Raw genomic sequence first — 57,671 nt, forward strand, 5'->3', positions numbered from 1 at the left:
GCCTTTAGAGTACCGGCGTCAGCTTGTGGCATAGGGTTTTTTTCAATGTCTACAAAATGGGGTCTTGACCATACTCCGTAGAGGCTCTTTTTTTTCCAAGGGCATCCGCCTTTTTTGGGAATCCAAGATAAGCGTCCATTAGGTGATAAAGGCTAACGCATATGTTATCACTAGGTATTTCCGCAATAAGCTCCTGCTATGCTCTTTGAAATAAGCAGTGGCAGAAGAGAGGAACATTGTGATGAGAATATTAATATGGAGCTCTATGGTTTCCGTTGGCGGGGGCTGCAGGCTGCTGGCCAATCTGGTTACCGCAATCGCGCGACAGCCGAATATTCAATTGGTTCGGGTTGTGATCTCCGCGCAAACCGGGTTCAAGGATCGCATCCAGATGAGGGAATATAACAATATTGAAATTTATTATGAGGAACAGGATATTCGCAGCGATCCGAACCATCCATATTTGCGGGATTGCCATGTTGTCTATGCGTTTTGGCCCCACGGTCCGCAGTTTGTCGACGTCAAGAAGCCTGTGGTTTGTACGTTTCATGATGCCACGATTCTGGATTTTGCTCCCCCGTTCGTCGGGGGCTCCGTCATTAGAGCCCATTGGCAGCAATATGCCGTTTGGTTCGAGCGCAGTGCCAAAGTCGTTGTCCCTTCAGAGCATGTAAAATCCAGAATCATAGCTCATTTCGGAGAAAGATGCCGGTCGGCCACCATTATCCGTCATGCCATTTTGCCGATGAAGCCTACTGTAGATCCGGCCTTGAATGCATCGCTGGCAACGATGCTGCCCTTTCCTTACTTTGTCTACCCGGCTAACACATCCCCGCATAAAAACCACTATAACTTGCTGCTAGGATACAATGGATGGGCCAATAGGCATCAGCATCCTTTAGTATTGTTCGGATATGGTACGGAGAAGCTTGGAATGACGCCGCCCAATTGGCCTGATGCTCCTTATCAATCAACACTTATATCCCTCATCCACAGACTCGGTTTGAAGCCGCTAAAAGACATCTATCCGCTGGGGCTAGTGCCCGATTCCTATGTCGCCCCTGTGATTAAAAATGCATATGCCCTCATTATGCCAAGCCTTTCGGAGGGAGGGGGAAGCTACCCGGTAGAAGAAGCACTAACTTTGGGAGTGCCAGTCCTATGCTCGGATATCCCGGTGATGCGGGAGCACTTATCCAACCGGAGCGCGGATGTCGTATGGTTTGATCCGGAGTCGCCCGATTCCATTACCAGAGCGTTCGAGCATCTGGCAGGGCACTATGATCACTATAAGAATTCGGCAATAGCAGGGATGAACGATCCGTCCGCATCCTGGGACGATATAGCCAAACAGTATATCGCCGTATTTTATGATGCGTTCAAATCCTATTATTCCGCATAATGAATCATTCCATTTGCAATCCATAGGAGGGGAGAACATCATGCGAAAACAAAAAACGCGCGCTATCAAAAAGCAGGTAAAGAAGCGGATAAGGAAAGCGGTGGCGAGACCTCGACTGAAAAGGAAAGTGAAACGCCCCGCTCCTGCTGCCAGGAGGAAAAGGCATAGGCCCGTAAGAAAGGTTCCGTTAAAAAAGACATACCGTCAGGCGTACAATGAGGCATTTGACCAAAAGTACAACGAGGGGTTTAACGCCGGTTTTGCCCAAGGTCTTAAAGAGGGGCAATAAAACCGAATTGGAGATGGCGGGAATAACTTAGGAATGGAAGAGGGCGGCTAAGGTAATTTGTACATTAACACAGGGACATGCGACGTTACGCAGTAGTTGCCTATGTAATATATTGTACTTAACCGACACGCATCACGCATCCATTCTAAAGTTGGAAACACGTTATAAGCTTTGAGTTTTGCTTAGGGCGGCAGGAAGCCCTGACTTGGAGAAGGAAGCTGAAGTTATGAGAATATTGGTCATTGGCGGTGAAGAGATCGCTGGCCGCGTTCTGGTTCCTTATTTGTACAAACAGACCTCATATGAAGTTTATTATACAACCAAGCTCAAGGGGCGGGAACGGAAGGGGCTGTTTTTGGACCCGACGGATGAAGTTATGGTTGAAAAATTAGTGGACATCGTAGCCCCGGACGTTATCGTGAATGGAACGAGTATTATCAATGACATGGCCCGATTGCATGAGATTACCGCGTACCGGGTGAACGGCCTGCTGCCTCATCAGCTAGCCAAGCTGGCAAAGGAGCGAACCATTCGCTTGATTCATTTGAGCACCGACGGTGTATTCTCGGGAACCAGAGGGGATTACGAGGAAAGGCACGTTCCTGAGGGAACCTCCGTGTATGCCAAAACCAAGGCGTTAGGTGAAATTCGTGATTCCTCCCATCTGACGATTCGGGTATCTCTCATTGGACCGGAGGGCGGAAACGGGATCGGTCTTCTTGACTGGTTTTTACGGCAAAAGGAAGTCCGAGGTTTCGTCAATGTGCCATGGAACGGGATAACCTCGCTGGAGCTAGCCAAATTCATTCATTTTGTCGTGGAGCATGGACGGCGATTGAATGGAATTCTTCATCTGACGGCCCCGGAGAAGATCAGCAAATATGATTTGCTGTTATCCATCAAGCGTTTGTTCGGCCGATCGGACATCCGGATACAGCCTAACGATGCAGTGGAATTGGACCGGACGCTCAGAAGCACGCGCCGGGACGTCGGTTATCAAGTGGCGCCATACTCGGTTATGTTGACGGAGCTGCGAGATTGGATGCGGAGCGGGGGGTAAGGCTAATGCGCGGGGTTCGGGACCAACCAAACCCGGCGGATGCTTTACGAAGGAAGTTTTGCTTTTCTAAGGAGGACAGCACAATGAAAATTGTCATTATGGCAGGGGGGCAAGGTACCCGCTTCTGGCCCCGGAGCGTAAAGCGCAAGCCAAAACAGTTTCTCTCATTAACCTCTGAGGAAACCATGCTGCAGCAATCATATCGCAGATTCGCCCAATGGGTACCGAAAGCCTCCATCTATATACTGACGACACGCGAGTACAGCGCAACGGTCAAGGAGCAGCTTCCCGATCTGGACTTGGCCCAGATCCTGCTTGAGCCTGAGCCGAAGGATACAGGGCCTTGCATTGCGCTGTCAGCGCTGCATTTTATGACCAAGGGGGAAAATGAGGTGCTTGTAACAACCCCCTCGGATCAATATATTCCCGATGATAAACGACTATGGGAAGCGCTGCTTCAAGCCGAAGCCGTTGCCGAGAACGGTCATTCCATCGTCACCCTGGGGATCGTACCGACGAGGCCGGAAACCGGATACGGCTATATCGAGACGGAGGAGCCTGATAGCGGGGGAGCCGTACTGGCCAAGGCTTTTATTGAAAAGCCTCCGCTGGATAAAGCGGTAAAATTGTTTCAACAAAAAAACATGTATTGGAACAGCGGCATCTTTGTTTGGAAGCCTTCGACGATTGCCTATTATATGACCAAATTTCAAAAAGAGATGTGGGGGCTGCTGTCCAGCTGCGGCGGCGATTGGGAGAAGGTTTATCACCGTCTGCCCAAAATCTCGATCGACTATGCGATCCTGGAAAAGGCAACGACCATCTATACGATCCCTGTTCATTTCGAGTGGGATGATGTGGGCTCCTGGACTTCGCTGGAGCGTATTTTTGAGAAGGACTCCAAAGGAAATATCGTGATGGGGGACGTCAGCGCCACTTATACGGAGAACAGCATCATCTACACGGAAGACCATAAAACGGTGGTTATCGGCATCAAGGACGTCATCATAGTGTCTACGCCCGATGGGCTGCTGGTGTGTCATAAATCCCAGGAACAGCAAATTAAAGATGTGCTGAAACTACTGGAATACTAAAGGAGGACCCTACTTCTATGAGAGTGTTAGTTACGGGAATATCCGGGTTTGTCGGCAGTCATATGGCGGAATATTTGCTGGCTAATCAAATTGAAGTCATCGGCACCATCCGGCAAAGAAGCCGCTTGGATCACATCAAGCATTTGAAGGACATTCGCCTCGTGGAGTGTGAGCTCAGAGACCCGTTTTCGGTAGAGAGCCTAATCCATGACGTTAAACCGGATCTGATCTTTCATCTGGCTGCCCAAAGCTTTGTCCCGACCTCCTGGAATTCGCCTATGGATACGATTCATAATAACGTTGCGAGCCAGGTCAATATTTTCGAAGCGGTGAGACGCTCCAATCTGGACTGCAAAATACAGATTGCTTGCTCCAGCGAGGAATACGGCCATGTGGAGCCGCATGAAGTGCCGATTAAGGAAACCAACCCGCTTCGTCCGTTAAGCCCTTACGCCGTCAGCAAAGTGACGCAGGAGTTTCTCGGCTATCAGTACAACAAAAGCTATGGGCTGAACGTCGTGCTGACCCGCACCTTTAATCATACAGGACCCCGCCGGGGGGAGAACTTCGTCACCTCGAATTTTTCCAAGCAAATCGCCGATATCGAAAAAGGGAAAAAGCCGCCTGTGCTGTACGTCGGCAATCTTCAGGCCAAACGGGATTTTACGGACGTGAGAGATATTGTGAGAGCTTACTGGCTTGCCGTAAACAAAGGAGTGCCGGGAGAAACCTATAATATCGCATCCGGCAAGTGCTATACCATACAAGAGGTATTGAATAAACTGCTGGCTCTCAGCAAGGTGCAAATTGAAATCAAGGAAGACGAGTCGCGCCTGCGCCCTTCGGATGTGGAGATCTTGCTAGGTGACTACACCAAATTTCATCAGCAAACGGGCTGGAAGCCGGGAATCCCGTTTGACCAAACGCTGGAGGACCTGCTGAATTATTGGAGGATGCAGCCATAACCGTGCAGCAAGGCTGTTTTATCCCTAATAGCAGACTTACTTCCGCTTTTCACTATGCAGAGATTGGGAGGGCGAGCGATGAAAGCACGAAAGATGGCAGGCGCGGTCAAAAAAATGGCGGCGGGCAAACGGGTCAAACGGATTCGATTGCGCAAACGGCAGCCGGCCAAGCGTAAAGTGCTCGGTCTGAAAAAATGGCCGAAACCAAAGCAGGGCAGGCCAAGTCTTAAGTCGCCGTTCTCCGCTTCTATTAGAGGGGTTAACCTGATAGGCTTCATTCGGGCGGAGACGGGGATAGGGGAATCGGCGCGCCTTGGGGCCAGGGCTCTCGTCAATACGGATATCCCCTTTGGCATCATGAATTACACAGCGAAGCATGATGTTCGTACGGAAGATACAACCTGGTCCTATAAGGAAATGGACAAAGCGGTGTATAACACGAATATTTTCCATATTAACGGGGATATGATCAAGCGGGCGGCCAGACATTTTGGCGACCGCGTGACAAGGAACAAATACAATATAGGCTACTGGCATTGGGAGCTGCCCGAGTATCCGAGAGTGTACTGCAAGGGCTTCGATGTCGTGCAGGAAGTGTGGGTGCCTTCAACCTTCGTCCTTGACAGTGTCTCTATGAAATCCAAGGTCCCGGTTGTCAGAATACCGCACGGCATTGAAGTCGGGTATCAGGCGGAGCTGAATCGTGACTATTTTGGCCTGCCTCATGGCCGCTTTTTGTTCTGCTCCATGTACGATACGCAGAGCTATCACAAACGAAAAAATCCTTTGGCGGCAATAGAAGCCTTTAAGCGGGCGTTTGACCATGAAGCCGGCGTGGCCTTGGTCATCAAGGTCAACAATCCTGAATCAAAGCCGGGCGAGCTTGATCTTCTGAGGCAGGCGGCGGCAGGACATCACAACATCATCCTTCTGGACCGGACCATGACCCGGCTCGAAGTGAATTCGCTGCTTCAATGCATCGATTGCTTTGTTTCGCTGCACCGTTCGGAAGGCTTCGGGCTGGGTCTGGCCGAGGCGATGTATTTGGGCAAACCGGTTATTGGCACCAACTGGTCCGGCAACACCGACTTCATGCATCCCGGAAATTCCTGCGCGGTCAATTATAAATTGGTAGACGTCGGGGAATATTGGGGGCCTTATGAAGCGCATCAAAAATGGGCGGAGCCGGATATCGACCATGCGGTAGAGTATATGCGCAGACTGGTCGCGCATCCGGAATGGAGGCAAATGATTGCCGAGAACGGGCAGCATACGATCCGATCCCAGTACTCCCCCCAAGTTGTTGGCCAAATGGTGAAAAAGCGGCTGATCCATCTAGGTTTAATTCAATAGTACACTGAGTAAGGGAGATCGATTCGATGGATGTGATGGGATTAAGACAGAGCTCCGAGCAGTTTAAACGGACTCTCCAGCAAGGAAATCACTATCGCATAGTCAGAGTCATTCATGCGCTGCTTCGGCTGGAGGGGGAAGCATTTATATGGGTCTTGTACTCGCAGCTGCTTCATAGGGAGCCGCATGGCCATGAGCTTCAGTACTACATGCAGCTTCTCGCGCAAGGGACGCAAAAGCTGGATTTATTGACTGCATTGATTCAAAACGGGGAGGCCGAGCGTTTGTTCGGTTTCCCTAATCCGCCAGGGCATCAGGACATCACCTTGGCCAGTATTGTCAACCAATTTTTCCTGGCCGACGGCCCCCAGTTTATAGAAGCTCTGTATTACGAGTTTTTATACCGCAGTCCGGATCCGGGCGGCATGCAGGTTCACTTGCAGCATCTGGCACAGGGCGTCCCGAGAATGATGTTTATTATGAGCTTTTTGACCTCTTCGGAATTTCTTACCTTGATGGCGGCCCCCCTGCCGCCTGGGGAGACCTCCGTCATGCCTAATACACCTGTACAGCCGGTTCCGATCGCGGGGAGCGGGCTTCCCGCGAAGCAGGTAGGCATATTTATGGGATATACCCAGACGATTGGGAAGCTGCTTGACGGTGAAGGCATTGGGCGTTTCAGCATGCGGTTGATTGAAGGGCTGTTGCATCATCCTGATATTATTATTCATGTTGCAGTAAGGGAAAATAACTATCTGGATCTGGAGCGGGCTTACCGGAAGCTGAAGGCCCTCTACCCGGGACGGGTCTTCGTTCATAAATTTCCTTCCATGGAGTGGCTGAACCACCATATCCCGGTGGATGTTTGGGTGGTGCCATATATCGGCATGGAGCTGGCTTTAGAGCTGCATAAGCCCTTTATTTTGTGCGTACACGATTTGGTATACATGCACTTTAGGAACGAGTATTACAGAGAGCAGCCTGTGTTTTGCCAGAGTCTGGACAACATTGTATATAGAATGGCCGATAAAGCCAGGAAGGTTGTCTTCAACTCCAACTTTACGAGGGATCATGAAGGAATGCAATTTTTGAAGCTGCCGTTCCATAAGATGCATGTGATTCGTCTTGCCGCACCTTCAGAGGAGTATGCCTCCTTCGGAATTACTCCGGAGCTGGAGTTCAGATTGAAATATAAGCTATATGGACCGTACATTACGTTTCCGTCTGTTGTGCGCCTGCATAAGAACCATGATCGTCTCATCGAAGCCTTTCTTCGCTACAAACAATCCCCGGACGGCAAGAGATCACAGCTCCGCTTGGTTTTGACCGATCAGCAGCATGACAGGCCCTTGGAGGGCGCAATGGCGGCCGCCCTGCAGCGCTGCACGGATGCTGAGGCAAGAAGCAGCGTGAACTTCATAGGGCGGCTGCCTTCACACGATATTCCGTCCCTATATAAATATGCATTCGGTACCATTGTTCCTACTCTATTCGAGGGCAGTTGTCCGTTCCCTATCCTGGAATCCCTGGTTATGGACACCCCGGTGGCGACCAGCAGACTGGAAGTCATTAACGAGGTTGTCAGCGACCATTATGCTCTGATTACCTTTAATCCTTATGACGTTGCGGAGATGGAGACGGCAATCCGGCAGCTCGTCTGGAACAGGAATCCGCTGGTTTTACGGCAGAAGCAGGCGTTACAGAGCATGCTGAATCGAAAATGGACGGATGTTGCTAACGAATATTATGCTGTCATTTCAGCTATTCAAATGGGATATTAAAGAATGGAGAGAGGAGCGTGGCTTGTCCTGTCCAGAGATAGGGCGACCCGCTCTTTTTTGCCCGCATCTGCATGCGTAAAATTTGGTTCCTCTTGAATTACCTGAATCGGACGCAAACGCTGCGGCTCTGGAAACTTTATACAAGCCCTAATTGTATTCCCTGTGGATCAGCAGCATGGATGGCTTAATGAGGTTATTTGTGCCATCTGAGCGCAGGAGGCCGACTATCTCGTAAGGGAAATAGTCGGCTGGAACCGGCGAAGCTTTCGGTTAAGCCAGGGCTTAACCGGCTTGCTCCGTTTCTTTCTTCGGATTTTCACTCCAATCATCTTTACGGCAATTTCACGCTGGTACCGGCTGATCAATTCGATCTGCTCGGCAAGCCCCCTGGCTATATCCTGAGAGTCTTTTACGACCTCTGACATACTCTCCATCATGACGGCCAAGGCGCGCTGGCTGCGGGCCAAGGATTCCAGTATGTGAAGCTTAAGCTTTATTTGCAAGTCTTCCTCTTGGCGCCTCATCTGGAGCTGCCTCCGAAGAAGTCGTTAAAATCACCCGAAATTTCCCCTGAATTGCCGTCCTCATTGCTATCTCCTAATATAGCCTGCAAATTTTTGGTTAATGCCTGCTCCATCTTCGTTAAGCCGTCAATCACTTCGAGCAGCTGCTCGTGGATTTCGATAGTACGCTTTACTTGATCATTGTGATCGCCTAAATGCGAGGAGGTCAGATGGGTGCACATCCATCGGCTGGAGCGGGCGGCTTCATGCGCTTTGGCCTCCAATATTAAGGAAATATTTTTTTGAAAGCTTGCTGACGATTGCAGCAGCCTGTGGTAAGAGTCCGTTCTGCTCAAAGCTAACCCTCGCTTTCCTTGAATATAGGCTATTCTTCATCCGGTGAGTCTACTTCTTTTAGTACCAAAATCAGATTATCGCCCAAGGCATCCGTTAAATCGGCCAGGCTGTTAAGGTAGGCGGCTATATTCTTCGTTACATTGAGCGAATGGTCCGTCAGTGATTCTATATCTCCGAAAGAAGGGTTTTCATGCGAAATGTCATGAATAAACTGTCCGGCGAGCACGGCGATATGGCGCTCGGCATCAAGTATTTTGGCCATTTCCAGCTGAGAAATGGACATATAGTCAATGATAGCATCGATTTGCCGCTGCATTCCTTGCCCTCCTTCCCATATAGATTTCCACCATAACATATGCGGATGGATACCGCTAAATCACGGCATCCGCCTACCGCATGACAGCTGCAAAAAAATTTCATGGCCGTTGGTCCAGAGGTAGCCCCCGCCTTATAGGAAGGTGCGGGGGTCTACACCCCATTTATCGATAAATTTAGCGTAGTTGCGTTCCAGCAGCTCCTGGACCGATTCCTGGCTCTGCTTCTGGAAGCTTGCGCTTCCATGGTGGAAGATAAACGCATCTCCGGCAATCATAAGCCGAAATCCCGCTTGCCGGGCACGATAGCAATAATCGTCGTCTTCCAAGTGTCCTGGCGAGAATCGTTCATCCAGGAGGCCAATTCGATTCATTAGCTCCCGCTTGAATAAGAAGCATAGTCCGACAACTCGCTCCGTAGGCTGCCATTTCGTCGAGTCAGGCTGATTGTACCGTTCCGCCATATCGGTCACGTTAGTAAAAGGCTCTGTAATTTGCTGCTTTCCGCTCGCATAGTTGGTGACAGGTCCGACAATGCCGATATCGCTGGAGCTGTAAAGGCATCTCAGCATATGGTCCAGTGCTCGCTTGGTAAATAGCGTATCGTTGTTCAAGAGAAGCAGCGCATCCCCGACGGCAATGCGAAGACCGAAATTGCAGGCAGCGGGAAATCCGCGGTTGAAGGGGAGGGAAATCAGCTTGAGCTTTTCCTGAATGCAGTACTGGACGGAGCCGTCATTCGAGCCGTTATCCACCACAATAATTTCGTACGCCGTGCTGATATGCTCCCGAATGGATGCAATACAAGGCTTCAGCAAGTGAAGCCCGTTATAGTTCGGTATAATGATGCTGGTCATTTGCATGCTATTATCCTCCTGCGTAGCCTCTTTTGCGTTGGGTATCCACAAACTCCAGCCTTTCTCCAGCCCGTTCACCCGCTAGCCTGATCGCTTCAATATGATCTCCGATAATCAGCTCCGCCGTTCGGTTCTTCCTCCCGACGTTGCCCTCCCGCAGTTTGTTTCGGTTAATGACGTTAATGCTTCCCCCCGTACCGATATGCAATCCCTTCAATACCGCCAGCACTTGTGCTTTAGGGGGGACAATTAGGGAATGGGTCCCCATGGTCTCCACAGCCTTACGGGACAGAGCATGAGGTACGGCTGTCATGGAATTGGCGGCCAGGTCGGGCCGTTTGAGTGCGACATTCAAAAATTGCTTCATATGCGTGACGGAATCCGAATGTGCAAATGAAGATAAGAAAGGGGTCACATTGTTCAATGCGACATCCAGCCCGTTTTCGATTCCATAGATAAAAGGAATCAGCTGCTCCGCCTGAATGGGAATGTCGCCGTCCAGGAACAGCAATATATCCGATTGTGCCAGATTGGCCCCAATGGCGCGTCCGACATCATGTCCTACTGCCTGCGGATACGATACGACGACAGCGTGGGATTTGCTGCGCGCAATTTCGAAGCTGTGATCGGTTGACCCGTTGACAACAACATAAATCTCGTCCAGGGGCAGACGGTTTAATTGCTGTAAGATAGTCCCGATGGATTCTTCCTCATTTTTAACGGTCACGATAGCCGCTATGGTCTTATTCGTGGGGACAAGGAGCCAGTCGTGGGGATGCTGGCCCTTGGCTTTGAAAAAGCCCCGAACATATCCTTTAGCGGCTTCCGCGTAATGCTTCCACGGCTCCCGGGTAATATGCAGTGACGGAATATGCTTCATCCAGTAACGGTTCAGCGCTTTTTTCTGGAAAGGCTCATGCTCGATGGAGTACAGCAGACTGTCCTCCTTGCCGTATGCTTTGCCGGAACGATACGCATGGGAAGATGTCCTGACGGTAAGGAACTGGGCTCTTCTTTGTCTAGCAGCCGAACGGAGGGGCGTTCGCTTGTTTCTTTTCTTTAGCCTTGCTCTGCCCCTGGGGGCAGCCACTTTCCTTCGTTTTTGCGGCCGGGTACGGGTAATGGTTTTCTTGCCAGGTCGTTTATAAGCAGGTTGCAATTTCGTTTCACCTCACTAAGGACCGATTTCTGGCTAAATCCGAGTGATGAGCCCGTTCGTTAGTCGCCTGAACTAACCAATGTATAGCTTCCAGATGATCACCGACTATTAAATCCCGAAGCGGATCGACCCCATGGTTTCTTCTGCGTATCGGATTCACTGTGCTGACATCGACGTGATGCACCGCTTCTACCCGAAGCTGCTTGACTAGAGCTATTGTCTGTGCTTTGGGAGGGACGGATAAATGCTCCGCACCGATCGTATTCAAGGCCCTTCTGCTTAGGGCGTGAGGGATGGCGGTCATGGAGCAGCCGCGTAAATCACTGCGGCCGAGCATGCTGTTCAAGGCGTGCTTGGCGAGCACCACCGGATGCACCTGTTGGGTCTGCACGGGACCGGAATACCGGTTCAGGGCTACGTCAACTCCATGACGAACCGCTCGAATAAATGGGAGAAGCTGGGCTGCCGGAATTATGATATCCCCGTCCATGAAAAGCAAAATATCTCCCGTCGCATGCAAAGCGCCGACACTTCGTCCGACATCATGTCCAAGAGGATGCTCGAAGCTGATGACGCGGGCACCTTTGGCCAGCGCTACTTCTTTGGACCCGTCGGTAGAGCCGTTAGCGACAACGATAATTTCCAGCGGATTCAGCTTACGGGCTTCCCTCAGCACCGAACGCAATGTTTTCTTCTCGTTCATTACCGGAATAATAACCGATACCCTGGATGAGGATGGAGAGCCGGCAGCTGGCATGGATTTGCGTTTTTGCCGCATTCGTTGTACAACTCCTCTCATCGGTTTTAGTACAAATAGTCGTATATCGATTCGTACAATAGTTATCTTATGTACTTTTGTCACGGGAGAGAGGGCTATAGCATATAAGGGATGAAAAGGGCGCTCGATAGGTGCATAGATGATTTAAATCAAAGCATACAATAATGTAATTCATAGGGATTGGGGGTCATATGATTGCGTCGAGTCGTCATTATCGGAGCGGGCGGGCATGCAAAGGTCGTCATGGATATTTTGAAATCGAACCGTGCCTTGGAAATTATTGGATGTACGGATAAACAATTAGCAGGAACCCAAGTATTAGGCGTCCCTGTCCTAGGGGATGACTCGGTTCTTCCGGAGCTGTACGGCCAGGGGGTTCGGCATGCCTTTATTGCAATCGGAGATAATAAGCTTCGAAGGCTGCTGGCCCGCAAAGCTACGGAGCTGGGGTATGAATTAATCAACGCGGTGAGTCCTCACGCTTACGTGGCTGAAGCAGCTTCTCTAGGGGCTGGCGTTGCGGTAATGGCGGGGGCAGTCATTCATCCGGATGTCCGAATAGGAGATAACAGCATTATTAATACGCAGGCTTCTGTAGATCATGACTGTGTGATCGGAGAGGCGTGTCATGTGGCGCCGGGTGCAACTCTGTCGGGAACCGTCACTGTAGGAGACGGAACGTTCCTTGGTACCGGGACCAAGGTCATCGACGGTGTTCGAATTGGCTCTTGGTCCGTACTCGGAGCCGGTTCCGTAGTCGTCAAGGATATACCGGACAGCTGTCTCGCCTTCGGCGTACCGGCGCGCATCATCCGGCAGCTGTAGCCTATAAACCTAAAAAGACGCTTCCCGTTCGTCAGGGGAGGCGTCTTTTTGGTGTTTTGGGGCATTAGGGGTGAATAGAGGCTGAAACCCATCCGGTTTATCCATTCGTTTAGTGCGGGTCGTCCGGGAAACACGCCGATAGACTTAATTCTGTTCGGCAGCCTTCACTTCAGCGGCGACCTGTTTAACCATTGCCGCAATATGCTGGATATCCTCCGGCGTCAGGCTGCCGTAGCTTGGCAAATTGATCCCCTGAGCGCAAATGCGGTTGGATACCGGAAACTCATCGGCTGGCTGTAAATGCTGATAAGGAGGCAGCTTGTGCATCGGGTAAAAGAACGGCCTGGTTTCAATCCCTAACGCGTACAGACGCCGCATCACCTCATCCCGCTGCTCTTCCGTAAACTCATGGAAGACGGCGCTGAACATCCAGTATACGTTCTTAGCCCATTCCTTCTCCACGGGCAGGGTAATAAGGTCGCTGTCCTTCAACTGCTCCACATATTGTCCGGCAACTTGAATCCGCCGCTCGATATGCCATTTAGCCTGCTCCAGCTGCGCCAGGCCAATCGCGGCTTGAATGTTGGTCATCCGGTAGTTGTACCCGATCACAGGGTACCAGTAACGACGCTGAGGGTCCATTCCCTGCCCTTTTAATAGAGCGATTGTCCGGGCGATGGAATCGTCGTCGGTGGTGATCATTCCTCCTTCGCCGGTGGTCAGTATTTTATTGCCGAATAGACTGAATATGGCTGTGTGGCCAAGAGAGCCTACCATGCGTCCTTTATACTGGGCACCTACGGCCTCCGCGGCGTCCTCGATGACGAACAAGCCGTGCCGGCCGGCGATCTCGAGAATCGGGTCCATGTCGGCCGAATGGCCGTACAGATGCACAGCGATGATCCCTTTCGTGCGCGGGGTTATTTTTGCTTCGATTTTCCGGGGATCGATATTCCAGGTATCCGGTTCCGAGTCGACGAAAACGGGCTTAGCATTGCAGTAGGTTACTGCGTTGGCCGTCGCGATGAAAGTAAACGTAGGCACGATAACTTCATCCCCCGGACCAACGCCATGGGCCAGCAGGGCGAGATGAAGGGCCGTCGTACCGTTGCTGCATGCCAGAGCGTGCTTGGTCGTGCACAGCTCGGCAAAGCCCTGCTCGAATTTTTTGATATAAGAGCCGTTTGAGGAAATCCAGGTAGAGTCAAGGCAGTCGTTGACATATTTTTTTTCATTACCATTTAAGATTGGGAGTGCAACAGGATAAAAGTTGCCCAATTTGTATCCCTCCTAGTAGGGCGGCACCGTGCGGAACATGTAAATGATGAACGGTGCATAAGTGATTGAAACATGACTATTCGATAATATATGCACTTTCTCGGAAAACGGGGTCAAGGTACACCGCTTAACAAGGCCCATTTTGGGAGAGAAGAAACCAGCGAGGGATTTCATAATCCTCCTGTCCGGGTTCAAGATGAAGACCGTGATAAGCACCCACACACATCATTTTGCATAACAGTATGATATGGGTAGCATAAAAGGCGATTTTGGTAGCCCGTATTGAATTGGAGGAGAACGATGTTGATTAAGCCTTCCGTTATTTATCAGCAAGAACCGTTAATCGCAAAATATGAGCAGGTTGTAACCACTGCAGAATGCCGGCAGTTAATTGAAATGGCCCAAAATTCTCTTCAGCCTGCCAAAGTCATAGGACAAACGGAGGTAGTAACCTCGGATTTCAGAAAGTCGGATTTTGCCTGGTTTAACCATCATGCCAATGAAACGGTAATCCGGGTGTGTAAGCGGGTCGCTTCCATCGTTGGGCAGCCTCTTCATTACGCGGAAAATCTTCAGATTGCAAGATACCTCGTTGGCGGTAAGTTCGGTGCCCATTATGATACTTATGATTTGTCCACGGTGGCCGGCAAAAATTTCTTTCATCAAGGAGGGCAAAGGCTGTACACGGCACTGCTGTACCTGAATTCAACAAATGCCGGGGGCGAAACCTACTTTCCTGAGCTGAACCTGGACATTGTTCCGACGGAAGGCACTCTATTGGTTTTTGAGAACTGCAAAAAAGGTACGAATGAAACGCATCCGCTATCCTTGCACGGCTCGCGGGAGCTGAAGGAAGGGGAGAAATGGATCGCTACTTTATGGTTCCGGGAGAAGGCTCAGTACGTCGCTCCATGGACTCAAGCTGCAGTTGAAGAACAAATGCTGCCCGAGAATAAGGAACCTCAGGCCGAACGCATGGAGCCGATGTCTGTCTCGGGCATGCCGGATCCAGAACCAGCTACAGCTTCCACTTCGGGAAGCCAAACGCTATCCGCTAAGGTCGTTGCGAAAGGGAGCGGAGGGAAGCGGGAAATTCATTTCCGCGGATTTACAGTGCAGACCAATTACATGGCGGAGGATGGTCAGTATGATCGGGGGCCGAGTCCAGGGGAAATGATTCTAGGGGCACTGGGCAGCTGCGTAACTCAAACCGCATTGGCATTGGCGGCAGAGAGAAAGATCGTACTGCAAAAGGTTGAAGTGGAGGTCGAGGGAGAGCTGGCCCAAAATGATCCGTGGAGTGCGCCTTCCCTTCATACCATATCCTATCAACTTAGCATTGTTTCGCCGGAATCTACAGACACCATACTCAAGCTGCACAATGCGGTCACCAGAGTATGCCCTAGCTTGCATCTGTTAACCGATCCACAAACCGTTCGCAGGACATTTGTACACGTGCAGCCGACGCAATAAAAGAGCAATCTAGCTGCGGTATAACATCGCACAAGTATTGCGGTTTCAACATTACGGCATGGTTGCTTTCCGACCTGCCTATCGGAATCTCATGCTCTTCTTATGGAGTATGGGATTTTTTTTATTAGTGAACGGACTCAACCCCACTTTGTGGGGCTATTTTGTTCCTTGGCCATAACTACCGGACAACAGCCAATTTTTACTCCGGTGAGGTATCCGTCTATATGCTCCTATGTGTACGAGAATATCATTAACTAGAGTGTGTGGCGCAAGCTGGAGGTAAAAGCTGTAGGGAAAGGAGTTGTATGCATGAGAGGAATTATTTTGGCCGGCGGTACGGGTACGAGGCTTCGTCCGCTGACGAATTTGGTTAACAAACATCTTCTGCCAGTAGGAAAGTACCCTATGATTCATTACGCAATAGACAAGATGGTATCGCTCGGAATCAAGCAAATTCTTCTGGTCATAGGCAAGCCATCCGCCGGTTTGTTTACGGAATATATAGGAAGCGGGCAGCAATGGGGGGTTAGCATCACGTACAAAATCCAGGAGGAGGCCGGGGGGATTGCAGAAGCACTGGCGCTGGCAGAGGATTTCGTTCCTGCTGATGAGAGCATGCTGGTGATTCTCGGGGATAATCTTTTTCAGGACAATCTGCATCCGGCGGTAAAAGCTTACACGAAACAGCCTCGGGGGGCTCATGTGTTTCTGAAGTCCGTGCCGGACCCGTCCCGTTATGGCGTTCCGGTAATGGAAGAAGGCCGTATTACACTAATCGAAGAGAAGCCAGACAACCCGCAATCGAATTACTGCGTGACAGGCATTTATATGTATGATTCACAGGTTTTCGATATTATTCGAACGATAAAGCCTTCCTCCAGAGGAGAGCTGGAAATCACCGACGTGAATAATGCCTATGCCGCCAAAAAAGAATTGTCCTATAGTATATTGTCCGGATGGTGGACAGATGCAGGAACCCATGACTCCTTGCAGGAAGCAAGCGAGAAGCTGAGAGGAAGTGATGCGGAATGAGCACGTTGTTGGTTACCGGGGGCATGGGCTTTATCGGAAGCAACTTCATTCTGTATTGGCTCCAAAACCATCCTAAGGATCGGGTAATCAACTACGATCTGCTGACGTATGCCGGAAACCCTGCCAATGTTGCCTCTGTGCAACATTTATCGAATTACCGTTTTATAAAAGGGGATATTGCGGATGTAGCGCTTCTAGAAAGGGTCATGCTGGAGGAGCAGGTCGATTGCATCGTACATTTTGCGGCGGAATCGCATGTAGATCGAAGCATTGAAGATGCTTCCGTGTTTGTCCGTACTAATGTGTTAGGTACGCAGGGGGTATTGGAGGCGGCAAGGAAATGCGGGGTCCGCCGTATGGTCCATGTGTCCACCGATGAAGTGTATGGAACGCTGGGGAAGGAAGGTTATTTTACCGAGCAAACGCCGCTTTCCCCGAACAGTCCCTACTCTGCGAGTAAAGCCGGATCGGATTTCATGGCTCGCGCTTATTACGAAACGTATGGTTTGCCGGTTATGATCACACGCTGTTCCAAAAATTTCGGCCCCTACCAATATCCGGAGAAGCTGATCCCCAAGATTATCACGAGGGCGCTTCTGGATCAACCGATTCCTGTGTATGGGGACGGACAGAATGTAAGAGATTGGCTTCATGTGGAGGATCACTGCTCGGCAATTGAGCGGGTGCTGGAATCCGGCAAGCCGGGGCAGGTATACAATATTGGCGGAAACAGCGAACGATCCAATATCGAGGTCGTCACCGAAATACTTAAGCGGCTGGGTAAACCGGAAACACTCATTCAATTTGTCGCCGACAGACCCGGACATGACCGCCGATATGCTATTGATGCATCCAAAATAAGAGAGGAGCTCGGCTGGGCCCCCCGTTATTCATTCCAGGAGGGAATTGCTCAAACCGTGGATTGGTACGCGTTACACACGGGTTGGTGGAAACAACTTGCCGGAGATGTCCCTGAAAGCCATGCCGGGGACGATGACGGAGGTGAGCCCGAAGGATGAAGGTATTTATTACGGGAGCGGGGGGCCAGTTGGGATATGATTTGATCCGTGTGTTATCTTCCAAGCATCAGGTTGTAGCCATGACGAGAGCCGAGCTTGATGTGACGAATGAGACAGCTGTTTTTCAAGCTATCAGGAACATAAAACCGGATGCGGTCATTCATGCCGCAGCTTACACGAACGTGGATAAAGCGGAGCAGGAGAGCCATGAGGCTTATACCATCAATTCGATTGGAACGAAAAATGTAGCTCTTGCGGCAGCGGAGATTGGGGCGAAGCTCGTTCATATCAGCACGGATTACGTGTTTGACGGGAGCAAGCGAAGCCCCTATATCGAGACGGACCGGCCTAACCCATTAGGCGTGTATGGAAATTCCAAGCTGCATGCGGAGAAATTCGTGGAGCTGATCAGCGGACAATATTTCATCTTGCGTACTTCCTGGCTGTACGGCAAAAACGGCAGTAATTTTGTTACAAAAATGATTTCATTAGGCCGGCAGCATGGGGAGCTTAAGGTCGTATCCGATCAATTCGGTTCACCGACCTATACGCTCGATTTGGCACGATTTATCGAGTACTTGATACAAACGGACTGCTATGGGCTGTACCATGTTGCCAATAGGGGGCAATGCTCAAGGTACGCGTTCGCTCAAGCGATCTTTCAAGCTTTGAATTGGCATCACGTGAAGCTGGTTCCCATTAGCTCGGCAGGCTTTCTGTCTGCTGCTCAAAGGCCCGAATACTCCGTTTTTGACGACTCTGCTATCCGGTTGAACCACCTTCCGCGTCTTCGGGATTGGAAGGATGCTTTGAACGACTTTTTGCATAATGATTTTGTATTGGAGGAACCGGCTGATGATTGAAGGTGTTCTGAAAAAAAATCTTGTGCTCCACAGCGACGATAGAGGGTATTTTATGGAAATATTACGGGAGGATGACCCCATCTATGGAAGGTTTGGGCAGGCCTCTCTTTCCATGTCGTATCCGGGTGTCATCAAGGCATTCCATTATCATAAGAAGCAGGATGATATCTGGTTCTTCCCTTCAGGGAACGCCCAAGTGGTGCTGCACGATATGAGAACCGATTCGCCGACTTACAAGCAGACGGACGTGTACTATATGGGAGACCATAACAAGTATCTGCTGTTCATTCCGCGCGGAGTTGCGCATGGATACAGGGTGCTCGGCAATCAACCGGCCACCATCCTGTATTTCACGAATATGGCCTATGACCCCAAGCAGCCGGATGAATTTCGTATAGACTGGAATGATGCGTCTATCGGGTTCGATTGGCAGACACGAAATCGATAAATAAGTGGGTTTTCCTAGGGAAAACTATTTAGCGAATGCGTACGAAGATAGTTTTCCTACGGAAAACTTTTAGGAGGTAGACAAAGTGGCCAGTCATGGAATACAATCGCGTGCCTTGGCCGCAAAGCTGCAAGGCGCCAGAAAAGGGCGAGCGGACGGCTACCGTCTCGGCCGCAGCCACGGCTACCATTTGGGGCGATGTCAAGCAGTACTGGACCGGGTGCAGCCGATACCGAGTGTAAAAAGAGCGATAAAAGTGATGTATGTGGAGGAAGGAACCCCGGGGTTTCGCACATTGGACCTGGGGATTGCCAACTCGATTAGTGTGCTGGTCCAGGAAGTGAAGGTTGTTCCGCCCACATCGGATCTGACGGCCATTGCAGGCGAATTCCGTCCTGATTTAATTCTAGTTCTAAATGGGATTTTGCGTGTGCCTAACGAGCAAATTATTAATCTTCGCCTGCACGGGTTCCGAACGGCGGTCTGGATTATGGATGATCCTTACTTTACGGATATTACGGCCTCCATGGCGCCGTTATACGATTACATTTTTACCCATGAGTTCAATGCAGTTCCGTTTTACCAGGCTCTGGGATGCGGGAATGTGCATTATTTGCCTTCCGGTGTAGATCGGGCCGTAGTCGCTCCGCGATTTGTCGAAAGACATTACCGGTCGGATGTGTGCTTTATCGGCTCCGCTTTTCCTAACCGGATCTCCTTCTTTGATAAAGTGATCCCCGCTCTGAAAGGAGTACGGCTGTTTATGGCAGGCTATGGCTGGAACCAGCTGAAGCATTATGATGCCATTAAACAACATGTGAACCTTCAAGGGGTACTATATGATGACAACATCAAGTACTATATCGGGGCTAAAATCGTGATCAACTTGCATCGTTCGGCCGAGGAGCGATATAACAGCAGGAGAATCCATGCTATGTCCGTTAATCCCAGGACGTTTGAAATATGCGCATGCGGTACCCTCCAGTTGACAGACATTAGGGAGGATTTAACCAGCCATTACACGCCCGGGCAAGAGCTTGCCACTTTTGCAGGACCGGAGGAGCTCGTGGATCGCATTCACTATTACTTGCGTCATGAGGAAGAAAGACGGCGAACAGCTCTCGGAGGGCTGCATAAAACCATGAGCCAGCACACTTACAGCCATCGTTTGCAAGCAATGCTGCTCACCATTTTTAACGAAACAGGTGGTTTGGTATGAGGCGTAGACTTGCCCGTTCTTCTAGGAAAAAAAGTGCCGTTCCAACCGTAAGCATGGGTACGATAAAAGGCAGAAGGGAAGGTTTTCGCACGGGGTGGAGGCGAGGCTATCATCTTGGAAGAAGCGAAGCGATCCTGCAAGCCATTCAGGCGGCACAAGGAATTCAGCTGATTCGTGATCTTCATGTGCTGTTCGTGATAGAAGCTTACGAGGGCGGACAATTTCATGAGCCGATTAATCAAGGAATCATCGGGGGCTTGCAGGCCCAGGTCCGGCAAGTATCCGTAGCTGCACCAATGGACAACATCGTCGAAGTGGCCAAACAGGTACAACCTGATTTGCTATTTGTTTTGAACGGTATTTTTGATCTCCCAATAGAGCACATCGACGCCATTCGCATGATGGGGATCCGGACCTGCGTTTGGATTGCCGAAGATCCTTATTTTATTGATGTGACGCTGCAGAAAGCCCCTCATTTCGATTATGTTTTTACGCATGAACTTGGGGCTGTTCCTTATTACCAAACGGCTGGATGCCAGCAGGTTCATTATTTGCCTCTAGCGGTGAATGAGGCGATGTTTCGGCCGCAGCATGTGAATTTATCGTATAGCAAGGACATTTGCTTTATTGGGACTGCATTTTGGAACCGGGTGCACTTCATCGATAAGGTTTCCACCTATTTGGCGAACAAGAAGACGTTCATTTCCGGCTTTTTGTGGGATCGTTTGAAAAGCTACCGCAGACTCCGCTCGAAAATCAGCCTGGAGCGATGCATGAGTATCCAGGACACCGCCGCTTATTACAATGCTTCCAAGATCGTCATCAATCTCCATCGTTCCCATGAAGACGACCAGCATAACTACAATTCCCAACGCATTCCTGCGCTGTCCATCAATCCCAGAACCTTCGACATATGTGCCTGTGGAGCCCTGCAGCTCACGGACATCCGGCATGATTTAAGCTATTTCTATACGCCGGGCCAAGAGATTGTCACATATTCAAGTCCGGAAGAGCTGAAGGAGAAGTGTGATTATTACTTGAAGCATGAGGAGGAACGCCGAGAGATTGCTCTGCGGGCCCTTCGAAAAACAATGAGCGAGCATACGTATAAACAAAGAATCTCCCGTTTGCTCAGCGTTATCTATGGATAGACTACTGGACTGCTTGCTATCCCGTCACGAAGGTTAGGAGGATAACAAATGACTGTCATACGAAAATTAACCCCGCAGCAGAGGCGGGGGAGATTACATGGAAGTAGGGCAGGCTACAAGCTTGGCTGGAACTACGGTCTCCGGCTGGGCCGCAATGAAGCGATAATTCGTTCCCATGTTCCGCTGCAGACGGCGGTTCATGATCTTTCCGTGCTTTGTGTCACCTCAGGGATGGGGTTTCCTTTCTCTCCTATCGACTTGGCCGTGGTGAAGGCGCTGCAAAATCAAGTAAGGGAGCTTCATGTCTGTTCTCCCCAGGACGACCTTCTCCTGTTGACGGCCCAATGGAAGCCGCAGCTTGTGCTCGTCTTGCTCGGCATGAATGTACCGCCGGAGATTATGCATTCGATTCGGAGCCAAGGAAGCAAAACGGCCATATGGTTTTCGGATGACCCCTATTATTCGGATATTACAAGATCAATGTCTACGCATTACGATTATGTATTCACCAATGAGCTGAGCTGCGTAGAGTTTTACCGGATGCAGGGGTGCCCGATGGTGTTCCATTTGCCTCTAGCCGTCGATATGGCCGTATTCCATCCGCTAAGGGTTCATACCGGCTACTTTAGTGACGTTTGCTTCATCGGAAGTGCTTATTGGCATAGGGTGGGTTTCTTTGACCGCATCGCTCCTTATCTGGCCCAAAAAAATGTTAAGATTTTCGGATGGTGGTGGGAGCGTCTGGAGCATTATTCCAAGCTGTCCCACAGTATCCGTACGGAATGGCTGTCGCCTGAAGAAACGGCCCAATACTATAACGGAGCTAAAATTGTCATTAACCTTCACCGTTCCCCCGATGATGAGACCTTTAATAAGAACAGCTCCGGCGTCAAGGCGCTTTCGACCAACCCGCGCACCTTTGAAATTTGCGGCAGCGGGGCGTTTCAATTGACGGACGCCAGGCAGGACTTGGGCACCTTGTACGGACCGGGCCAAGAATTGGCTACGTACGCCTCTGCTGAAGAGCTTGTACACAAAATTGAATATTATTTAAGCCATGAAGAGGAGAGGAATGAGCTGGCCCGCAGAGGGCTGCAAAGGACGCTGAGGGAGCATACTTTCGATCACCGAATTGCTGCCATGCTCGGTATGCTGGCTGCTAACCCCTGATTTCTCAAGCGAGGGCAAGCTGCAACGGGATTGGACCACAAAGAGCCTGTTGTGCAGGCTCTTTGATCTTTGCGGAAGATCGCTCAGGGGGTTCTCTTCTTAATTACAATAGCGCTATGGAAAATAGACACATATTGCGCAGCAATGTCATCCCAGGAGGCGGCAGGATCGTTCATCCCTGCAACTGCAGATGCCTTGAACTCGTCATAATGCTCCGTAAGATGCTCCATCGCCTGTGCGATCGAATCCGGGGATTCCGGACGGAACCATACGACCTTAGCGCTTCGGTTCGCCAGATGCTCACGCATGACAGGAATATCCGAGCATAGGACAGGCACTCCCATACTTAAGGCTTCCTCCACCGGGTAGCTGCCCCCTCCCTCAGACAGGCTCGGCATGATAAGAGCGTAAGCGTTTTTGATTAGAGGGACTACATAATCGTCGGGAACCATTCCAAGAGGGTATAATTCTTGGTTTATCTTAAGATCAAGCCGCTTGATCAAGGATACGATAGTCGGTAAATAGGCTATTTCAGGCCATGCCGGTGGAGTACTGCAGTATTGCTCCGTATTGTTGCCGGTCAACAGGAGCGGATGATCTTTTCGTTTGGAAAATTTAGCATAGGCCAAGAACAAATTGTAATGGTTTTTATGCGGTGATGTGTTGGCGGGACAAATAAAATAGCGGCTTGGCAGCGAACCCGATAAGATGCGGCTTGTCTCTTCGTTTTCAAAATATTGGGCAGGGGAAATGGCGTGGTGGACGACCGCTGCCCACCTGCATCTATCTCCAAAATGAGCGATGAGCCTGGATTTTACATGCTCGGACGAGACGACGATGCCATCGCAGTGGTCCAGCCAGCGCTTGGATGATTCCCAGTAGCTTCGAATATACGGCCCTGGTGTAAACGGCGGCACATAATCCAGAATCGTCGTGTCATGATAGGTTACGACCGTAGGTTTATTCCAATCCCGGTATTCTGTACCGTGGGGCCAAAAAACGTACACCAGATCGCAATCGGTCAGGTAGGGATGGCCGGCCGGCAACGTTTCGGTGCCATCGTAATATACGACTTCCAGATTAGGATGCTGGGATCGGTTTATCGTATTTTGAAGTCCGCTGCGTGAATTGGCAATGAGTCTTACGCTTTGAACGTCGGGGTGGCGGGCAATTGCCGTAGCCAAGTTAACCAGCAGACGGCTCCCGCCTCCGATCGAATGCGTAGAACTGTAAATGGTGAGTTTCATTGACTGCCTCCTCATTTCAGATGCTTTCGCACATAGTTCTTTTTTCATACTATATGTGATCGGATTTTTAATCGTGTGTTCCATACACTATGCCCGAAAAAAATAAGGTGTCATGGGCAGGCTGTCATGAATAGGCTATTACTAATAGTGATTTGCCTATTCTTGTACTGGAATGGAGGAAGCAGGATGATACTACAATCCCCCTCTGCCGATGATTATTCTTCTATGTCCGCCAAGCTGCAATATCGAGACTTGCGCCGGTTTATGTTCCAGCTGCAGTGGAGTGTCAGTCATACGGCGGCATTGATCCGCGCTTATGCTGCATTGGTCAAACTGGCCCCGACAGAAGAAGCAGCCTTGGAGCTGGAGCGGATGCTGACGGAAGAGAAGAGGCAATATAAGCTGCTTGAAGCATTATACATGGAATTAAAAGGGGAAGAGCCGTCGGTTCAACCGGAACGTTGCGCTTATACCACATACGAGGAGGGCTTGCAGCATGTAATCCGTTTGGAGAGGGAAGCCATCCGGCAGTACCGCGATACTTACTTGCTAACCCCGAGTCTTAGGGTGCGGGATTTATTCTTCTATGGGATGAGCGATAGTGCGGACCACCTGGTGGGACTTGTTTTAATGAGATAGTCCGAAAGTCATGTTTTTATACTGAAGGGTATTGCAAAATCTGACAGGAATCTAGTATAATCGAACTGCATAGGAAAGTTTTGGAATTGATGTGGTATAATTTCATAATTGTTGGGTCGGAAGCACCGCCATACAGAGGGAGTATACCTATGTTTGGAGGTGCTTTTTTATGAGCTGATGCAGGACAACCTGAGAATAAGGAGCGTATTGAAATGAAGAAAAAGATCATGGCAGCCGTTATTGCCGGAGCTTCATTATTATCTGTTATGGGAGGGATTAGTGCGGCTCCCCAATTTTCCGACGTAAACGGTCATTGGGGTAAGGATCAGATTGAATTTGCTTTAGCTGAAGGGTACGTTGACGGTTACCCGGATGGCACATTTCGTCCGGAACAAAATGTAACCCGAGCTGAATTCATGAAGCTGGTGATTGATGCCCTGAAATTTAAAAAGCAGGATGAACCCGGTAAAGATTGGTATGCCCCTTATGTCACTTCAGCCGTTGCTAATGGAATCCATCTAGCAGATGAATTTTCTGCCGATCATATGAACGACCCGATCACAAGGGAAGAGATGGCCCGAATTGCTGTAAGGGCAACAGGTGAAGCCAATTACGACGTCAAGAAATGGATGTACCTAGCGACGTCCAAAGGGATTATTAATGGCATGGATGACGCAGGGACTTTAGGTCCTGAGCAGCCAACAACTCGGGCTCAAGCGATCACGGTGATTCGAAGGATTATGAAGATCAGGGAAGGAGCGAGCCTGCCAAAGGATAAGTACGCCATTTCAGCTGCGGAGGTTTATTGGCATAAGACGAATGTGATTACGATGCTGCCGAGATATTTCTCGAGAGTTGTAAAAGGAGAAAGATTCCGCGACGAATTGCTAGAGCAAACAGGCCAAAATGTATCTTGTTCGGTTGAAAAGTATGTTGTTGTAGACATGGACGACCCGAACGATCCGAATCGGAGTTTAGTGCCTGATGATTTGCAGTGGATGGATACAGATGGGGAATATCACGATATTGCTGGAAACAACTATATTTTAGTTTCAAAACAAACCACTTACATAAAGAGTTATCCACAGGATGCTTACTATGTTACCTCTTGTCGTGTAGCCTTTATGGAGAGGTTATATGACGATACTGGTATTCTAAAAGCAAATGGATTTGCGTATGATAGCGCCCCATTAGGTACTTACACTCTTAATAATAAAGGAAAAAAGACCCAGAAATATTCCAATCGTATAGTAGGGAAGCCTGGGGAAGAAATTATAGAAGTGAAGACTTCGTTTGAGATATTGCCTAAAGGTAAACTTATATCTCCGCTTGTGCAATCGGATGTCTTTAGAATTGGTTTTTATGAGAACGATGTTCCTAGTCCTAAGTTAATATACGATGGACGAATTAATGAAGCATATAACGGAGACTAAAGCAAGCTGATATGAACAGACATTGGATAGGTTCTTTTATTCTCATTTTTATGTGTATTTCTTTATTTGAAATAAAGGCTGATGCTTTTACAGTAGGAGATATCCAATATCCAGATTCATCAATTATTACGCCATATAAGGAAAAAGTAAGTAATGTGGGAGGGTATTTAACTAGCACCAAACAATACGATTATCCACCGCTCACTGTCACCCCCAAAACAATAGGGAAAATAATTAAGAGCGTAAAATTGATTAGAAAGTCAGACAAAACAGAGTATTCAGTTCTAAAAAACCTTGGTGGTGATCAGTGGCAAATTGAAACGATTAAGGGTGATTCCAAGCCCGTTTATAAAAATGCTAACCCCTACAGTGGATATTTTGATTGGTGGCGTGACCCTAATGGTTTTGTTTGGATGTACGACGATGATGATCGACCGCGGACCCATTACAGTACATACCCATCAAAAACCGATCATCCAATACCCAACATGATGGCAGTTAATAGTCCAACTCAAATGAATGGACCTATAGATCCGAATAGCCATAAAGCAACAATTCATCATGATACTGGTTTAAGTATTTCTAGTCTTAATTTGGAGGAAAACAACAATATTATCATTCCTTTGGAAAAGGTTTCTAACGTTCATGTCAATGATAGTGAAATTAAATACGATTCTTCTGCTATAAAAGATCCTGATCAAATACCTCATTCCATCAAAACAACTGATATTGTGGACTCCGAAACTGGAGCAGATTACGTTGATGTAGCTAATAATAAGTTTAAATTCCATATAACAGCTTATTACGATAATGATAGAGGAGATGATCAGCCTGGTGATGTCTTACGCTGGTATGATGGATGGAGTTTCATATTCCGAGGCGAAGTCTATTTTGTTCCAGAGTTATATATTGAAGCCGAAGAAGGCGACCCGCCCAACCAGCCTGATCTTCTCGTAGAATCTTTAGTGATGAACACCTGCCCGCAAGTAGGGCAAGAAGGGATTTTCAACTACAAGGTAGCCAATCAAGGTGCTGCGACGAACAAGGACTTTAAAGTGTCTATCCTTGTCGATGGAACGGAACTTGTAACCCATACCTTTACGGGGGGATTGGGGGCCAATGAATCAAAATCCGGAACGTTCCGCTACACCTTCAAATCGTCGATCGAACGAAACTTTACGATTTTCGTTGATAGCAATAAGGACATTACTGAAGGGACTGAAGGCGAAAACAATAATACCTTGCAAGAAACGTTTGCTCCATGTGATGGTGGAACCACACCGCCGACGAAGCCACCAGACCTAAAAATCACCGGAGACTTCACGATCTCTCGGTCAACGATCTATTTCACGGAAGACAACAATATGTTTCCGGAAAACATTTCCGTAACCGGGGGGAACGGATGTACTTATGTATCCCATCAGTTCAACTTCACGCAGGGCAGCGCAAGATATTATCCGTACGAGCAACTCAGTCCGAAAGATAAATCTTACCGCTTCTCTTACGACTCGGGCATGGGGCAATATGGTGGAGGCATTAAGAAGGGGACTGTTTCGGTGAAGATGCAGATTCATACGTCTTGCGGCGTCACGGAAGAGGTCGGACCCAAAACGTTCGAAATCATTACAGATCCTAACAATAAACCGCCTGTACTCGAAATTGCCTGGTATTCCGGTTCCACCGAAATTAAAGATCCTGTAGTGCTAGGGGCAACGGTGAGCGTAAAGGTGAAGAAAGAGGAAGATCCGGACCCGAACGATATAGTGACTCGAACATGGTACTTTAATGAAGGGGATAGCTGGATTCAGAGCTTGCCTTCAACCTATAAATGGAAAGAGCCTCTCAATGCAAAAAGCTACAACAATATTGTTGCTAATGTACGCGGCTCTCATAAGGTCTGTGCGATTAGCCAGGATGATAAAGGCAACCTTTCCAACAAAGCATGTGCCTATCTGGATGTTATTGGACCGGAACCGGTTCCTGTCATTAGCGGGGCAACCAAAGTCAAAGTCAACCGGCCAATGAACCCGTCGCTCGATGCGGATAAAAGTTATTCGCCAGCTGGTAGAGCAATTGACCATGCAAGAGACGAATGGAACGGATCGGCCGTATGGGATGACGGAACAACATCGTCCTGGAGTGGGTATATTTCAAGCAACTCCTTCAATAAGCCGGGCAAAGTCACCGTGACTTTGGACGTTTTTGATAGCATAGGGTTGAAATCCGTTGAACCGGATTACCATACCATTACCGTAACACCGGACGAGCCGCCGATCATTGAGTTTCAATATTTAAGCTCCATGATTCGCCAGCCTGTCAAATTTAAAAATACTTCGTACTCTCCGGATGGGGATGGCATTGAAACCTACCGTGTGAGCTACGGCTATGATTGGAATAACAACGGGACTTGCAACGTGTACGAAACCTACGCGTCCTACGATAACAACGAATTCACATTTAACCCTGCAAGAGTAGGTAATTACTGCTTCCGAGTTTATGCAAAAGAACCGGAGAGTTACGGGTTATCTGCATTTAAGGATTACTGGGTTGAAGTTATCAACGACAATCCGGAAGTCACATTCACAGTCACAGGGGAGGCCAGCGAACCGAGTCCGATGAACGTTGCAGGATATCCAGCTAGTGAATTAGCAAGCGGCAGCTGGACGAATACGACATTTGACAAGCCTAGTATCTTTAATTCTTGGGCAACAGGACCTAATGGCTCTCTGATCAGTAGTCGCAGATATCCGGGAGACGGGCCATCGCTATTTTCATTGCCGTTAGGGGATGAAAATATCAAACTTAGAGGCAAGCCGATTAATATTCAAAATACCACGCTTCGAATAGAAGAAGCTACATCCATTGGTAACAACGAATTCATTCTAGGCGATCACTTAGTTTCGCCAAACCATGACCCGATCAAACTTAACTATACCTATGGGTTGTCTGGAAGATCGATCGGTTACTTTAACTGGTTAACGGATGAATTTATGCTAGTTGACACTTATGGGCCTCAATATGATAACGTAAACGCCTTGTATAAGTACGCAGAAACATGGACGAGATGGAGATTGTCCGATTTACGGCAGCAGAATACAACTCCGGTCGCAAGCGGAAATAGGTTAGCGACCTGGAACAGTGGTCCAGGCTATAGAGTTAGCGGTGAATTTGCCCGTTGGGGTGATGGATACAGAAAATACGGATATCAAAGAACAGAATTACGAGAAGATTTTGCAGAAATCAACCTGACTTCAAGGACAATTACCTATTTTAAAAAAGATGGCAATGGAACACCGTATAAAACAGCAAGCTTTGATAATGTCGCTCCCTTCCCACAGACGGTAGGAACAGGCACGGGAGGAAACCTGTATTATTATCCCGAAGCAGCTCCAGACACTATTTTTTCTCCGGCTGCTATGGATGGCAAAGGCAATTATTATAATTTTGTAGCCGACAGCAATGGGAAGAACCATTTAATCAAGGTTGACGGTTATACTGGAATGCCAACCGACTTAGGGATTCCGAACCTAAATCCTAATGCCTCTAACTCCTTTGAAAATATTTCGGAGGATGGCACCGTTATAACCATTTATAGCAGTTGGGATGGTTATGATGATAGTAATGGAAATTGGGTTCCAAGTGGCACCGAAACGTACTATTACAATATCACCACGGGTTCTAGGGTTGGGAAGCCTTCGGCCCATTTAGAAAACTTTAAGGATGGTTATCAGAATGGTTACGGGTTTAAGACATTCAGAGAACCTTACACCTATTGGGATGATGATGAAGGAAGGTATGTAACCTCTTATCAGAACGTTGAAAAACTTGTGGATTTATCTAATGATGCTCCGGTTAGCAAAAGCTCCATTTACCGAGCGCCCCTCAATACAAATGGCAAATCGGCAAAAATTACATCGGATAATCAGTATTTATCGCAAGGATATGTATATGAGTACGTTCCAAGCACGGATCAGCCTACCACATCGAATGAACCGTTTACGTTTGGCCAACTCATTAGGCCTTCGTCACAGCAAATCACAAACGGTACCATTCTTTGGGATATGAAGACGGATATCGATCATGTGAACATGGCAGCAGGGATGGGCTTCCGTATTCAAAACTATCAAAACATGTACCGCCTGGAAGCGACAAACACCACGCTCAATCTGTACAAGATCGTCAACGGGCGGAAAACGCTGATTAAAAGCACGACACATATTTATGAGAAAGGGACATGGACATCATTTAAAATTAAGCTCTCGGGCAGTGATTTCAAAATTTATGAGAGAAACAATCTCATCATGCAAGCCTCTGACAGCACGTTTGCAAGTGGTACGATGGGGCCATTCAGTATGGCAGATAATAGCCAATTCAAATCGATTATGTTCCAATGGAGCGATGCAGACAGCATTTATGCAACACCGGGAACGGCTATTGTGGATACGAATGTCATATATGAGGATGCCTATAAAGATCCCGAGAACGACCCTCGCCTGGATGCAAGAACACAATGGCACTATGAGCATGTCGATCCGAACATGTTCCTGGATATTGGCGATGGCAAATCCGGCCTTTCTTCGTTGAATGGCCAAACGCTTACGATAAGAAATCCAGTCTTTGATCGAGTAGGGAAATACAAGATCGATTACCGCGTACCGGACGATCCGCATCCGGATCACCGTATTGCCAACGGCGACTTGCTATTCCAGAATTACTCGCAATATTCCGATTGGTACACGCAATACCTGATTGTCCATCGCAGACCGATTTCGAATTTCGCCCTTGGGCGCGATGGAAACAATGTCGTCACATGGACTGATTACAGCTACGATCCGGACCGCTGCTATAACGTAGGCAGCTGCCAGTCCGGATATGAAACGAATCACGGCATTTACAAAAAGAAATTTTACTATATTACCCCAAGCGGCCAGCGCGTAGACGGAAAGCTTGTACGTCCTGCGGAATCCGGAACCTATATGGTATATATGGCGGTCGCGGATGAGTACAACGCTTGGTCAGATTGGTTCGAGCAAATCATTGATGTGTGCGATAGCTGCATCCCGGCACCGAATCATCCGCCTAGTGTAGCCCTAACATTCCCGGATGGTACCTATGCAAATCCTTCGCCGGTGAGCTTGCAGCCAACGATTACATGGAATCAGTCCGACCCTGATCCTGCTACGATGTACGAGCTGTTTGACTTGAATATCAAGGATGAATGGGGCAGCTGCGTAGAATGCGTGAAAAACCGATTCATGGGAACGTACAACGGAAACTGGGCTTGGACGATGGATACGATGCTGGTCATGGGCCGCAAATATCAGGCAGAAGTACGGGTAACCGATGGCGAAGCCTGGTCCAGCTGGAGTAATATCGGTTGGATGGCCACCAACAGCCCGCCGGCTGCTTACATGAGCTTCCCTTATGGGACACAAGCAGCTCCAACGATCATTAACACGCTTCGTCCGACACTGACTTGGTCACAATCCGATCCGGACCCTGGGGCTTGGCTCGATTACTACCAAATTCAAATTATCAACGAAGCGAATAATGTTGTCATCTACGACAGCGGCAAAGTATGGCAGCACACCCAATCAACCAACGGCAGCTTGGCCGTTCCGGTGGACCTGCCGACAGGCCAGAAAATGCGGGTTATGGTTCGAGTTTGGGACCAATACGATGCGGTATCGCCTTGGAGTCCTCAAGTCTGGATGATGATTAACCGGCCACCGGTAGCCGATTTTGACTGGACGCCAAAGCCTGCATTTGAAGGAGATACGGTAAGGCTGATCAATAGGTCGACGGATCCGGATGGAGATCCTCTAACATACGAGTGGAAAATTATTGGCCCTGAATATTCTGCGGCAGCTGCATCCCTCCATACCGAGATTCCATCAACATCGACCGACAACCATCCGGGGAATTATAGGGTCACCCTTACGGTTACCGATATTCATGGGGCGTCCGACTCCATTACCAAGATCGTTCCGGTCGGAGATTTACTACTTGATGGATTTGTAAGGCATACACCTCAATGGAACGAGAACCGGCAAGCCTATAATTTACGGAAAACAGGGGAAACGGAACGTCCTCGTCCTTATGATCTGTTCTGGTCAGGGGAGGCGTTTGTATTGGCCGCTACAACCAATGAGCCAGCCTCCGGGGTTAAGGTACATATGGAATATACCGAGCTGGAGGAAACGTTGCTTGCCGAGTCGAACGGTAAGGATTGGAAGGGCCAGATGATAAGAGACGACTTTGAAAAGCTGCCGGACCGGGCATACCTGTTCCGATTTACGGCAGTCTGGCCTAATGGTCATACGGAATACGTAGAACGCATCATTAAGATTCAAAATCCGTGGACGGATTTTGCAACCAGCGTTAGAAAAGAATAAGCTAGCTCAGAAACCCGGGATATCCGTCAAGCGGATGGCATTCCCGGGTTTTCTGATTTCTCGGAGACATTTCCTTATTTTTCAGTGTATAATGAGGTGGAAATCAAGCGATTAAAGAAACGAGTGAACTCCAAATGTCCTTAAGAACGCTGAAATGGTTGACGATTCTTGTACCGCCGCTCATTATCGGAGGGTTTGAGTACATTCGCCATGATTTTTTGCTGGATCAATTGTCCATGGAGACAGGGAACTTATATATCACCATCATGACTTTATTTCTTTCCTATTTGTTCGCAACATGGATGTTTCAGAGCATAACCCGGATCAGTGCACGGCTATCCGCTGAGCAAGCCAAACGAGCCGTGTATGAAGAACGTGAACGTCTGGCCCAGGAGCTGCATGATAATATCGCACAGATTTTATTTTTCTTAAACGTGCAATTAAGCAAGGGACAGCTCAAGGAAGCGCGTTCCGCCGTTTCTGAGATTGACCACCATCTCCGCCAGGCCATCTTTAATTTGCGCACGATGCCGGAGGAAGGCGCTACATTCTCTTCGCGACTGACCGCGTGGATAGAGGAGTGGAGCGGGATAACCGGCATCGCTGTGGAGCAATCCGTCCGCTTGGAGGAGGAGAGCATATCTCCTGCCGCGGAGGTTAAGCTGTTCGCCATCATCCGCGAAGCATTTACGAATATCCGCAAGCATTCGGAAGCGGATCATGCCTCCATCGAGCTTGAAGCTTCCGGCAGTGGAGAGACCTGGAGGCTTTGTATACGCGATAACGGCATCGGCATGGATACAGAGCCTGAGGAAGCTTCACCGAAACGGTACGGATTAACCCTCATGCGCAAGCATGCCGCGGAGCTTGGAGCTCAAATGACTATCCAATCCGCAGCCGGGAACGGGACGACCCTAACCCTAGCAGGATCTGTGAAAAGGAGTGTGCCATCATGAATTACCGCGTGTTGATTGCGGACGACCATCCGCTGGCGCGCCAAGCTGTGTGTACGCTGCTTGAAGGCGAAGAGGGCTTTGACATTGTCGGAGAAGCCGATAGCGGGGAGAAGGCCATCTTAATGTGCGAGGATCTGATGCCCGATCTCGTGCTGATGGATATTCAGATGCCCGGGATGTCAGGGCTTGAAGCTACGCGGAGAATTAAACAGCTCAACCCGCTGATCAAAATCGTCATGCTCACCGTATCCGATGACGTCGCTGATTTGTTTACGGCGATCCAGAACGGTGCACAGGGCTATTTGCTCAAAAATATGGACCCCGATGACTGGATCATATATTTGCGGGGATTGCTTGACGATCAAAGTGAAATTTCCCGTCACTTGGCGGACCGATTGTTCCATCAGTTCCGGTCGGCGCCGGCACAGGCCTCAGAGGAGACTAAACCGAGCGTGCTTTCCCAAAGGGAAGGAGAAATTTTAATGTGCGTGGCCAGCGGGCTAAGCAACCGGCAAATTGCCGAGCAGCTGGTCATCACCGAGAATACAGTCAAGAACCACATCAAAAATATATTGGCCAAGCTGTCGCTCGATAATCGCGTTCAGCTGACGGCTTATGCCATCCGTCACGGGTTGACACAGTATAGTCAAAAACAATCCCGCAAATAGCCCGATGGGGTCATATTCATTATGTCCGGTTTGGAGTAAATTGAAATGGTAGTTTAGAGGCGTTCGGCTTGGACACTGCCCTTTTAAACCAAAGCAAGGAAGGACATAATGATACCCGGGGGGATGAGAACAAATGAAAAAATTAAATTTGATCGTCATGATTTGCCTGCTATTTACCGTATTGGGCGGAGGTATTGCCAGCGCACACGTTACGGTGCTTCCTAGCGAGTCCGTGCAAGGCTCTTATGAGAAGTTTACAGTGCGGGTTCCCAATGAAAAAGATATTCCTACCGTGAAGGTGGAAGTCAAGTTTCCGCTAGACAGCGTTTCTATCAGCCGCTTTGAGCCAAAGCCGGGCTGGAAATATGACTTGACCAAAGATGCTTCCGGTAAAATTACTTCAGTTACTTGGACTGCAACCGGAGAAGGATTGGGTGCAACAGAATTCGGCGAATTTAATATGCAAGGTAAAGTAGCAGATAACGCTACAAGCATCAGCTGGAAAGCATACCAGACCTATAAAGACGGAAGTGTGGTTGAATGGGTTGGAGCGGCGGGGTCCGATAAACCGGCATCCGTTACCAAAGTAAATGCCAAGCCGGCCGGGGCTGCAACCGACAGCCACGGACATACAGCGACGGCAACTGAAGGTAATACAGGAGCAGCGAATCAGAGTGGCAGCGCCGCTGCAGCACCTGCCGCTTCGCAAGCACCATTGTACTTATCCATTGCCGCTCTACTCCTGGGCATCATAGCATTGATCATCGCGCTGTCCAAAAGAAAAGCAAGCCGCTAATAGCCTAAACCTATCGGAGTCCTGCCCAGGGTCTCCGATTTTTTTGATATAAATCTGCTTGAATGCGGGAGCTTGGTATGATGAAGGAATCATCCGGGCAGCGATAACTTATCGAGCAAAATGTTACTCTTATCGGGGCGGGGATCGGCAAATGCCATTCCTGCAATTAAGCGTTCACTCAGAAATTTATCGGTCGTTAGATAGTAAGCTCTTCCGGCACCTCAGCTGCCGGAAGGACTTTTTTTCTCTATCTTATAGAACCTCGCTCCGTGCAAAGTGCCTAGACCAGCTTCGCCCCGCTTTGTAGCGGTTCTTTTGTTTAGGGCATCGACCGTTCGGGGGAAATCGGGTATTATAGAGACAAACTAGGAAAAAGGAGCTTCATTCTATTATGGCGTCCAAGATACTCAAGGAATTTAAAGAATTTGCTATGAAAGGTAACATGATCGATTTGGCGATCGGTGTCATTGTAGGCGGTGCCTTCGGTAAAGTCGTTACTTCCATTGTCAACGATGTCGTCATGCCGCCTATTGGTTTGCTGCTAGGCCGCGTCAACTTCACGGACCTGTTCATCAGCTTGAACGGAAAAAGCTATGATACTCTTGCTGCAGCGAAAAGCGACGGTGCGCCGACACTGAATATCGGCATGTTCATTAATACTTTATTGGACTTTTTGATCGTTTCATTCGTTATCTTCCTTGCCGTGAAGCAGCTGAACCGTCTTCGTAAAAAGCAAGAGGACAAGCCTGATCCGAAAAAGGAAACGAAGGAATGTCCCGAGTGCTTGTCGGATATTCCGAAACAAGCTGTCCGCTGCAAGTTTTGCACCGCCTATGTGGAGCCAGCCGCTTCCATGGAAGGGCCGCGCACGATGAACTAATGGATGAAAATGGAAAAACCGCCGAAAGGCGGTTTTTTTGTTCAGTAAGATGAAAAACCTGCTTCAAGTTCACGAGCTGTACTTCCGCCTATATTTGGAGAGGGTCGATAAGGGCCATATCCAATTTTCGCTATGATAATTGACATAAACGCTTCCCGGAAGGCCGGAGCCTGTGGGATAGGCAGATCTCCAATCCGAGGTATGCAGCAATTCGATCAAGCACCGAACGCCCCGATCTATAGCTTCGTTAGGCCGATCGTGTGTATCGATCAGCATATCGAGTGCCCATGCGGTTTGAGAAGGGGTGCTGTGTTTCAATGGAACATACTTTCTTTGTATGTCGCTGTAGCAGGATTCACCCCAGCCGCCATCCGCATTCTGGATGGACAGCATCCACCGGACCGATCGTTCTAGGGCTGGATGATGCACCGGGATACCGACGGCAATCAGTCCTGTCACCGCAGCGCTGCTGCCGTGAATGTAGCATATCCCCCAGCGCCCGAACCAGCTGCCGTCCTGCTCCTGCTGACGAATGATCCATTGTGCGGCTTTTTGCACAGGAAGACGGGTGACGCTCTGCCCTGCCTCGTTCCCTAGAAGCAACAGCGTGCGTGCCGTTAAATCAACGGTGGAGCGGTCCAATATAATATCTTCTGCATGGTCAAACGCAAAGAAGTGGGCCATCCGTTCTGTAGATTCCCTTTCAAAAGCCGACCAGCCCCCGTCGTCATTTTGCATGGCAAGCACCCAGCGCAAACCGGTTTCCCATGCTTGTTTATATTGTGGTGATTGGAATGTGTAAGGCTTGATGGCCCTAAGGGCCGCCGTAGTATCGTCCACATCGGGATACAGTGTATTGATATTGGAAAAACCCCAGCCGCCAGGCGGAGTGCCGGGACAGCGCAGCGCCCAATCGCCATACCGGGTTTGCTGACGAGGCAGCAGGTATTCCGCCGCTTTTTGAATAACAGGATGTTGATAGGATAGGCCTGCCTGCTGAAGGGCATTGCTGATCATAGCCGTATCCCAGACCGTTGAAGTGGATACCTGCAAATGGGCTTTATGCTCATTCGTACACAATAAGGTGCTTAAGCTGTGAATGGCTTTGTTTAGTACAGGAGAGCGGTTCTTATACCCTAGCGAATGCAGGGCAAAAATCATCAATATCGTTGCCGTAGAATAGGTCAGCAAAGTGCCGTCGGGCTCCATTCGATCCAGCATGAACTTTTCTGCTTTCTCCAGCGCGGCTTCGTGAAGCGGGGCATGGAGGAACGGAGCCGCTTCCAACAGCCGGTGAATGGCGGCAATCCAGGAGGGGTGGCCGCTGAAGGGCAGCTTTTCTCCTGCATACAGTTCGGACAAATCGGGTGTAGCCTCATTGCGTATGGAGTAGCTGGCGTTAGCCAAGATCATGACGGGGACCAGATGAACTCTCGCATGTCCGGATAAATCGTAGATGTTAAAGATAAACCAGGAAGGCGCCAGCATGAATTCAATAGGAACCTTCAGTTTATCGGGCCAGGGGGATTGTCCTGTGACAGCCAAAAAGACCTGAGTAAGCATCGTTTTTACTTGGGCAAGACCGCCTCGGGCAAGAATAAACTGCTTGGCTTTTTGCAAGCGGGCATCATCGGCAGTGTAATAGCCTGAGTAGACAAGCGCGTAATAGGCTTCGACGGTTGCTTCCAAATCGCCTTCCTGCTGATCGTGAAAAAGCTTCCATGCTCCGTTAGCCTGCTGAGTGCTAACAATTCGTTCCGCCAGCTTGCGAATGAGCGGCTCATGATCCGGAAGCTGCAGCGATCGAATCAGCAGAATCATATAGCAGTCGGTCATAGGACCGGTTTCAAAGCAGAGCCGCCACGAGCCGTCCTGCTGCTGCAGCTGCTGCAATCGGGCAATCATTTCATGAATTTGTGCAATTATGTGTTGGTTCATCGGTTCACCTCGATTCATGTGTCTATCTTCTATTTGTATGCTTCGAGGAGTCTGCTATGCTTGGTGTGAGAGAGCGTTTATCTGGTTTCTATCAACGTTTTATTATAAACTAGGGAAAAAGAGTAAAAGGATTATTACGATTCGGAGGGTATCTATGAAACTATTGCGGGATTCCCAGCTGACGCTGCTTTGGACAGCGCGGATTGATTACTCCAAGGGCAGTCAGGTGGAGACTCATGTTCACTCCGATTATGATCAGCTCCTGGTTGTATTGTCTGGCCACGGGAAAGTAATGATGGGACAGCAAGAATACGATCTGCAGGAAGGACACGCTTATTTATTTATGAAAGGGATTTCACACGCCTTTCGATTTACGGGGCAGAGCGTTACGCTGGATTTCAAGTTTAGATTGGCGGATAAGGAAATGTCCGACTATTTTTCATCCATCAGATCGTTCAGCCCATACGACAGCGCCCAGCTGGCAGAGCTCAAGCAATGGTATAAAATGTCTCTGCTACAAGCCAGAAACCCGGGCCGCTTCCATCCTATCAGCATCGAGGCCGGGTTAAAGGGGACGCTGGTATCGATTTTATCCGGCAAAGGCTCGGTTCAATCGGGTCCCTACACTCAGACCGGGTTCCAGGAATCCAGCGATCCGATCGTTGATTATATGAAAACGCATTTTGCGGGAAAAATTACGCTCGGGCTGCTGTCGAAGCGGTTCGGCTTTAACCCGAATTATTTGATTAAACGATTTTTTGACAAAACCGGCATGACGCCGATCCAATATTTGCAAGAGATCCGCTTGGAGAAAGCGAAGGAATATCTCGAATTTACGGATTTGCCCATATCTGAAGTCGCGGAGAAGGTTGGCTGGACGCAAGCTTATTTTTCCAAAATAGTCAAGAAGCGTATGGGACAATCCCCGTCTCAATACAGGGACTCTCTATTAAATGCGATCGGCAAGGATATTATTTTGGAAGAGAGCTTTTCGAATGTGTGGCGCATCGTACCTTAAGGAAGAACCTGAATAATGGCAACAAACAGATGAAGTTTATCTCTGTTCGCTCCAAAGTCCCATCCGATATAATTTGAAGGGATAGAAGAGAGAAGGGGATGAGAGAAGCTTATGGTTAGAAAAATGTCTGTTCCGCCGATGGAACTGGTAGATTATGAAGGGGAAGGGACTCAGTTATGTGCTGTGGTGGAGGAAGTCGGCAGCATTACGCTGAAAAGAGCGCTGATTCCGGAGCCGGGAGAAGGGGAAGTTCGCGTTAAGGTCAAATGGGTCGGCATCTGCGGCAGTGACGTAGAAGTGTTTCGGGGTGCCCGTGAGCCTGAATTTATATCGTATCCAACAAGACTCGGTCATGAAGTGGCCGGCGTCATCGATAAAGTAGGTCCTAATGTGATCGGACTTAAGGTCGGGGATCCGGTAGCTCTTCGTTATATTTGGGGGGCATTCGCGGAATATGTGTGCTGTACGCCGTTTTCCGTCAAGGTATTGCCCAAAGATCTGCCGTTAATTGAAGGGTCTCTAATAGAGGTGCTGCCGGGAGTTATCCATGCCGCAGAGCTGGGAGAGATCTCTCCTCATAAAAATGTGCTTATCACTGGACAAGGTGTGAGCGGCCTGGTTATGACCCAAGTCGTCAGTCTGTTCAGTCCCCGCAATCTCGTAGTGACGGATTTATTCGACGAGAAGCTGGCGCTGGCTCGCAAATATGGAGCAACCCACACTTACAAAATGCCTTCGGCTGACGCTAATACGATGGATATCGTGGGCAAGGATTTTCCCGATGGCTTCGACGTCGTCATTCCATGCTTGCTGGAGGGCGATGGTATGGTAGACGCCATCAACGCTGCCGCGCAAAATGGCCGTATTGTTATGTACGGCTGCATCGGAACCTGTCACAAGCCGGTCGATTTCTTCAAAATTCATAAGAAGCGCCTGGATATTTTCTCTACGGAACCGAAACGGGATATCGATAACCGGCGGTATTTCGACCAGGGATTACGGCTTGTCCTTGACGGACTGGTAAATACCGAGGAAATGATCACGCATGTCGTCAAGCTGGACCAAGTCGCTGAGGCGTTCAAGCTGAGAAACGAGCATAAGGGCAATACGATTCATGTGATGATCGATTGTGAGATGAAGGCCAATTAAGCATTACCTAAAGGAGCAGATGATAGATGAGCAATCCAATGATTTCCGGCGGCTTGAGGGACACTCATGCATTATTCGATAAAGAGTGGATTCTGCGTCATGCGGAAGCGTCTCTTCAAGCGGCTACGATACATATTACAGACAGCATAGCCAAGATGAGCGAGGGCGGTATCCACGATTTTTACTCTAATGGAGATTACTGGTGGCCGAATCCGGATACGCCAGACGGACTTCCTTACATACGCCGGGATGGCGAGAGCAATCCGAACAATTTTGACAGCCATCGCCTTGGACTAAGAAGCATGAGAACGCATACGGCAAATCTGGCTGCAGCCTATGCTCTGACCGGTAATGAAGCTTTTGCCGAAAAAGCGGTTCAATTCGTAAAGGAGTTTTTTCTGGACGAGGCTACGCTAATGAATCCTCATTTGCTCTACGCGCAGGCCATTCCTGGCATTTGTGCGGGCCGCGGCATCGGCATCATCGATACCTTGCATTTGATCGATATTCCGTTTGCCGTAGAAGCGCTAAAAGGGTCGCAGGCAATGACAGAGGAGATTTACCGGGGGTTAAAGCAGTGGTTCAGCGATTATTTACAATGGATGAGCACGCATCCTAACGGAATTGAAGAAATGAATACGGACAACAACCATTCCGTATGCTGGTTCGTACAGGCATCGGCATTCGCGTGGTTTACCGGAAATGAGGAAATGCTCGCCTTCTGCAGACAGCGGTATAAAGAGAAGCTGCTTCCCGAGCAAATGGCGGAGGACGGCAGCTTCCCGCGCGAATTGGCGAGGACAAAGCCATACGGGTATGCGATATTTGTCCTGGATAATATGGTGACGTTGTGCCATATTTTATCGACGCCCGAGGATAACTTGTGGAGCTTCGAGCTGCAGGATGGCCGCGGTATCCGGAAAGGCTTATCATATTTATTCCCTTATCTGCAGGACAAGAGCCGTTGGCCATATGCTCCGGATGTGGAGCATTTTGAAGGCTGGCCGGCTAAAGTATCCTCCCTGTTATTTGCCGGGCTTGCACTCGGGGAGGAAGACTATATCCAGCTGTGGAAGGAGCTAGACCCGGATCCCACCGATACGGAGGTTCGCCGCAATATCGCGGTTCGCCAGCCGATCTTGTGGTTATGAGGCAAAGGAAATCAACAGGAAGTGTCTGTGTCCAAACAGGCGCTTCCTGTTTTTTTCTCTTGTCCGGGGGCGGGGAAGCTTGGTACTATAGAAATTTCCCCTGTGCAAAGCCCATTTTTTTCAGCAACTGCACCAATAGATAGAGCCATTCATAAACTAACTTTGACTGTATCCCTACACCTTGTAATGATACAAAAACCCGAGCAAGGAGGGGTGACATTTGAAGGGCAGCGACCACAAAAGTAAATTTTTGCTAACCAATCGTGAACGCGAAGTTTTCGAACTGTTAGTGCAGGACAAAACTACCAAGGATATAGCACAACAGCTGTTTATCAGCGAGAAAACGGTGCGTAACCATATCTCTAACGTCATGCAAAAACTGAATGTAAAAGGTCGTTCACAAGCAGTTGTCGAGCTGATCAAGCTTGGGGAGTTAACCATCTGATCAGTCAGGCAATCCCGCTTTGCACAGTCTAGTCCTACTTAGCCTTCTTAAGCGCTTTTCCCTCGGAAGATGCGCGGGGAGGCTCTTTGGTTTGTTTACATATTAGGTGACATTAGTTTTTCGGGCCTTAGAAAAGACGCAGTAGTTTTTTTACTGCTATTTAACCGGTAGTGGTTGTATAGCTCGGTTTTGTATTGAAAATGAAGTACCCTGCAGGGGATTGCGTTCCTGCAGGGCACACTCTCAAGAAGTTTAATTATCAACCTTTGTTAGGGTTAAGGCACAATTTGAATATTGTACGTTTCCACCTGCAGATACTATAAGCATTTGCACAGTATCGCCCTGTGATAATGGAATTTGGATTGTACTTGATTGCTTACTTATCGAAGCTAGACCAGGCTGTACACTTTCTTGGCGTGTAATTTGACCTTCTGGAATTGGGGTATTGTTTATGAGATATCTAACTACGATAGAGCCAGACGGCTGCGATATCGCTGTTGTGAAAGAAAAGGTAATTAAATAATCACCAGAACTCCCCACTTTTAAGGAACTGTTTATAGGGGTAACGCCGCTCGAATTACCAGGAGTATTAAATTGGATTCGTTCACCCGTACCTCCGTCCCCTACCTCATCAGTTAAATATAAAGAACCAAATACTGGTGCAATTCCGGCGCCAGCGGGTCCCGTCGGTCCAGGTTCACCCTGTGGCCCAACAGGACCAGTTGGGCCGGCTGACCCTGGAGGTCCCGGGGGCCCCGTTGGTCCAGTAGGTCCAGTTGGCCCCGTAGGCCCTGTCAGCCCCGTGTGACCAGTCATACCAGTTAAGCCCTGATCCCCCACAAGCATCACTCTCCTTTTATCATCTTGTATTATTTTATGTCTATCAACTTGGACAAGTAATGGATACTTGTCAGGGAGTAAAAGACTAATTGTGAGGGGGCAAATTTGAATATTTATTAGTGATATAACATCAGCGGACTTTTAAAAACTTGATATCGGTTCAGATTATTCGGCCAATGATGTCGCAGATTTTATAAATCGATACGATAACCATGTCATTGGTTTAAATGCAAAATCCATCAACGTCGAAGATCTTAACCCTTGTTGGTGAAATACGACCAACGTGAGATTGGATCCATTGCAGGGTCAGTGACCAGTCGTCGGTGATAACGATAAATTGATGGATATAAGTGTTAAACTGTTAGTGCAGGACAAAACTACCAAGGATATAGCACAACAGCTGTTTATCAGCGAGAAAACGGTGCGTAACCCTATCTCTAACGTAGGTGTGTTGAAAAACAAACAGACCGGATAGTTCTGCTCAGTCTGTTTGTTAATTATCCCTGCAGAAAATTTATCAATCTGCGTAGCTTATGATAGTTTTACTTCATTTCGATAAAGGTGGTCCCTTAAACTAATCACTTTTTCTAAAGAGTTATCAATATATTGAATAAGTTCAGATTTAACATCTTTTATACTTATGCAGAAGCCATCAGCAAATGTAGGATTAGCATAACCCCCATCGGTAATTTCATAATCCCCATATTCACGTTCAATATAACCCCTAGCCACTTCGATTTCATCGATTTCTAGTCTAAGTGTGATGTGGTCAGTCCCACCACGCTCAGGGTATAACGTCCCGTTAGATGAAATTGTAAGTTGTTGGTTTTGACTATCTACTAAAGAAACTATTGTTGCGTTTAACTGGAAACCATCTGAAATAGTATACTCTTTTGATGCATCATGAAGACTTTCTATATAGAACTCAATTGCCGTATCCAATTCGTATGTAAAATCTTCTATGCTTTCATGCGTTAATTGATCAATTATCATATATTTTAAATTAAAAATTTCGTTGGTAATAATACTATGTGTTAAAAAAAACATGAAGAATTTCTTCTAGAGACTCTCTTTTCGCATCTAAATCTTTGTTAGATAACAATCTATTTTTAAGATCATCATAAATATCGATTATTTCATCTGCATAAGAATCCAGCACGGTTGAATATTTCCTCGGAAGATCTAATAATTCTTGGATATCTTCATGTTCATTAATATCTTCGATTATCGAATCCTCATCGGGTAAGGGTTCTAGACCAGCTTCTTCTAGATATATTTCTTCATAAATAGCCCTTGATAAGTTATAATCTTCAAATTCCTCAAATGTAAGTATTTCTAAACGAATACCTTTTGCCTCTGCTCTGTTCTTTGCAGCTTCGGAATACCCATTATTTGTAATGATTATCCCCAAATTTGCACGTATATCCTCAAGGAATCCAATAAATGAGTCAATAACTTTAACATCGATATTTTTTGAGTAATACTTGCACTCTACACCTACGGATGCAGTAAGCTTTAAACTATTGAATTTAAATGGAACTATGTCTAGATATGGTTATGGCAAAGACTTTGACAATGACGAAGGAATTATTGAATTAGACATAAGTAAGCACACAGGGAATGAGATTACGGACGAAAACGGGAAAGACATGCTGTTTGAAATAAAGGCGAATTATTAGTTGAGCAATTTAAATGAAAATATGAAATAATCAATGTGGGTAGAAGCTGAGCAATGGCTGAAGGTCAATGGAATGTATAGACGGTAATACGGATGTAATAGTCACATTTGAGGACGGTTCTAATGGATGGCGAAATTTTTCAGCATACCAAACACATACACTCGCTTTCCGAAAGGAACAAAATTACCGGCGAATGTTTATACGGCAGTCATTGGTGGGCAAGAGAAATGATCCTCATTGATGAATGTAGTCGTGACCGGATAGAAGATGTAATAAAGCAATTAATCGAGAACAAGATTTTGAGCGCATTTTTAGTAAAGTTGACGCTGTAGATGATTGATTCTATTATTGGTTTTTGGTAAATGTGTAATGAATACAGCGAATACAAGGAGAAAGAATATGACCCCATTTACAAGGTCTGTCATTATTGAACCATATCATGACTGCCCATTTTGGATTGAAAGGCAAGTTACTCGGCGAGAGTATGTTGTATTAAGTTCAAATAGTACCGAAGAAGATGTTGAATTATTCCTCACGCTGTTGTTTGGATATAACAATATAGATAGTCGCTTGCCATTGGAGGATGCGTTCAAGGAACTGTTACTGGAAGATGAGGTAGCGATGTCAGGTGGAATCGCTTTTTTCAAGAGCGAGACTGAGTTCATTTTGCCTAGTTGCTGCTGCGGTCTTGAAGGTATAGTTGATGATGTTTATCAATCAGTATTAAATAAAAAAAGTCCATGGCTTGGTCATGACCCGAGTCCAGGAATTACTTATCATGAGAATAACGTAAAAGTTTGGTTAGATGACCCTGGCTCAAATGAAAATATAGATGTATTCAATATTGATTTTACATACGAGGAACTAATTCATAATATTGAAACAAGCTTGATTGATCTTGAGTCATTTATCGATATCCCTTTATACAATTGGGTTCATGCTCGTGATGAAGAGATTGGAGATCAATTCAGGATGAGAATGAAAAGCTGGCTAGGTTTTAAGGGGGCGTAATCATGACCTTTCCCAAAAAAGGCTCAAGAACGATAATTGTGGATGATGAAACCTACAGATGGACGATTTCCCCTAAAAAAGGTTATATCAGATTCGTTGCTGAGCATGCCGTTACAAAAGGACGAACTTTGATTATATATGTTGAGTCTGACATTAACGTTTTTTGGGTCGAATTTCCATACGCAAATGGTCTTAATTTAAGGATCTTCAAACCAAAAGATGCCGCTAGTGTGATTTCAAAAGCAATATGCCTGGGCTGGGACCCAAAGGAACGGGGAAATCCAATTATCTTTAAACTAGCTGATGATAGCCTGGTATTAATGTAATTTTTTGGATATATTTACTAAATATTTAATGTGGGTGGAAGTAATCGATAATGGACAATGGGCATAAACGAAAACTGCGGCTCGAGTACTCTCTCAAGCAGCAAAAGAAAAGGGGAGAACCTGATAACTACGGGGCAATGTTTGAAGAAGGTATCCAATCCCTCAAACAGCACATTGGTTAGCTCAATGTTACAATTAATGAATTCGATGGATAAAGAAACTATAGGCAAACCATGAACCATCCGAATCTGCATTATTGCTGTCTCAACCCGGATAAGAACTCTTCAACCACTTCAACATTCTCGCGGCTAGTATGGAAGATATAAAGCTCACGCTCGGGGTCTTCTTTGTGATAATGTTTGTACCCTTCCCAAGCTTCCTTGGAGTTCATATATTCGTTTACCACAGACATCTCTTCAATGGTACGAAGCCGGTTCTGAGATGTGGCTTTAAGAGCCTCAACCAGCACAAGACGATTCGGATAAATTTTAGTGATTTCGTTCCATTTCATGAGCAATCACCCCTTGTGGTTTTGGATAGAATAAGTATAAGCCCAGAGCAAGAAACATCGATTGTAATTTAAAACACAGCACGAACGTCATGCAAAAACTGAATGTAAAAGGTCGTTCACAAGCAGTTGTCGAGCTGATCAAGCTTGGGGAGTTAACCATCTGACCAGTCAGGCAATCCCGCTTTGCACAGTCTAGTCCTACTTAGCCTTCTTAAGCGCTTTTCCCTCGGAAGATGCGCGGGGAGGCTCTTTGGTTTGTTTATATATGATATTAGTTTTTTAGGGCACAAGAAAAACGCAGTAGTTTTTTTACTGCTATCCAGTAGTAATATAGCTCGGGGACAATAAAACCAAGGCGTAGTTCAAAAAAAGACTTAGTTTCAGGCGATACGCCGATCAGGTCAGATGCTTGCAGTTATCATGTGATCATACAACTTATTGAGTATTGAAGGACATGGGAGGGCTATTTTCGGTTCTTAAGCGACGTAAAGAACGCTGCTGAAAAAAAGAAAACTGTAAGCATCCAGCCTATTGTCGGAGCCCACTGCCAGAGTTCTTTTCCAGCAAGGCTAAATGCTAAACATGCAACACCAAACATGCCAAGCACAGTCGGTTTCATACAAATATCACCCTTAAAATAATTTATATAATTTTTGACGCTTAAAAAGTGAAAAGGTTACAGACGAATGAAAAATCATTGGAATAATGAAGGGCATAAGAAAACCCCCTCGAAAGAGAGGGGGGCTATGCCAATCGTGTGAAAATTAATGAAGCGTTTCTGTAGAATGGGGAACCATCGATATTCGTTGGACAAATACTGATTGATGTACCTGAATTAAACGTGTAAAAAACTGAAGTTCCAGTGCTATAATATAACCTGAACTTGAGGCAGAGGCAGTAAAAGCCGGTTGGTAGAAATTTACACCGTTAAAAGTTGAAATCTGACAGATGTAAAGGAATCTGTGGTAAAGACAACATCTATACTTGCTGTAATGGAATATGCGCCGCTTGCAGAAAGGAATATTGAATTCGTATTCGTACCAGGGAACATGTTAATCGTATATACACTAGACAAGTTGAAATCAATATTCGCACCTGAGACCAATGGAAGATCTAACCCTCAAGCCCGCAATCCCTAAATTAGTCCCGTCGGTCCCGCCGGTCCAACAGGTCCCGGATCTCCTTGAGGTCCCGTAAGCCCCGTATGACCGGTCATGCCAGTTAAGCCCTGATCCCCCACAAGAATCACTCTCCATTTATCATTGTACTGGGAGCGAGCAGAATATAACATCAGCGGACTTTTAAAAACTTGATATCGGTTCAGATTATTCGGCCAACGATTTCGCAGTTTTAATAAATCGATAGGTAACCATGTCATTGGCTTAATTCAAGATCCATAAATGCTGAAATGTAGGACAAAACTTCCAAGGATACAGCACAACAGCTGTTTACAGCGAGAAAAAGATAAGTAACCATATCTCAAATGTCATGCAAATACTGAATGAAAAAGGTCGTTCACAAGCAGTTGTCGAGTAGATTGAGCTCAGGGAGCTACCCATCTGATCGGTGAGGCAATCCTGCTTTGTACAGTCTAGTCCTACTTAGTCTTCTTAAGCGATTTTCCCTGTGAAGACGCATGGGGAGGCTCTTTGGTTTGTTTACTCTTTATGGCGCTGTTAGTTCAGAAGTGCATATCCTACTAAGAATCATAGGTCACACACAGGGTTACTTGGATTGGATATCCTGAAAAGGTACGGCTTTGTTGTGGACTTGGACAAGCTTAAACTTTACAGGTCAGATAACCTCTAAGACGAGTGGATAAGTAAAAAAAGAGGACGCTAGTCCTCCGGTGTACGATCCAGGAAGAGACGGGTGACGGATGTAGAATCACCATGCTTCACTTCCTCCTCACTGGCCTTTTCTTCCAGACTGTCATGAGTATTCATGCCGGGAGCAATATTCGGCTCCTCGTGTTGTTCCTTCATTCTGATTCACCTCGCTTTATGGTTATCATTGGCAAGGAAGGGGCAAGACATACATGACTGCTGAGTATGAAGCACAGCCTCAACGTTAGGGACCGGAGTGAATCGGCATGCAGCTCGAACGCCCATGACAGAGCATACAGATTTAAGCATGTAGATCTATTGTCCTGTAAATCAGCCTACATTATTATAGTAGTGGGACTATTTGCCATAAGTTGTCGAGCGAGGGTCATGTCCTTATATTACATAAATAGGAGTGGGATCATTGAAAAAGCTGATTGTTGTGTCGCTTACAAGCGCGTCTTTGCTGGTTGGCCTGGGGACAGGTGTTTTTGCCGGAAGCAATCTGAAGGAAATTCAGGCATACTTGAACGGGGATTTGAAAGTCCGGGTAAATGGCAACGTAGCCCAGCTCAATGACGAGCAAGGACTTGCTATTGAGCCTATCACGTATAATGGAAGCACGTATTTGCCGGTTCGCGGCGTAGCCAATGCATTGAAGGTGGCGGTTGATTATGACGCTGCCAATAACGAAGTTATTTTGGGCGAGAAGGTTAACGGCACACCATTGAACGCGGAAAAATTCGATGAAGTACGCTACTCCAAGGAACCTGGCCAGACGACGTATAAAGGCAAAAATTATCAGGAAGTATTGTATCAGCACAGCGATAACGAACCGTTGGCTCCTTCACTTTTCGTTACCCCGGATAAAAAATATCAGAAGCTCTATTTGAAGCTGGCTGCTATAGATAAGGATATCACCGAAATCGAGATCAAGGATCTTGATAGCAATGCGCTTTTGAAAAAAGTCGATACGGTATCGGTCAATGACGGACTTAAGGAAATTGAAGCCGACATCGGCGGCGTCAAGACGGTTGTTATTAGCTTCCACCTCAAATCGGGCGGCGGCTACATGGTACCATTGATAGATTCGTATTACAAATAATAAGCTTGAATCGTCTCATGCTTCTTCCGTCCTCTAAGCTGATCCTGGAAAACAGGAAGCGCCCGGAGGACTTTTTCGTTTGCTGCGTAATTGTGCACAATAGGGTAAAATGACTGTAAGTAACAGTGAGGAGTGGACGACATGCCTGTCATCGAAATGTCTTTATTCATTCAGGCTCCGATTCAACGCTGCTTTGACCTGTCCAGAAGCATCGACATCCATATGGAGTCAACGTCCAGGACGCAGGAAAGAGCGATAGCAGGCAGGACAAGCGGGCTGATTGAGCTGAATGAAACCGTCACGTGGGAAGCTGTTCACCTTGGAGTGAGACAAAGGCTGTCAGTACGCATCACGGAAATGGAGGCGCCGCATCGCTTCGTCGATGAGATGGTGAGCGGGGCGTTTCAGCGGTTTACTCATGTCCATGAATTTATTCCTCATGAGAATGGAATCTTAATGAAGGACCGGTTTGATTATACTTCGCCTTTAGGCCCACTCGGCCGATTAGCTGACAGGTTATTTCTTAAAAGCTACATGACCCGCTTTCTCCGCGAGCGCAATGAATATATCAAAGCAGTCGCCGAACGGCAAGAATGAGGCTTGGAATCTCCAGTCATAGCTTATTCAAACTGTCTGGTTTCATTTTGTAGGGGTACTGCAACCCATCGTATCCATTCACTGAAAAAGACCTTCACTATCGTATTTTCTAATAAAAGAAAAGCGATGGTGAAGGTCTTTTTTGATGCATATAATCAAAATGTATCACTAAAATAAAAATGATTAATTTTACTTATTTTAGCTTCGGGAATACAATAGTTCCAAGATGATCCGAAAGGTTGTGATTAAATGAAGCATCAACCCGATTACTTTCGTGAGCAGTTTCCGTATTCAGCCCCGCCGCGCGTACTGTTTGACGGTGTGGAGGTTCCGACAGCCATGCCGGAGGATATTTTTATCACGGACACGACATTCAGGGACGGGCAGCAGGCGAGACCTCCTTATACTGTGGAGCAGATTGTCACCCTATTTGACTATTTACACCGCTTGTCAGGAGATAAGGGTGTGATAAGACAGTCCGAGTTTTTCTTGTACAGCGAGAAGGATCGTGAAGCGGCGTACCGATGTATGGAAAAGGGGTACCGGTTTCCGGAGGTGACGGCCTGGATTCGTGCGGTGAAAAAGGATTTTGCGCTCGTCAAAGACATGGGAATTAAGGAGACCGGCATTTTAACCTCGATTTCCGACTACCATATTTATTTGAAGCTGGGGCTCGATCGGGAAAAAGCCATGATGCAGTATCTGGATATTGTAGAAGCGGCTCTGACTGCGGGGATTCGCCCGCGTTGTCATTTGGAGGATGTAACGCGAGCCGATGTGTACGGGTTTGTAGTCCCGTTCGTTCAGCGTTTGACTGAGCTGTCCGAGCAGAGCGGGATTCCGGTTAAGGTGCGTCTATGCGATACGATGGGGTATGGAGTTTCCTATCCCGGGGCCATTCTGCCAAGAAGCGTTCCGCGACTGGTCCACGCTTTGAGGGAAGAGACGGGCATTCGCAGTGAGCAGCTGGAATGGCACGGACATAACGACTTCTACAAAGTGATGACCAATGCGGCCACCGCTTGGCTCTATGGGGTAGGAGGCATCAACGGCACGCTGCTCGGATTTGGCGAAAGGACAGGGAACACTCCGATTGAAGGTCTCTTGTTTGAATATATGGGATTGACCGGCGATATGTCCGTAGATACGACGGTCATCACGGAAATCGCGGACTACTTTGAACGGGAGCTTGGCTATCATATTCCTCCAATGACACCTTTTGTCGGGAAGCAGTTTAATGTCACCGCAGCGGGTATTCATGCCGACGGAGTGATCAAGAATGAGGAAATCTATAACATCTTTGACACCGGCAAGCTCTTGAATCGGCCTCTAGGGGTGCAGGTGACGGATAAGGCCGGGGCAGCCGGCGTCGCGTTCTGGGTTAATAAACAGTTAGGTCTTAAGGGCGAGAATCGTTTGGACAAAAAACATCCCTCCATACAGGCAATGACGGCTTGGGTGGCGGACCAGTACAAGGACGGCCGTACCACCAGCTTGTCGGATATGGAGCTCCTTGGGGCGGCGAAGCATTTTTTGGCGGACTTGTTCTAACAGCGGCTCCAATTGATGTATGAAGATATTGTAAATCTTCTATTGATGTTAGCTCCGCTTTGGCATATAGTGATCGTAAGAAAATGATTGTAGAGATGAGAAGACCGCAGGAAAGGTCGTGACCGTGAAGTGGATAATGCACTTTTGGATTCGGTGGTTTTGCCGGACGGTATCCTCGATTCCAGCAGGCTGAGCAGCAGAGAAACGTTGTATATCGGGCGAAACGGCAAAGCGGTAGAGCGGTTTGCTGTCGATCCGGATGACTCGCACAGCTACATCTTCAAACCGTTGACCAACCTGGACACGATAGGACGTGAAGCATGGGTTTACCGGAACCTTCTTCCCCGAATTCCTGTTCGCTATCCAAAGCTTCTCGCACAGGCGCAGCACACGGATGCAGAGAGGTATTGGGCAATTTACGAAGATTTAGGCAAGCTGGAGCATCGGTTTGACAGAGAAACCTTGATAAAAGCAGCCGAAGCGATTCCATTCTGGCATCGGCTTCCCGTCGAATCCGTTCCGGAGGAGTTTACCGGACATACTCCGCTAGTCGATCAAATTATGCGAGAAATTCAGGATAAGCTCCCTGTGGTGAGAACGATCCTGGAACGGCTGGCCTTTCCCGCTGATCTCACGGAGAAAGCACAATGGGTTGTTGGACAAATGGACGATAGGTTATTTTCCAAGCAGACAGTTTCCCACGGGGATTACCATCCGTTGAATTTGTCACTGCTTGAAGATCAGATTACGATTCTGGACTGGGAGTACGTTCACCGGAATTCGATCTACTGGGATCTGTATAATTTGTTAGACATTACAAGTCCCAGCTACAGAAGGCCTGTCGTTACCGCAGCAGTAAGGAATGAGGTGCTTCAAGCCTATTATGCGCGAACAGAGCAGCTTGGCCAGGACGGCGGCTTCCGTACACTTCAGCAGCATTACTATCGCTACGCGCTTCTCTATTCCTTGTGGATTTTGACACTCATTGAGAAGGATCTGAAGTCCGGTGTGCTGAACCCCGAGGCGTTGTTGGAGCAGCAAGAGGAGACTCGAGCCATTGCAATGGATTTATTGCTTGAGCAAATAGAGATGAATAATCAGCCCCGCTGACATAGGGAAGAAGACCAAGGAACCGAGACGAAGCCTCGGTTTCTTGACATAAATTTTAGAGCTCCTCGCAGCAATGCGCTTCGAAGCCAAGGCATCATTACCCTGAAATTTCTCTGGTACCCCATGTCATTCCCTGTTATGCCGCTTCACCGCCATGGATGGGCATTGAACGGTTTATCCATAAAAAATTTATGGCCAAATTCATGAAAGCGGTAACATTTCAATAGCTTTTGATGTATACTTGAATTAAAAGCGATCAAAGGAGAAATGTCGACTATGGGAGTAGAACCGATGAATCCTTCTGAATTGTATGCCGTAAAACGCTGCTGTCGCTGTGGAATGGAACTTGAGGAGCAAGCCGATTGCTATAAAAGCACCTGTGACGAGTGCGAAGGAAACACTTTCTACCCCTTATCTCCGCTTCAGCCCAAGGGTAAGCTCATGAATTATATGCAAGGAACCAATCTAATCGATGCTTATTGGCACTAACCAACGTTCCCCCGCGGGGCTCTCAACAGAAGCTGCTTGCGGGTTTTTTACTGCCATAGAATGTTTCCATTTCAGGTTTAGCACATAGTACACGAAACCGCTTCGAAGCGAATGCACCACTTTGCGAGGTGATCTCATTGTGCCGTATAAATGCCTACCTGCTTTGGATCCTTCCATACCCCTCCGTACTGCTTCAATCTTTGATCCGCCTCTACTTCGAGCCATGCGAGCAACTCAGCGTACAGCTTATCATCGCTCGGAATTAGCATGTAGCTGAACATCGAAGAAATGTAGCGAACGACCGGAGCGCTTTCGTGAAAGACGAGAGCATTCGTAAGGAGCACTTCATTGACCTGTGAAAATTCGCCTCCCAATATGGACTTTGCGTTCTCCACACTGAATGTACCGACGGGAGAGGTCATAGGGGGATAACCGAATGCCTGCAGCATATCATTGTACAAGCTTTTGATCAGAGGCTGTGACTCGCTGGAATTCGTTATCGCCAATACATGACCCTCAGGTGCCAGAACCCTCCTGAATTCACGCAGCGCTTGCGGAATGTCCGGTACATGATAGAGCATATGTCTAGCTGCAACCCGTTGAAAGGTACCATCCTGAAAAGGCAGCTCTCTGACATCTCCGATCACTCCTTCGATGCCTTCCGATTTCGTCTGTTCAATCATACCGGCGGATTGATCCAGTCCGACCAGGCGGCCCTGATGCCCCGCATGGAACAAATGCTTCAAAAAGCTGCCGGTCCCGCATCCTGCGTCCAAGACGGCTTCTTCCCCTGTCAGCTTCATTAAGGCGACGGCTTCCTTGTCTAAATTGATTTTACGATCCGTATACAGAGCATGAGTCTGAATGCGGATGGATAATGGTTCAGCATGGTCATATTGGCGAGTGATCTGCTTTGATGGTTCCATATCAATCTGCCTCCTTTTATATTCATCCTAATGTAAAAAAATAGGAGGAGGAATGGAGTTTTATTTCCCTTTTATGGATTTTTATGTGATTTTTGCTGAAAAAAATTAAAATTGCCTCAAAAGTCTGTTGAAAATAGGTCTGGGGGCGTTTACATTTAGATTAGGTTATATTTGACATGGTTCGACAATGGCCTTGGCCGGGTTCTAACCAGCGGGACAGAGGATAGATAAAAGAACGTCGGGTTTGGAGAGAGTACAGATCATGGTGAAGAAAGCGACTACAACCGCAATCGTTGGTATGCTTGGCTTAGCGGGTGCGCTAACCAGCTGCAGCGGGATAAATGAAGATGCTTCCACGTGGACATATGATGCGGGACAACCGCTTTCAATGCTTATGGTGTGGTATGGGGACGATGTATTGTCGCCGATGAAGCAGCGGCTGCTGCAGGAAAAAGTGATAGAGAAATTCAATGTAGACTTGAAGATACAAATTGTAGATAAGGATGAATACGAAAGCAGGCTTAATGCTGCTTGGATGAGGGGAGACAGCCCGGATATCGTCTGGATGAACAATACGATGATTCGTGAGGCGGCGGGCAGCGGAGCATTGCTTCCTCTCGATGATCTGGTCAAAAGCTCGCCCGTATGGAGCAGGATGCCTAAGGAATATTTCGCCGATTCCCGTTACTTTGGCAAAATCTATTCCCTGCCGCAAAACATTCAAGCTCCGGAATCGATTCATTACCGAGCGGATTGGGCCAAGGCGTTGAATATAGCTCCACCCACCAATCCGGAGGAGCTGTACAGGATGCTGTACGCATTCGCCAAGAACGATCCGGATGGGGACGGAAAAGCAAATACGACGGGGTTCACCATGGAAGGAAACTTAAGCCGTACCGGGGCTATCTGGAGGATGTTCGTTCCTGCGGCCCCCCGCAAGCTGGCCTTGTATCTGGATAATCAGGACGATACAATCAAATCCGCTTACTTGGTTTCTGCGGACATGAAGAAAGCGCTGGAGTGGCTGCGTAGAGGCTATGCCGAAGGCGTTTTGGATAAAGAGTGGGTATTGGAGAAGCAGAAGACTGCGGAGGAAAAGTTTATTACCGGAAAGACGGGAGTCTGGGTCATGGGTGCAGACATGATCACCCCGCGTTATGACAAAATGAAGGCCAATTTCCCCAATGTCCATGTCACGTCCATCCCGCCGATGAAAGGTCCTTATGGCGCGAATTACGCTGTACGTGCCGGATATTCAAGTAATTATGTGATTATGTCCAAGACACCAAATCCGGTCAAGGCCAAACAGGTGCTGGATTACTTGCTCGGTCCGGAAGGAACATTGGAAACCAGAGTCGGCTTTGAAGGCAGTACTTATGCTATCGAGAATGGGGAACTGCAATGGCTGATGAAAGGGGAAGATAAATATTACGACCCCGGCTCTGTCCTAAACAGCGTCCATCGACTGAAGCTGCCTGTGCCTAATCCGATGCTGGAGCAAAACTTGAGGGCAGTAGAAGGCTTCAAGATGGAGATGAACGCGAACAGCTTGTACATCCCCAAAAGCGAGCGGGCAACCCAAAAGGCGGGAGAATTTGAGCGACTTGCTCTGGACTACATAAGCAAAATCATTATTGGCCAATATCCGGTAGACCGGTATGACGATTTCGTCGCCGAAGCGAAGAAGATGGGATTGGAATCGATCTTGAAGGAAATCAATGAGATTTATAAAAAAGAGAAGAAATGGGCGGAAGAAAATAAGTAAAAACCGGCGTTCTCCGATGGTAAGGAGCTGAGCCGGTCTTTTTTTGCCTGGTTATCCATTGCAGCTATGCTGGAGCATCATCAAAAAGCTGTCGATGAGGTCCGGGTTAAAAGCGGCGCCCTTTTGCTCCGCCATAAAAGCAACTGCTCTTTCTTTGCTCCAGGCATCCTTGTAGGCTCGACGGCTCGTTAACGCATCATAGACGTCGACCACGGACACGACCTGCGCTTCGAACGGGATGTCATTTCCTTTTAGCTTGGCGGGATAACCGGTGCCGTCCCATTTTTCATGGTGGTATTGAATGATGTGCTCGGCAATGCGCAGCTCTTCCTGAAGGATCTCATCCTCGAGCTCTCGTGAGATTTTATTTACAATCTCCAGACCAATCAGCGGATGGGTCTCGATGATATATCTTTCGTAATGGTTGAGCTTCCCCGGTTTGTACAATATACCCTCAGGAATGCCGGATTTGCCGATATCATGCATAATACTGGCATTGACGATTTGTTGAATATACTCTTCTGGGAGACCCAGCTTCAAACGCTCGTTATGGAAAGTAAGCAGCTTTTCGGTTCCATGCTGCACGCGGGACAGATGCTCTTCAATATGTGGGTCCCTAATTTCACAGGAAATGGCTAGCACCTTCAATATTTCACTTTGCAGCTTCAGCTTGCGGGTTTCCGATATATAGCTCCCCTCGGATATCTGGTCCAAATCGCGGACGACACCTACGTAGTAGGTCTGCTGGTTCACAACCATGGGGGTGATGGTGATGTTGGTGTGCCAAATGTCTTTATTTTTCTTGCGGTTGATAAATACGCCGGTCCAGGCCAAATTCATCTGAAGCGACTCGTGCATACTCGCATACGTTTTTGGAGGAGTAAGACGAGATCTCAAAAAGTTGGCACGAAGACCTATCATATATTCACGGGAATATCCCGTAACTTCCTCATATTTGGAATTAACCTCAACAATACGGTGATTCTCATCCGTAATAATGACCCCGTCGGCTAATTTCAGGTAAAACTCTAGAGCCGCCTGCATGGTGTTCCTCCTTAAATATAGTAAAGCTTCTCGTGCAGGAGGTTGTGGTGACCTCAAGCCGGTTGTACCTTCCATAGTTTAGCATAATTTTTGTGTACCAAAGTTCACAATTTGTTGAATAATAGTTTCGGTTCTTCCCGTTCATGATACGCCGTATGCAACTTAAGAAAATTTTAAGGTTTCCTTATGAGCGCCTTAAATTGTGTTTTGTATACTGAAGGTATCTATATGCAGTGATGCAGCAGCCAATTAAGGAGCGGAAATCATGCGGAACACGTTAAGGAATGACGTTGAACGGGATCATAGTCCTATAACGAAATGCCTGCTAAGGAATACGGAGTTGGAATATCGGGCGAAAACGGTCAAAGGGTACGAGGTAAGCTGCTACCAAATGTGCTTTTACCTTCTTCAAAATGAGGCCAAAGCGATGAAGGCTGCCTTGGCATCTGTCGAAGCGCTGCTGTTGAATGACTCCTTCTTCTCCATGCCGGAAAGGGAACGCCTCGATGCTGTACGGAAAGTATCGATTCGCTGCTCCCTGAGACTGGTTTAAAAAGCATGAAAAATGATACAGGGCTGGAACATAGAATCCAGATTTCAAGACATACTACATGCTTAGAAAGTGATCTATGACATGGAGGACAAGGGAATGAGTCTGGATGGAAAAGGAGCTATGAGATTTAAGGATAAAGCAGCTGTGGTCACCGGCGGAGCCAGTGGAATCGGCGAAATGACCGTTCGATTGTTTGCGGCCGAGGGGGCGAAGATCGTCATTGCAGATTTCGCGGACCGGGGGCAGGAGCTCTCGAAGGAATTGAATCAGCAGGGATATGACACGCTGTTTGTCAAAACCGATGTGACCCAGGAGGAACAGGTAAGAAACATGGTCGAGCAGACCGTAAAGCAATACGGCAAGCTGGATATTCTGTTTGCCAATGCGGGAATCGCCAAGGATGCTCCAGCCCACGAGCTCAGTCTGGAGTCTTGGCAAAAAACGATAGATATTAATTTGACCGGCGTATTCCTGTGCGATAAGTATGCAATCGGACAAATGCTGTCGCAAGACACCGGCGGGGTTATTGTTAACTGCGGCTCCATACACAGCCATGCCGGAAAAGCGGGAGTAACCGCTTATTCCTCCGCCAAAGGCGGTGTCAAGCTCTTAACCCAAACGTTAGGAGTTACTTACGCCAAAAACCACATCCGAGTCAATGCGGTATGTCCGGGGTACATCGATACGCCGCTGATTTCGGGACGCACGGAAGCGGTGAACGAGCATCTGATCAGCCTCCATCCTATGGGAAGGCTGGGCAAGCCGGAGGAAGTAGCCAAAGCTGTGCTGTTTCTGGCAAGCGAGGACGCTTCGTTTATTACGGGTACGAGCCTTCTCATCGATGGAGGTTATACTGCACAATAAAGTAAGCCGGAGCTAGAGCAAAAAGACCGTTCCATCCAGCCGTCGAGGCCGGACTGGAGCGGTCTTTGCGTAGCAGGGATTTACCCCTTATTTGTTTTGGGCGAGTTGAGCTTGCCGATTGTACCATTGAACGAAGTTGTTGACGACAGTGTCCAGGAATTTTACCGTAGGCTCGTGGGTAATGTTACCTTCGGCATCCATCTTCTCATGAACGATTCCCACATAAACTTCATTGCCTGGAAGAAGCGGCGAACCAACACCCGGGGAGAACAGAATATCACGCAGGTGCATTTGTGCCTTCACGGTTCCAAGAACTCCCATCGACGCGCCCATAATCCAGGACGGCTTTCCGTTCAGCACGCGATCCACGCG

The 57,671-nt window shown here is 47.9% G+C and carries 55 protein-coding genes and 2 pseudogenes (1 of these 57 running past the window's edge); 40 read left to right on the forward strand and 17 right to left on the reverse strand.

All coding sequences use genetic code 11. The features are described 5' to 3' along the window. Positions 1–241: 241 nt before the first annotated feature. The 7 genes from ABEA66_RS09690 to ABEA66_RS09720 all read left to right on the forward strand — a co-directional run bounded on the left by ABEA66_RS09690 (position 242) and on the right by ABEA66_RS09720 (position 7,944). Positions 242–1,402 carry a glycosyltransferase gene (locus ABEA66_RS09690; protein ID WP_345587409.1) on the forward strand — a complete coding sequence of 387 codons (1,161 nt, stop codon included), beginning with the start codon at positions 242–244 and terminating at the stop codon, positions 1,400–1,402. Positions 1,403–1,442: 40 nt separating this feature from the next. Continuing rightward, positions 1,443–1,691, forward strand: a complete 249-nt coding sequence (locus tag ABEA66_RS09695) for a FliH/SctL family protein (RefSeq protein WP_345587410.1) — start codon at positions 1,443–1,445, stop codon at positions 1,689–1,691. Between the two features lie 226 nt (positions 1,692–1,917). After that, on the forward strand, positions 1,918–2,751 hold the full coding sequence (locus ABEA66_RS09700; RefSeq protein ID WP_079910161.1) for a dTDP-4-dehydrorhamnose reductase family protein: 834 nt from the start codon (positions 1,918–1,920) through the stop codon (positions 2,749–2,751). Between the two features lie 83 nt (positions 2,752–2,834). Further along, positions 2,835–3,845 carry a mannose-1-phosphate guanylyltransferase gene (locus tag ABEA66_RS09705; protein ID WP_345587411.1) on the forward strand — a complete coding sequence of 337 codons (1,011 nt, stop codon included), beginning with the start codon at positions 2,835–2,837 and terminating at the stop codon, positions 3,843–3,845. 17 nt (positions 3,846–3,862) lie between these two features. Beyond that, positions 3,863–4,810 carry a GDP-mannose 4,6-dehydratase gene (locus ABEA66_RS09710; RefSeq protein WP_345587412.1) on the forward strand — a complete coding sequence of 316 codons (948 nt, stop codon included), beginning with the start codon at positions 3,863–3,865 and terminating at the stop codon, positions 4,808–4,810. 78 nt (positions 4,811–4,888) lie between these two features. Beyond that, positions 4,889–6,163: a glycosyltransferase family 4 protein gene (locus tag ABEA66_RS09715; protein WP_345587413.1), complete on the forward strand. Its 1,275-nt coding sequence runs from the start codon at positions 4,889–4,891 to the stop codon at positions 6,161–6,163. A gap of 26 nt (positions 6,164–6,189) precedes the next feature. Beyond that, positions 6,190–7,944: a DUF4214 domain-containing protein gene (locus ABEA66_RS09720; RefSeq protein ID WP_345587414.1), complete on the forward strand. Its 1,755-nt coding sequence runs from the start codon at positions 6,190–6,192 to the stop codon at positions 7,942–7,944. A gap of 224 nt (positions 7,945–8,168) precedes the next feature. Here the strand turns inward: ABEA66_RS09720 and ABEA66_RS09725 are convergent, their stop codons facing one another. The 6 genes from ABEA66_RS09725 to ABEA66_RS09750 all read right to left on the reverse strand — a co-directional run bounded on the left by ABEA66_RS09725 (position 8,169) and on the right by ABEA66_RS09750 (position 11,912). Further along, a complete protein-coding gene (locus tag ABEA66_RS09725) occupies positions 8,169–8,468 on the reverse strand; it encodes a hypothetical protein (protein ID WP_345587415.1) in 300 nt (99 codons plus the stop codon). Then, the gene (locus ABEA66_RS09730) at positions 8,465–8,803 is read right to left on the reverse strand and encodes an alpha-helical endospore appendage domain-containing protein (protein WP_079909945.1); all 339 of its coding nucleotides are present in this window, start codon (positions 8,801–8,803) and stop codon (positions 8,465–8,467) included. The genes ABEA66_RS09725 and ABEA66_RS09730 overlap by 4 nt, the downstream gene beginning before the upstream one ends. Positions 8,804–8,832: 29 nt before the next feature. Further along, positions 8,833–9,120 (reverse strand): nucleoside-diphosphate sugar epimerase, encoded by a 288-nt coding sequence (locus ABEA66_RS09735; RefSeq protein ID WP_079909946.1) that lies wholly within the window; start codon positions 9,118–9,120, stop codon positions 8,833–8,835. A gap of 132 nt (positions 9,121–9,252) precedes the next feature. Next, the gene (locus ABEA66_RS09740) at positions 9,253–9,981 is read right to left on the reverse strand and encodes a glycosyltransferase family 2 protein (protein ID WP_345587416.1); all 729 of its coding nucleotides are present in this window, start codon (positions 9,979–9,981) and stop codon (positions 9,253–9,255) included. Between the two features lie 4 nt (positions 9,982–9,985). Next, positions 9,986–11,134 carry a glycosyltransferase family 2 protein gene (locus ABEA66_RS09745; protein ID WP_345587417.1) on the reverse strand — a complete coding sequence of 383 codons (1,149 nt, stop codon included), beginning with the start codon at positions 11,132–11,134 and terminating at the stop codon, positions 9,986–9,988. A gap of 7 nt (positions 11,135–11,141) precedes the next feature. Next, on the reverse strand, positions 11,142–11,912 hold the full coding sequence (locus ABEA66_RS09750) for a glycosyltransferase family 2 protein (RefSeq protein WP_144027817.1): 771 nt from the start codon (positions 11,910–11,912) through the stop codon (positions 11,142–11,144). Positions 11,913–12,107: 195 nt separating this feature from the next. On the opposite strand from ABEA66_RS09750, the gene ABEA66_RS09755 reads away from it, so the two are divergent. Next, a complete protein-coding gene (locus ABEA66_RS09755) occupies positions 12,108–12,737 on the forward strand; it encodes an acetyltransferase (protein ID WP_256865301.1) in 630 nt (209 codons plus the stop codon). 144 nt (positions 12,738–12,881) lie between these two features. Here ABEA66_RS09755 and ABEA66_RS09760 read toward each other — a convergent pair whose 3' ends face one another. Further along, positions 12,882–14,015: a DegT/DnrJ/EryC1/StrS family aminotransferase gene (locus ABEA66_RS09760; protein ID WP_079909949.1), complete on the reverse strand. Its 1,134-nt coding sequence runs from the start codon at positions 14,013–14,015 to the stop codon at positions 12,882–12,884. A 300-nt stretch (positions 14,016–14,315) separates the two neighbouring features. Here ABEA66_RS09760 and ABEA66_RS09765 point away from each other — a divergent pair, with 300 nt between their 5' ends. The 8 genes from ABEA66_RS09765 to ABEA66_RS09800 all read left to right on the forward strand — a co-directional run bounded on the left by ABEA66_RS09765 (position 14,316) and on the right by ABEA66_RS09800 (position 22,390). Continuing rightward, on the forward strand, positions 14,316–15,488 hold the full coding sequence (locus ABEA66_RS09765) for an OsmC family protein (protein ID WP_345587418.1): 1,173 nt from the start codon (positions 14,316–14,318) through the stop codon (positions 15,486–15,488). A gap of 309 nt (positions 15,489–15,797) precedes the next feature. Then, entirely contained in the window at positions 15,798–16,520 is a 723-nt protein-coding gene (locus ABEA66_RS09770; protein ID WP_345587419.1) for a sugar phosphate nucleotidyltransferase, read from the forward strand. Beyond that, complete coding sequence (gene rfbB / locus ABEA66_RS09775; RefSeq protein ID WP_345587420.1) at positions 16,517–17,539, forward strand: dTDP-glucose 4,6-dehydratase; 1,023 nt, start codon at positions 16,517–16,519, stop codon at positions 17,537–17,539. Before ABEA66_RS09770 ends, rfbB begins: the two co-directional genes overlap by 4 nt. After that, on the forward strand, positions 17,536–18,402 hold the full coding sequence (rfbD, locus tag ABEA66_RS09780; RefSeq protein ID WP_345587421.1) for a dTDP-4-dehydrorhamnose reductase: 867 nt from the start codon (positions 17,536–17,538) through the stop codon (positions 18,400–18,402). Before rfbB ends, rfbD begins: the two co-directional genes overlap by 4 nt. Continuing rightward, complete coding sequence (locus ABEA66_RS09785; RefSeq protein ID WP_345587422.1) at positions 18,395–18,850, forward strand: dTDP-4-dehydrorhamnose 3,5-epimerase family protein; 456 nt, start codon at positions 18,395–18,397, stop codon at positions 18,848–18,850. Before rfbD ends, ABEA66_RS09785 begins: the two co-directional genes overlap by 8 nt. 85 nt (positions 18,851–18,935) lie before the next feature. Beyond that, positions 18,936–20,069 (forward strand): CgeB family protein, encoded by a 1,134-nt coding sequence (locus ABEA66_RS09790; RefSeq protein WP_345587423.1) that lies wholly within the window; start codon positions 18,936–18,938, stop codon positions 20,067–20,069. After that, positions 20,066–21,220 carry a glycosyltransferase family protein gene (locus tag ABEA66_RS09795; RefSeq protein WP_345587424.1) on the forward strand — a complete coding sequence of 385 codons (1,155 nt, stop codon included), beginning with the start codon at positions 20,066–20,068 and terminating at the stop codon, positions 21,218–21,220. Before ABEA66_RS09790 ends, ABEA66_RS09795 begins: the two co-directional genes overlap by 4 nt. Before the next feature lie 48 nt (positions 21,221–21,268). After that, entirely contained in the window at positions 21,269–22,390 is a 1,122-nt protein-coding gene (locus tag ABEA66_RS09800) for a CgeB family protein (protein WP_345587425.1), read from the forward strand. An 83-nt stretch (positions 22,391–22,473) separates the two neighbouring features. On the opposite strand, the gene ABEA66_RS09805 is transcribed toward ABEA66_RS09800, so the two are convergent. Further along, positions 22,474–23,637: a glycosyltransferase family 4 protein gene (locus tag ABEA66_RS09805; protein ID WP_345587427.1), complete on the reverse strand. Its 1,164-nt coding sequence runs from the start codon at positions 23,635–23,637 to the stop codon at positions 22,474–22,476. Between the two features lie 186 nt (positions 23,638–23,823). Here ABEA66_RS09805 and ABEA66_RS09810 point away from each other — a divergent pair, with 186 nt between their 5' ends. The 7 genes from ABEA66_RS09810 to mscL all read left to right on the forward strand — a co-directional run bounded on the left by ABEA66_RS09810 (position 23,824) and on the right by mscL (position 35,404). Then, positions 23,824–24,276: a ferritin-like domain-containing protein gene (locus ABEA66_RS09810; RefSeq protein WP_345587428.1), complete on the forward strand. Its 453-nt coding sequence runs from the start codon at positions 23,824–23,826 to the stop codon at positions 24,274–24,276. A gap of 212 nt (positions 24,277–24,488) precedes the next feature. Next, entirely contained in the window at positions 24,489–25,709 is a 1,221-nt protein-coding gene (locus ABEA66_RS09815; protein ID WP_345587429.1) for an S-layer homology domain-containing protein, read from the forward strand. An 11-nt stretch (positions 25,710–25,720) separates the two neighbouring features. Then, entirely contained in the window at positions 25,721–32,104 is a 6,384-nt protein-coding gene (locus tag ABEA66_RS09820) for a CARDB domain-containing protein (protein WP_345587430.1), read from the forward strand. A 134-nt stretch (positions 32,105–32,238) separates the two neighbouring features. Next, positions 32,239–33,060: a sensor histidine kinase gene (locus ABEA66_RS09825; protein WP_079909962.1), complete on the forward strand. Its 822-nt coding sequence runs from the start codon at positions 32,239–32,241 to the stop codon at positions 33,058–33,060. Further along, the gene (locus ABEA66_RS09830; RefSeq protein WP_079909963.1) at positions 33,057–33,728 is read left to right on the forward strand and encodes a response regulator; all 672 of its coding nucleotides are present in this window, start codon (positions 33,057–33,059) and stop codon (positions 33,726–33,728) included. Before ABEA66_RS09825 ends, ABEA66_RS09830 begins: the two co-directional genes overlap by 4 nt. Before the next feature lie 133 nt (positions 33,729–33,861). Beyond that, on the forward strand, positions 33,862–34,524 hold the full coding sequence (locus ABEA66_RS09835; protein WP_079909964.1) for a YcnI family copper-binding membrane protein: 663 nt from the start codon (positions 33,862–33,864) through the stop codon (positions 34,522–34,524). A 403-nt stretch (positions 34,525–34,927) separates the two neighbouring features. Further along, positions 34,928–35,404, forward strand: coding sequence for a large-conductance mechanosensitive channel protein MscL (mscL, locus tag ABEA66_RS09840; RefSeq protein ID WP_179135975.1), 477 nt, complete (start codon positions 34,928–34,930; stop codon positions 35,402–35,404). Between the two features lie 69 nt (positions 35,405–35,473). Here the strand turns inward: mscL and shc are convergent, their stop codons facing one another. After that, positions 35,474–37,342 (reverse strand): squalene--hopene cyclase, encoded by a 1,869-nt coding sequence (gene shc / locus ABEA66_RS09845; RefSeq protein WP_345587431.1) that lies wholly within the window; start codon positions 37,340–37,342, stop codon positions 35,474–35,476. Between the two features lie 154 nt (positions 37,343–37,496). On the opposite strand from shc, the gene ABEA66_RS09850 reads away from it, so the two are divergent. The 5 genes from ABEA66_RS09850 (at position 37,497) to ABEA66_RS09870 (ending at position 42,420) form a co-directional block, all read left to right on the forward strand. Beyond that, positions 37,497–38,360 (forward strand): AraC family transcriptional regulator, encoded by an 864-nt coding sequence (locus tag ABEA66_RS09850; protein WP_345587432.1) that lies wholly within the window; start codon positions 37,497–37,499, stop codon positions 38,358–38,360. 111 nt (positions 38,361–38,471) lie between these two features. After that, on the forward strand, positions 38,472–39,509 hold the full coding sequence (locus ABEA66_RS09855; protein WP_345587433.1) for a zinc-dependent alcohol dehydrogenase: 1,038 nt from the start codon (positions 38,472–38,474) through the stop codon (positions 39,507–39,509). Between the two features lie 26 nt (positions 39,510–39,535). Next, on the forward strand, positions 39,536–40,660 hold the full coding sequence (locus ABEA66_RS09860; protein WP_345587434.1) for an alginate lyase family protein: 1,125 nt from the start codon (positions 39,536–39,538) through the stop codon (positions 40,658–40,660). A gap of 220 nt (positions 40,661–40,880) precedes the next feature. Continuing rightward, the gene (locus tag ABEA66_RS09865) at positions 40,881–41,105 is read left to right on the forward strand and encodes a helix-turn-helix domain-containing protein (protein WP_028547616.1); all 225 of its coding nucleotides are present in this window, start codon (positions 40,881–40,883) and stop codon (positions 41,103–41,105) included. Between the two features lie 1,180 nt (positions 41,106–42,285). Beyond that, positions 42,286–42,420, forward strand: coding sequence for a LuxR C-terminal-related transcriptional regulator (locus ABEA66_RS09870; RefSeq protein ID WP_345587460.1), 135 nt, complete (start codon positions 42,286–42,288; stop codon positions 42,418–42,420). Between the two features lie 56 nt (positions 42,421–42,476). Here ABEA66_RS09870 and ABEA66_RS09875 read toward each other — a convergent pair whose 3' ends face one another. After that, entirely contained in the window at positions 42,477–42,992 is a 516-nt protein-coding gene (locus ABEA66_RS09875; protein ID WP_345587435.1) for a hypothetical protein, read from the reverse strand. After that, on the reverse strand, positions 42,973–43,488 hold the full coding sequence (locus ABEA66_RS09880) for a restriction endonuclease (RefSeq protein ID WP_345587461.1): 516 nt from the start codon (positions 43,486–43,488) through the stop codon (positions 42,973–42,975). Before ABEA66_RS09880 ends, ABEA66_RS09875 begins: the two co-directional genes overlap by 20 nt. Positions 43,489–44,023: 535 nt before the next feature. Here ABEA66_RS09880 and ABEA66_RS09885 point away from each other — a divergent pair. Beyond that, a complete protein-coding gene (locus ABEA66_RS09885; protein WP_345587436.1) occupies positions 44,024–44,635 on the forward strand; it encodes a hypothetical protein in 612 nt (203 codons plus the stop codon). A gap of 2 nt (positions 44,636–44,637) precedes the next feature. Further along, positions 44,638–44,961 carry a hypothetical protein gene (locus tag ABEA66_RS09890; RefSeq protein ID WP_345587437.1) on the forward strand — a complete coding sequence of 108 codons (324 nt, stop codon included), beginning with the start codon at positions 44,638–44,640 and terminating at the stop codon, positions 44,959–44,961. 253 nt (positions 44,962–45,214) lie between these two features. Here the strand turns inward: ABEA66_RS09890 and ABEA66_RS09895 are convergent, their stop codons facing one another. Continuing rightward, on the reverse strand, positions 45,215–45,472 hold the full coding sequence (locus ABEA66_RS09895; protein WP_345587438.1) for a hypothetical protein: 258 nt from the start codon (positions 45,470–45,472) through the stop codon (positions 45,215–45,217). 74 nt (positions 45,473–45,546) lie between these two features. Between ABEA66_RS09895 and ABEA66_RS09900 the strand changes: the two are divergent. Beyond that, positions 45,547–45,636 (forward strand): annotated as a pseudogene (locus tag ABEA66_RS09900) (helix-turn-helix domain-containing protein); the annotation flags it as partial. A gap of 299 nt (positions 45,637–45,935) precedes the next feature. Here ABEA66_RS09900 and ABEA66_RS09905 read toward each other — a convergent pair. Further along, positions 45,936–46,091 (reverse strand): hypothetical protein, encoded by a 156-nt coding sequence (locus tag ABEA66_RS09905; RefSeq protein ID WP_179135959.1) that lies wholly within the window; start codon positions 46,089–46,091, stop codon positions 45,936–45,938. 795 nt (positions 46,092–46,886) lie between these two features. On the opposite strand from ABEA66_RS09905, the pseudogene ABEA66_RS09910 reads away from it, so the two are divergent. After that, a pseudogene (locus ABEA66_RS09910) lies at positions 46,887–47,008 on the forward strand (LuxR C-terminal-related transcriptional regulator); the annotation flags it as partial. A 302-nt stretch (positions 47,009–47,310) separates the two neighbouring features. On the opposite strand, the gene ABEA66_RS09915 reads toward ABEA66_RS09910, so the two are convergent. Next, on the reverse strand, positions 47,311–47,457 hold the full coding sequence (locus ABEA66_RS09915) for a hypothetical protein (protein ID WP_179135960.1): 147 nt from the start codon (positions 47,455–47,457) through the stop codon (positions 47,311–47,313). A gap of 253 nt (positions 47,458–47,710) precedes the next feature. Here ABEA66_RS09915 and ABEA66_RS09920 point away from each other — a divergent pair, with 253 nt between their 5' ends. The 5 genes from ABEA66_RS09920 (at position 47,711) to yhfH (ending at position 52,147) form a co-directional block, all read left to right on the forward strand. Continuing rightward, on the forward strand, positions 47,711–48,400 hold the full coding sequence (locus tag ABEA66_RS09920) for a stalk domain-containing protein (protein ID WP_377741196.1): 690 nt from the start codon (positions 47,711–47,713) through the stop codon (positions 48,398–48,400). 141 nt (positions 48,401–48,541) lie between these two features. After that, positions 48,542–48,997, forward strand: coding sequence for an SRPBCC family protein (locus ABEA66_RS09925; protein ID WP_079909971.1), 456 nt, complete (start codon positions 48,542–48,544; stop codon positions 48,995–48,997). A 249-nt stretch (positions 48,998–49,246) separates the two neighbouring features. Then, positions 49,247–50,548: a beta/alpha barrel domain-containing protein gene (locus tag ABEA66_RS09930; RefSeq protein ID WP_079909972.1), complete on the forward strand. Its 1,302-nt coding sequence runs from the start codon at positions 49,247–49,249 to the stop codon at positions 50,546–50,548. A gap of 153 nt (positions 50,549–50,701) precedes the next feature. Next, positions 50,702–51,658 carry a phosphotransferase gene (locus ABEA66_RS09935; RefSeq protein WP_345587462.1) on the forward strand — a complete coding sequence of 319 codons (957 nt, stop codon included), beginning with the start codon at positions 50,702–50,704 and terminating at the stop codon, positions 51,656–51,658. A 291-nt stretch (positions 51,659–51,949) separates the two neighbouring features. Then, entirely contained in the window at positions 51,950–52,147 is a 198-nt protein-coding gene (yhfH, locus tag ABEA66_RS09940; protein ID WP_306293520.1) for a protein YhfH, read from the forward strand. A 134-nt stretch (positions 52,148–52,281) separates the two neighbouring features. On the opposite strand, the gene ABEA66_RS09945 is transcribed toward yhfH, so the two are convergent. Then, positions 52,282–53,073, reverse strand: coding sequence for a class I SAM-dependent methyltransferase (locus ABEA66_RS09945; RefSeq protein WP_345587440.1), 792 nt, complete (start codon positions 53,071–53,073; stop codon positions 52,282–52,284). A gap of 262 nt (positions 53,074–53,335) precedes the next feature. Between ABEA66_RS09945 and ABEA66_RS09950 the strand changes: the two genes are divergently transcribed. After that, the gene (locus tag ABEA66_RS09950; protein ID WP_079909976.1) at positions 53,336–54,838 is read left to right on the forward strand and encodes an extracellular solute-binding protein; all 1,503 of its coding nucleotides are present in this window, start codon (positions 53,336–53,338) and stop codon (positions 54,836–54,838) included. Positions 54,839–54,889: 51 nt separating this feature from the next. Here the strand turns inward: ABEA66_RS09950 and ABEA66_RS09955 are convergent, their stop codons facing one another. Next, the gene (locus tag ABEA66_RS09955) at positions 54,890–55,882 is read right to left on the reverse strand and encodes an HD domain-containing phosphohydrolase (RefSeq protein ID WP_079909977.1); all 993 of its coding nucleotides are present in this window, start codon (positions 55,880–55,882) and stop codon (positions 54,890–54,892) included. 265 nt (positions 55,883–56,147) lie between these two features. On the opposite strand from ABEA66_RS09955, the gene ABEA66_RS09960 reads away from it, so the two are divergent. Together ABEA66_RS09960 and ABEA66_RS09965 are read left to right on the forward strand one after the other, a co-directional pair. Further along, a complete protein-coding gene (locus ABEA66_RS09960; RefSeq protein ID WP_079909978.1) occupies positions 56,148–56,435 on the forward strand; it encodes a hypothetical protein in 288 nt (95 codons plus the stop codon). Positions 56,436–56,555: 120 nt separating this feature from the next. After that, complete coding sequence (locus ABEA66_RS09965; RefSeq protein WP_079910165.1) at positions 56,556–57,299, forward strand: SDR family NAD(P)-dependent oxidoreductase; 744 nt, start codon at positions 56,556–56,558, stop codon at positions 57,297–57,299. 87 nt (positions 57,300–57,386) lie between these two features. Here ABEA66_RS09965 and ABEA66_RS09970 read toward each other — a convergent pair whose 3' ends face one another. Continuing rightward, positions 57,387–57,671: the 3' portion of an NADPH-dependent FMN reductase gene (locus ABEA66_RS09970; RefSeq protein ID WP_079909979.1), read on the reverse strand. The gene runs 276 nt beyond the window's last position; only the last 285 of its 561 coding nucleotides appear in the window; its start codon lies off the right edge, out of view; its stop codon occupies positions 57,387–57,389.

It is taken from the genome of Paenibacillus vulneris, from assembly GCF_039543185.1.
In the GTDB taxonomy this organism is placed as follows: domain Bacteria; phylum Bacillota; class Bacilli; order Paenibacillales; family NBRC-103111; genus Paenibacillus_S; species Paenibacillus_S vulneris.

What these genes read in the sequence shown, in the direction of transcription:
- ABEA66_RS09690 (WP_345587409.1), top strand. Translation starts at nt 242, where the DNA reads ATGAGAATATTAATATGGAGCTCTATGGTTTCCGTTGGCGGGGGCTGC.
- ABEA66_RS09695 (WP_345587410.1), top strand. Translation starts at nt 1,443, where the DNA reads ATGCGAAAACAAAAAACGCGCGCTATCAAAAAGCAGGTAAAGAAGCGG.
- ABEA66_RS09700 (WP_079910161.1), top strand. Translation starts at nt 1,918, where the DNA reads ATGAGAATATTGGTCATTGGCGGTGAAGAGATCGCTGGCCGCGTTCTG.
- ABEA66_RS09705 (WP_345587411.1), top strand. Translation starts at nt 2,835, where the DNA reads ATGAAAATTGTCATTATGGCAGGGGGGCAAGGTACCCGCTTCTGGCCC.
- ABEA66_RS09710 (WP_345587412.1), top strand. Translation starts at nt 3,863, where the DNA reads ATGAGAGTGTTAGTTACGGGAATATCCGGGTTTGTCGGCAGTCATATG.
- ABEA66_RS09715 (WP_345587413.1), top strand. Translation starts at nt 4,889, where the DNA reads ATGAAAGCACGAAAGATGGCAGGCGCGGTCAAAAAAATGGCGGCGGGC.
- ABEA66_RS09720 (WP_345587414.1), top strand. Translation starts at nt 6,190, where the DNA reads ATGGATGTGATGGGATTAAGACAGAGCTCCGAGCAGTTTAAACGGACT.
- ABEA66_RS09725 (WP_345587415.1), bottom strand. Translation starts at nt 8,468, where the DNA reads ATGAGGCGCCAAGAGGAAGACTTGCAAATAAAGCTTAAGCTTCACATA.
- ABEA66_RS09735 (WP_079909946.1), bottom strand. Translation starts at nt 9,120, where the DNA reads ATGCAGCGGCAAATCGATGCTATCATTGACTATATGTCCATTTCTCAG.
- ABEA66_RS09740 (WP_345587416.1), bottom strand. Translation starts at nt 9,981, where the DNA reads ATGCAAATGACCAGCATCATTATACCGAACTATAACGGGCTTCACTTG.
- ABEA66_RS09750 (WP_144027817.1), bottom strand. Translation starts at nt 11,912, where the DNA reads ATGCGGCAAAAACGCAAATCCATGCCAGCTGCCGGCTCTCCATCCTCA.
- ABEA66_RS09765 (WP_345587418.1), top strand. Translation starts at nt 14,316, where the DNA reads ATGTTGATTAAGCCTTCCGTTATTTATCAGCAAGAACCGTTAATCGCA.
- ABEA66_RS09770 (WP_345587419.1), top strand. Translation starts at nt 15,798, where the DNA reads ATGAGAGGAATTATTTTGGCCGGCGGTACGGGTACGAGGCTTCGTCCG.
- rfbB (WP_345587420.1), top strand. Translation starts at nt 16,517, where the DNA reads ATGAGCACGTTGTTGGTTACCGGGGGCATGGGCTTTATCGGAAGCAAC.
- rfbD (WP_345587421.1), top strand. Translation starts at nt 17,536, where the DNA reads ATGAAGGTATTTATTACGGGAGCGGGGGGCCAGTTGGGATATGATTTG.
- ABEA66_RS09785 (WP_345587422.1), top strand. Translation starts at nt 18,395, where the DNA reads ATGATTGAAGGTGTTCTGAAAAAAAATCTTGTGCTCCACAGCGACGAT.
- ABEA66_RS09795 (WP_345587424.1), top strand. Translation starts at nt 20,066, where the DNA reads ATGAGGCGTAGACTTGCCCGTTCTTCTAGGAAAAAAAGTGCCGTTCCA.
- ABEA66_RS09800 (WP_345587425.1), top strand. Translation starts at nt 21,269, where the DNA reads ATGACTGTCATACGAAAATTAACCCCGCAGCAGAGGCGGGGGAGATTA.
- ABEA66_RS09805 (WP_345587427.1), bottom strand. Translation starts at nt 23,637, where the DNA reads ATGAAACTCACCATTTACAGTTCTACGCATTCGATCGGAGGCGGGAGC.
- ABEA66_RS09810 (WP_345587428.1), top strand. Translation starts at nt 23,824, where the DNA reads ATGATACTACAATCCCCCTCTGCCGATGATTATTCTTCTATGTCCGCC.
- ABEA66_RS09815 (WP_345587429.1), top strand. Translation starts at nt 24,489, where the DNA reads ATGAAGAAAAAGATCATGGCAGCCGTTATTGCCGGAGCTTCATTATTA.
- ABEA66_RS09820 (WP_345587430.1), top strand. Translation starts at nt 25,721, where the DNA reads ATGAACAGACATTGGATAGGTTCTTTTATTCTCATTTTTATGTGTATT.
- ABEA66_RS09825 (WP_079909962.1), top strand. Translation starts at nt 32,239, where the DNA reads ATGTCCTTAAGAACGCTGAAATGGTTGACGATTCTTGTACCGCCGCTC.
- ABEA66_RS09830 (WP_079909963.1), top strand. Translation starts at nt 33,057, where the DNA reads ATGAATTACCGCGTGTTGATTGCGGACGACCATCCGCTGGCGCGCCAA.
- ABEA66_RS09835 (WP_079909964.1), top strand. Translation starts at nt 33,862, where the DNA reads ATGAAAAAATTAAATTTGATCGTCATGATTTGCCTGCTATTTACCGTA.
- shc (WP_345587431.1), bottom strand. Translation starts at nt 37,342, where the DNA reads ATGAACCAACACATAATTGCACAAATTCATGAAATGATTGCCCGATTG.
- ABEA66_RS09850 (WP_345587432.1), top strand. Translation starts at nt 37,497, where the DNA reads ATGAAACTATTGCGGGATTCCCAGCTGACGCTGCTTTGGACAGCGCGG.
- ABEA66_RS09855 (WP_345587433.1), top strand. Translation starts at nt 38,472, where the DNA reads ATGGTTAGAAAAATGTCTGTTCCGCCGATGGAACTGGTAGATTATGAA.
- ABEA66_RS09860 (WP_345587434.1), top strand. Translation starts at nt 39,536, where the DNA reads ATGAGCAATCCAATGATTTCCGGCGGCTTGAGGGACACTCATGCATTA.
- ABEA66_RS09870 (WP_345587460.1), top strand. Translation starts at nt 42,286, where the DNA reads ATGGATATAAGTGTTAAACTGTTAGTGCAGGACAAAACTACCAAGGAT.
- ABEA66_RS09875 (WP_345587435.1), bottom strand. Translation starts at nt 42,992, where the DNA reads ATGTTTTTTTTAACACATAGTATTATTACCAACGAAATTTTTAATTTA.
- ABEA66_RS09885 (WP_345587436.1), top strand. Translation starts at nt 44,024, where the DNA reads ATGACCCCATTTACAAGGTCTGTCATTATTGAACCATATCATGACTGC.
- ABEA66_RS09890 (WP_345587437.1), top strand. Translation starts at nt 44,638, where the DNA reads ATGACCTTTCCCAAAAAAGGCTCAAGAACGATAATTGTGGATGATGAA.
- ABEA66_RS09895 (WP_345587438.1), bottom strand. Translation starts at nt 45,472, where the DNA reads ATGAAATGGAACGAAATCACTAAAATTTATCCGAATCGTCTTGTGCTG.
- ABEA66_RS09905 (WP_179135959.1), bottom strand. Translation starts at nt 46,091, where the DNA reads ATGAAACCGACTGTGCTTGGCATGTTTGGTGTTGCATGTTTAGCATTT.
- ABEA66_RS09915 (WP_179135960.1), bottom strand. Translation starts at nt 47,457, where the DNA reads ATGAAGGAACAACACGAGGAGCCGAATATTGCTCCCGGCATGAATACT.
- ABEA66_RS09925 (WP_079909971.1), top strand. Translation starts at nt 48,542, where the DNA reads ATGCCTGTCATCGAAATGTCTTTATTCATTCAGGCTCCGATTCAACGC.
- ABEA66_RS09930 (WP_079909972.1), top strand. Translation starts at nt 49,247, where the DNA reads ATGAAGCATCAACCCGATTACTTTCGTGAGCAGTTTCCGTATTCAGCC.
- yhfH (WP_306293520.1), top strand. Translation starts at nt 51,950, where the DNA reads ATGAATCCTTCTGAATTGTATGCCGTAAAACGCTGCTGTCGCTGTGGA.
- ABEA66_RS09945 (WP_345587440.1), bottom strand. Translation starts at nt 53,073, where the DNA reads ATGGAACCATCAAAGCAGATCACTCGCCAATATGACCATGCTGAACCA.
- ABEA66_RS09950 (WP_079909976.1), top strand. Translation starts at nt 53,336, where the DNA reads ATGGTGAAGAAAGCGACTACAACCGCAATCGTTGGTATGCTTGGCTTA.
- ABEA66_RS09955 (WP_079909977.1), bottom strand. Translation starts at nt 55,882, where the DNA reads ATGCAGGCGGCTCTAGAGTTTTACCTGAAATTAGCCGACGGGGTCATT.
- ABEA66_RS09960 (WP_079909978.1), top strand. Translation starts at nt 56,148, where the DNA reads ATGCGGAACACGTTAAGGAATGACGTTGAACGGGATCATAGTCCTATA.
- ABEA66_RS09965 (WP_079910165.1), top strand. Translation starts at nt 56,556, where the DNA reads ATGAGATTTAAGGATAAAGCAGCTGTGGTCACCGGCGGAGCCAGTGGA.